Annotated in this window: 55 protein-coding genes, 1 pseudogene and 1 riboswitch (1 of these 57 only partly in view); of the genes and pseudogenes, 22 read left to right on the top strand and 34 right to left on the bottom strand. The window is 36.7% G+C overall.

Features of this window, described 5'->3' with window-relative positions; all coding sequences use genetic code 11:
• Positions 1-88: the 5' portion of a GNAT family N-acetyltransferase gene (locus MHH44_RS10145; protein WP_340798483.1), read on the bottom strand. It extends 452 nt beyond the left edge of the window; the window shows 88 of its 540 coding nt (coding positions 1-88); the start codon lies at positions 86-88; its stop codon lies beyond the left edge, outside the window.
• Positions 89-632: 544 nt separating this feature from the next.
• On the opposite strand from MHH44_RS10145, the gene MHH44_RS10140 reads away from it, so the two are divergent.
• The 4 genes from MHH44_RS10140 to MHH44_RS10125 all read left to right on the top strand — a co-directional run bounded on the left by MHH44_RS10140 (position 633) and on the right by MHH44_RS10125 (position 4,884).
• Positions 633-971 carry a DUF485 domain-containing protein gene (locus tag MHH44_RS10140; RefSeq protein ID WP_008408769.1) on the top strand — a complete coding sequence of 113 codons (339 nt, stop codon included), beginning with the start codon at positions 633-635 and terminating at the stop codon, positions 969-971.
• Positions 972-973: 2 nt separating this feature from the next.
• Entirely contained in the window at positions 974-2,524 is a 1,551-nt protein-coding gene (locus MHH44_RS10135) for a solute symporter family protein (protein ID WP_008408771.1), read from the top strand.
• Positions 2,525-3,016: 492 nt separating this feature from the next.
• A complete protein-coding gene (locus MHH44_RS10130) occupies positions 3,017-3,343 on the top strand; it encodes a DUF485 domain-containing protein (protein WP_008408773.1) in 327 nt (108 codons plus the stop codon).
• A complete protein-coding gene (locus tag MHH44_RS10125) occupies positions 3,340-4,884 on the top strand; it encodes a solute symporter family protein (protein ID WP_008408775.1) in 1,545 nt (514 codons plus the stop codon). The genes MHH44_RS10130 and MHH44_RS10125 overlap by 4 nt, the downstream gene beginning before the upstream one ends.
• 106 nt (positions 4,885-4,990) lie before the next feature.
• On the opposite strand, the gene MHH44_RS10120 is transcribed toward MHH44_RS10125, so the two are convergent.
• The 3 genes from MHH44_RS10120 to MHH44_RS10110 form a co-directional block, all read right to left on the bottom strand.
• Positions 4,991-5,494: a 4'-phosphopantetheinyl transferase family protein gene (locus MHH44_RS10120; RefSeq protein ID WP_008408777.1), complete on the bottom strand. Its 504-nt coding sequence runs from the start codon at positions 5,492-5,494 to the stop codon at positions 4,991-4,993.
• Positions 5,495-5,674: 180 nt separating this feature from the next.
• Positions 5,675-8,626 (bottom strand): amino acid adenylation domain-containing protein, encoded by a 2,952-nt coding sequence (locus MHH44_RS10115; RefSeq protein ID WP_340798482.1) that lies wholly within the window; start codon positions 8,624-8,626, stop codon positions 5,675-5,677.
• Between the two features lie 77 nt (positions 8,627-8,703).
• Positions 8,704-10,449 (bottom strand): methyl-accepting chemotaxis protein, encoded by a 1,746-nt coding sequence (locus tag MHH44_RS10110; RefSeq protein ID WP_008408780.1) that lies wholly within the window; start codon positions 10,447-10,449, stop codon positions 8,704-8,706.
• Between the two features lie 736 nt (positions 10,450-11,185).
• On the opposite strand from MHH44_RS10110, the gene MHH44_RS10105 reads away from it, so the two are divergent.
• On the top strand, positions 11,186-11,326 hold the full coding sequence (locus tag MHH44_RS10105; protein ID WP_014823877.1) for a hypothetical protein: 141 nt from the start codon (positions 11,186-11,188) through the stop codon (positions 11,324-11,326).
• A gap of 223 nt (positions 11,327-11,549) precedes the next feature.
• Here MHH44_RS10105 and parC read toward each other — a convergent pair whose 3' ends face one another.
• The gene (gene parC / locus MHH44_RS10100; RefSeq protein WP_340798481.1) at positions 11,550-13,979 is read right to left on the bottom strand and encodes a DNA topoisomerase IV subunit A; all 2,430 of its coding nucleotides are present in this window, start codon (positions 13,977-13,979) and stop codon (positions 11,550-11,552) included.
• A complete protein-coding gene (gene parE / locus MHH44_RS10095; protein WP_087617254.1) occupies positions 13,979-15,952 on the bottom strand; it encodes a DNA topoisomerase IV subunit B in 1,974 nt (657 codons plus the stop codon). The genes parC and parE overlap by 1 nt, the downstream gene beginning before the upstream one ends.
• Before the next feature lie 304 nt (positions 15,953-16,256).
• Here parE and plsY point away from each other — a divergent pair, with 304 nt between their 5' ends.
• The 4 genes from plsY (at position 16,257) to MHH44_RS10075 (ending at position 18,927) form a co-directional block, all read left to right on the top strand.
• Complete coding sequence (gene plsY / locus MHH44_RS10090) at positions 16,257-16,859, top strand: glycerol-3-phosphate 1-O-acyltransferase PlsY (protein ID WP_340798480.1); 603 nt, start codon at positions 16,257-16,259, stop codon at positions 16,857-16,859.
• A gap of 110 nt (positions 16,860-16,969) precedes the next feature.
• The gene (locus tag MHH44_RS10085; RefSeq protein ID WP_008408787.1) at positions 16,970-17,260 is read left to right on the top strand and encodes a HesB/YadR/YfhF family protein; all 291 of its coding nucleotides are present in this window, start codon (positions 16,970-16,972) and stop codon (positions 17,258-17,260) included.
• A gap of 146 nt (positions 17,261-17,406) precedes the next feature.
• Positions 17,407-18,033: a YitT family protein gene (locus MHH44_RS10080; RefSeq protein WP_193433782.1), complete on the top strand. Its 627-nt coding sequence runs from the start codon at positions 17,407-17,409 to the stop codon at positions 18,031-18,033.
• Between the two features lie 123 nt (positions 18,034-18,156).
• Positions 18,157-18,927 (top strand): ABC transporter ATP-binding protein, encoded by a 771-nt coding sequence (locus MHH44_RS10075; protein ID WP_340798479.1) that lies wholly within the window; start codon positions 18,157-18,159, stop codon positions 18,925-18,927.
• 51 nt (positions 18,928-18,978) lie between these two features.
• Here MHH44_RS10075 and metA read toward each other — a convergent pair whose 3' ends face one another.
• The 4 genes from metA to MHH44_RS10055 all read right to left on the bottom strand — a co-directional run bounded on the left by metA (position 18,979) and on the right by MHH44_RS10055 (position 25,310).
• The gene (gene metA, locus MHH44_RS10070) at positions 18,979-19,920 is read right to left on the bottom strand and encodes a homoserine O-acetyltransferase MetA (protein ID WP_087617258.1); all 942 of its coding nucleotides are present in this window, start codon (positions 19,918-19,920) and stop codon (positions 18,979-18,981) included.
• A 158-nt stretch (positions 19,921-20,078) separates the two neighbouring features.
• Positions 20,079-20,186: riboswitch (SAM riboswitch) on the bottom strand.
• A 72-nt stretch (positions 20,187-20,258) separates the two neighbouring features.
• Positions 20,259-21,002, bottom strand: a complete 744-nt coding sequence (locus MHH44_RS10065; protein ID WP_340798478.1) for a nucleoside-diphosphate sugar epimerase — start codon at positions 21,000-21,002, stop codon at positions 20,259-20,261.
• A 15-nt stretch (positions 21,003-21,017) separates the two neighbouring features.
• Entirely contained in the window at positions 21,018-24,764 is a 3,747-nt protein-coding gene (locus MHH44_RS10060; RefSeq protein WP_340798477.1) for an AAA domain-containing protein, read from the bottom strand.
• 120 nt (positions 24,765-24,884) lie between these two features.
• On the bottom strand, positions 24,885-25,310 hold the full coding sequence (locus MHH44_RS10055) for an acyl-CoA thioesterase (RefSeq protein ID WP_340798476.1): 426 nt from the start codon (positions 25,308-25,310) through the stop codon (positions 24,885-24,887).
• Positions 25,311-25,552: 242 nt separating this feature from the next.
• Here MHH44_RS10055 and MHH44_RS10050 point away from each other — a divergent pair, with 242 nt between their 5' ends.
• The 4 genes from MHH44_RS10050 to MHH44_RS10035 all read left to right on the top strand — a co-directional run bounded on the left by MHH44_RS10050 (position 25,553) and on the right by MHH44_RS10035 (position 27,602).
• The gene (locus MHH44_RS10050; protein WP_340798475.1) at positions 25,553-26,446 is read left to right on the top strand and encodes an AraC family transcriptional regulator; all 894 of its coding nucleotides are present in this window, start codon (positions 25,553-25,555) and stop codon (positions 26,444-26,446) included.
• Between the two features lie 229 nt (positions 26,447-26,675).
• Complete coding sequence (locus MHH44_RS10045) at positions 26,676-27,011, top strand: L,D-transpeptidase (RefSeq protein ID WP_340798474.1); 336 nt, start codon at positions 26,676-26,678, stop codon at positions 27,009-27,011.
• Positions 27,012-27,138: 127 nt separating this feature from the next.
• Positions 27,139-27,312, top strand: a complete 174-nt coding sequence (locus MHH44_RS10040; protein ID WP_008407084.1) for a hypothetical protein — start codon at positions 27,139-27,141, stop codon at positions 27,310-27,312.
• A 134-nt stretch (positions 27,313-27,446) separates the two neighbouring features.
• Complete coding sequence (locus MHH44_RS10035) at positions 27,447-27,602, top strand: hypothetical protein (protein WP_014823888.1); 156 nt, start codon at positions 27,447-27,449, stop codon at positions 27,600-27,602.
• A gap of 69 nt (positions 27,603-27,671) precedes the next feature.
• Here MHH44_RS10035 and ligD (MHH44_RS10030) read toward each other — a convergent pair whose 3' ends face one another.
• Entirely contained in the window at positions 27,672-28,949 is a 1,278-nt protein-coding gene (ligD, locus tag MHH44_RS10030; RefSeq protein ID WP_445683038.1) for a DNA ligase D, read from the bottom strand.
• A gap of 147 nt (positions 28,950-29,096) precedes the next feature.
• Positions 29,097-30,278 carry a non-homologous end-joining DNA ligase gene (gene ligD / locus MHH44_RS10025; RefSeq protein ID WP_340798473.1) on the bottom strand — a complete coding sequence of 394 codons (1,182 nt, stop codon included), beginning with the start codon at positions 30,276-30,278 and terminating at the stop codon, positions 29,097-29,099.
• A gap of 238 nt (positions 30,279-30,516) precedes the next feature.
• Between ligD (MHH44_RS10025) and MHH44_RS10020 the strand changes: the two genes are divergently transcribed.
• A complete protein-coding gene (locus MHH44_RS10020; protein WP_340798472.1) occupies positions 30,517-31,458 on the top strand; it encodes an ATP-dependent DNA ligase in 942 nt (313 codons plus the stop codon).
• Positions 31,459-31,926: 468 nt separating this feature from the next.
• On the opposite strand, the gene MHH44_RS10015 is transcribed toward MHH44_RS10020, so the two are convergent.
• On the bottom strand, positions 31,927-32,919 hold the full coding sequence (locus MHH44_RS10015; protein WP_340718282.1) for a DGQHR domain-containing protein: 993 nt from the start codon (positions 32,917-32,919) through the stop codon (positions 31,927-31,929).
• A gap of 127 nt (positions 32,920-33,046) precedes the next feature.
• Here MHH44_RS10015 and MHH44_RS10010 point away from each other — a divergent pair, with 127 nt between their 5' ends.
• On the top strand, positions 33,047-33,394 hold the full coding sequence (locus MHH44_RS10010) for a helix-turn-helix domain-containing protein (protein ID WP_340798471.1): 348 nt from the start codon (positions 33,047-33,049) through the stop codon (positions 33,392-33,394).
• A gap of 397 nt (positions 33,395-33,791) precedes the next feature.
• Here the strand turns inward: MHH44_RS10010 and MHH44_RS10005 are convergent, their stop codons facing one another.
• Both MHH44_RS10005 and MHH44_RS10000 read right to left on the bottom strand, forming a co-directional pair.
• Positions 33,792-36,020 (bottom strand): AAA family ATPase, encoded by a 2,229-nt coding sequence (locus MHH44_RS10005; protein WP_340798470.1) that lies wholly within the window; start codon positions 36,018-36,020, stop codon positions 33,792-33,794.
• A gap of 354 nt (positions 36,021-36,374) precedes the next feature.
• Positions 36,375-36,869 (bottom strand): GNAT family N-acetyltransferase, encoded by a 495-nt coding sequence (locus tag MHH44_RS10000; protein ID WP_340798469.1) that lies wholly within the window; start codon positions 36,867-36,869, stop codon positions 36,375-36,377.
• A gap of 93 nt (positions 36,870-36,962) precedes the next feature.
• Here MHH44_RS10000 and MHH44_RS09995 point away from each other — a divergent pair, with 93 nt between their 5' ends.
• Together MHH44_RS09995 and MHH44_RS09990 are read left to right on the top strand one after the other, a co-directional pair.
• The gene (locus MHH44_RS09995; RefSeq protein WP_340798468.1) at positions 36,963-37,409 is read left to right on the top strand and encodes a MarR family winged helix-turn-helix transcriptional regulator; all 447 of its coding nucleotides are present in this window, start codon (positions 36,963-36,965) and stop codon (positions 37,407-37,409) included.
• Between the two features lie 70 nt (positions 37,410-37,479).
• The gene (locus tag MHH44_RS09990) at positions 37,480-38,880 is read left to right on the top strand and encodes an NAD(P)-binding domain-containing protein (RefSeq protein WP_340798467.1); all 1,401 of its coding nucleotides are present in this window, start codon (positions 37,480-37,482) and stop codon (positions 38,878-38,880) included.
• Between the two features lie 38 nt (positions 38,881-38,918).
• On the opposite strand, the gene MHH44_RS09985 is transcribed toward MHH44_RS09990, so the two are convergent.
• From MHH44_RS09985 to MHH44_RS09940, 10 genes are all read right to left on the bottom strand, one after another.
• A complete protein-coding gene (locus tag MHH44_RS09985; RefSeq protein WP_340798466.1) occupies positions 38,919-39,881 on the bottom strand; it encodes an arsenic resistance protein in 963 nt (320 codons plus the stop codon).
• 85 nt (positions 39,882-39,966) lie between these two features.
• Complete coding sequence (locus MHH44_RS09980) at positions 39,967-40,167, bottom strand: hypothetical protein (protein WP_340798465.1); 201 nt, start codon at positions 40,165-40,167, stop codon at positions 39,967-39,969.
• A complete protein-coding gene (locus MHH44_RS09975) occupies positions 40,167-40,448 on the bottom strand; it encodes a Fe-S cluster assembly protein HesB (RefSeq protein WP_340799506.1) in 282 nt (93 codons plus the stop codon). Before MHH44_RS09975 ends, MHH44_RS09980 begins: the two co-directional genes overlap by 1 nt.
• A 2-nt stretch (positions 40,449-40,450) precedes the next feature.
• Positions 40,451-42,217, bottom strand: coding sequence for an arsenical pump-driving ATPase (gene arsA / locus MHH44_RS09970; protein ID WP_340798464.1), 1,767 nt, complete (start codon positions 42,215-42,217; stop codon positions 40,451-40,453).
• Positions 42,217-42,576 carry an arsenite efflux transporter metallochaperone ArsD gene (gene arsD, locus MHH44_RS09965; RefSeq protein ID WP_340732219.1) on the bottom strand — a complete coding sequence of 120 codons (360 nt, stop codon included), beginning with the start codon at positions 42,574-42,576 and terminating at the stop codon, positions 42,217-42,219. The genes arsA and arsD overlap by 1 nt, the downstream gene beginning before the upstream one ends.
• 18 nt (positions 42,577-42,594) lie before the next feature.
• Positions 42,595-43,020 (bottom strand): arsenate reductase (thioredoxin), encoded by a 426-nt coding sequence (gene arsC / locus MHH44_RS09960; RefSeq protein WP_340798463.1) that lies wholly within the window; start codon positions 43,018-43,020, stop codon positions 42,595-42,597.
• A gap of 18 nt (positions 43,021-43,038) precedes the next feature.
• The gene (locus MHH44_RS09955; protein WP_445683050.1) at positions 43,039-44,328 is read right to left on the bottom strand and encodes an arsenic transporter; all 1,290 of its coding nucleotides are present in this window, start codon (positions 44,326-44,328) and stop codon (positions 43,039-43,041) included.
• A 9-nt stretch (positions 44,329-44,337) separates the two neighbouring features.
• Positions 44,338-44,652 (bottom strand): ArsR/SmtB family transcription factor, encoded by a 315-nt coding sequence (locus tag MHH44_RS09950; protein WP_340798461.1) that lies wholly within the window; start codon positions 44,650-44,652, stop codon positions 44,338-44,340.
• A 509-nt stretch (positions 44,653-45,161) separates the two neighbouring features.
• On the bottom strand, positions 45,162-45,575 hold the full coding sequence (locus MHH44_RS09945) for a universal stress protein (RefSeq protein ID WP_340798460.1): 414 nt from the start codon (positions 45,573-45,575) through the stop codon (positions 45,162-45,164).
• A gap of 13 nt (positions 45,576-45,588) precedes the next feature.
• The gene (locus tag MHH44_RS09940) at positions 45,589-47,016 is read right to left on the bottom strand and encodes a SulP family inorganic anion transporter (protein WP_340798459.1); all 1,428 of its coding nucleotides are present in this window, start codon (positions 47,014-47,016) and stop codon (positions 45,589-45,591) included.
• 92 nt (positions 47,017-47,108) lie between these two features.
• Between MHH44_RS09940 and MHH44_RS09935 the strand changes: the two genes are divergently transcribed.
• Positions 47,109-47,651 carry a recombinase family protein gene (locus tag MHH44_RS09935; protein WP_340798458.1) on the top strand — a complete coding sequence of 181 codons (543 nt, stop codon included), beginning with the start codon at positions 47,109-47,111 and terminating at the stop codon, positions 47,649-47,651.
• Between the two features lie 160 nt (positions 47,652-47,811).
• Here MHH44_RS09935 and MHH44_RS09930 read toward each other — a convergent pair whose 3' ends face one another.
• Complete coding sequence (locus MHH44_RS09930; protein ID WP_340718277.1) at positions 47,812-48,435, bottom strand: DUF421 domain-containing protein; 624 nt, start codon at positions 48,433-48,435, stop codon at positions 47,812-47,814.
• A 153-nt stretch (positions 48,436-48,588) separates the two neighbouring features.
• On the opposite strand from MHH44_RS09930, the gene MHH44_RS09925 reads away from it, so the two are divergent.
• A complete protein-coding gene (locus MHH44_RS09925) occupies positions 48,589-49,452 on the top strand; it encodes a manganese catalase family protein (protein WP_340718276.1) in 864 nt (287 codons plus the stop codon).
• A gap of 154 nt (positions 49,453-49,606) precedes the next feature.
• Here the strand turns inward: MHH44_RS09925 and MHH44_RS09920 are convergent, their stop codons facing one another.
• Entirely contained in the window at positions 49,607-49,942 is a 336-nt protein-coding gene (locus tag MHH44_RS09920) for an STAS domain-containing protein (RefSeq protein ID WP_340718275.1), read from the bottom strand.
• Between the two features lie 224 nt (positions 49,943-50,166).
• On the opposite strand from MHH44_RS09920, the pseudogene MHH44_RS09915 reads away from it, so the two are divergent.
• Positions 50,167-50,932 (top strand): annotated as a pseudogene (locus tag MHH44_RS09915) (IS110 family transposase); the annotation flags it as partial.
• A gap of 263 nt (positions 50,933-51,195) precedes the next feature.
• On the top strand, positions 51,196-52,014 hold the full coding sequence (lgt, locus tag MHH44_RS09910; protein WP_340718274.1) for a prolipoprotein diacylglyceryl transferase: 819 nt from the start codon (positions 51,196-51,198) through the stop codon (positions 52,012-52,014).
• A gap of 192 nt (positions 52,015-52,206) precedes the next feature.
• Here lgt and MHH44_RS09905 read toward each other — a convergent pair whose 3' ends face one another.
• On the bottom strand, positions 52,207-52,539 hold the full coding sequence (locus tag MHH44_RS09905; RefSeq protein WP_340718273.1) for an STAS domain-containing protein: 333 nt from the start codon (positions 52,537-52,539) through the stop codon (positions 52,207-52,209).
• Between the two features lie 526 nt (positions 52,540-53,065).
• Between MHH44_RS09905 and MHH44_RS09900 the strand changes: the two genes are divergently transcribed.
• The gene (locus tag MHH44_RS09900) at positions 53,066-53,704 is read left to right on the top strand and encodes an exosporium glycoprotein BclB-related protein (protein WP_340798457.1); all 639 of its coding nucleotides are present in this window, start codon (positions 53,066-53,068) and stop codon (positions 53,702-53,704) included.
• Between the two features lie 207 nt (positions 53,705-53,911).
• On the opposite strand, the gene MHH44_RS09895 is transcribed toward MHH44_RS09900, so the two are convergent.
• From MHH44_RS09895 to MHH44_RS09875, 6 genes are all read right to left on the bottom strand, one after another.
• Positions 53,912-54,463 (bottom strand): cupin domain-containing protein, encoded by a 552-nt coding sequence (locus MHH44_RS09895; RefSeq protein ID WP_340718271.1) that lies wholly within the window; start codon positions 54,461-54,463, stop codon positions 53,912-53,914.
• A 121-nt stretch (positions 54,464-54,584) separates the two neighbouring features.
• Positions 54,585-54,845: a spore coat protein gene (locus tag MHH44_RS09890; RefSeq protein ID WP_340718270.1), complete on the bottom strand. Its 261-nt coding sequence runs from the start codon at positions 54,843-54,845 to the stop codon at positions 54,585-54,587.
• 12 nt (positions 54,846-54,857) lie between these two features.
• A complete protein-coding gene (locus MHH44_RS09885; RefSeq protein ID WP_340718269.1) occupies positions 54,858-55,046 on the bottom strand; it encodes a hypothetical protein in 189 nt (62 codons plus the stop codon).
• Positions 55,047-55,173: 127 nt separating this feature from the next.
• Positions 55,174-55,266, bottom strand: coding sequence for a cytochrome bd oxidase small subunit CydS (gene cydS / locus MHH44_RS21205; RefSeq protein WP_445326859.1), 93 nt, complete (start codon positions 55,264-55,266; stop codon positions 55,174-55,176).
• 12 nt (positions 55,267-55,278) lie between these two features.
• Positions 55,279-56,307, bottom strand: coding sequence for a cytochrome d ubiquinol oxidase subunit II (locus MHH44_RS09880; protein ID WP_340798456.1), 1,029 nt, complete (start codon positions 56,305-56,307; stop codon positions 55,279-55,281).
• Positions 56,298-57,638 (bottom strand): cytochrome ubiquinol oxidase subunit I, encoded by a 1,341-nt coding sequence (locus MHH44_RS09875; RefSeq protein ID WP_340718267.1) that lies wholly within the window; start codon positions 57,636-57,638, stop codon positions 56,298-56,300. Before MHH44_RS09875 ends, MHH44_RS09880 begins: the two co-directional genes overlap by 10 nt.
• Between the last annotated feature and the right edge of the window lie 33 nt (positions 57,639-57,671).

The raw sequence follows: 57,671 nt of genomic DNA, 5'->3' as shown, positions 1-57,671 counted from the left end.
ATGGGTCCGAAACAAGGTCAATAACATGCGCAAGATCCTTATCTGAATACCGTTCAAAAGTTAATCGTTTCGAATTCAAATTCAACATGCTGTCCCTCCATTTTAATATATTTTTGATTCTTTATTTATAATATCCCGGGTTTTTTCTAACACATAGTCAAAATATTAATATTAAACTTTCAATTTTTGTAAATTACAATCGATTTTTTCTACAAATTAAAATCAATAGGTTAAATAAAAATTTTTACATGTTAAATATATCAAATTTTTACTATCACTTTTGTGTTATATTACAATTTGCTGGATTGCTTAAAAAAAGCGAAAACTACAAATATTTTTAGTAGCGAAATATAATATTGTGCTTCATGTAATTTAAATTCTACCTAAAATATGTTTTTCTTTACTTTCATTTTCTTGAATAATAATCTACTGTAAATTTAAAACACCACTTCTTCTATTTTATCTCCTTAAAACTTGATAATTCTACTTCATTCCCTTTTTAAACATTCCAAGTTTTCAGAAAAAATGTTATTGCATTATATTCTCCACCCTCTTACAATGAGTACTATTAACGGGTCCAAAGCGTAATATGCCGTTTAAAACAGAATAATTTTTCATAAGGGGGAATTCCGTTGAGTCAATTAGATAACAAAATCTCAGCGAAATGCGATGGCATTAACTATGATAAAATCGATCGCATGGAAACATTTAATCAGTTTGTAAAGAAGAAAAACACATTTTTATTCGGAATAACTATAACATTTTTGACATTTTACCTCTTATTACCGATCCTGGCATTTACTTCTGTGTTACAACAGAAAGCTGTCGGTAATATTACGTGGGTATGGGTTTACTCGCTTGCCCTATTCATTATGACCATTATTTTATGTACACTCTATGTAAAAATGGCATCAAAATTTGATAAAGCTGCAGCTGCCGTTTTACAAGAATATGAAAAGGCAGGTGCATAACGATGAATCTTGTTTCAGCAGGTTTCTTTATTGGTATCGTCGGTTTAACCTTGATTGTTACATATATCGCGGCTAGGAGAACTTCTTCAGCAAGTGATTTCTATACAGCTGGCGGTGGTTTAAAAGGTTGGCAAAATGGGTTTGCCATTGCTGGTGACTACTTATCGGCAGCTGCATTTCTAGGAGTTTCCGGAGCGATTGCATTAACAGGCTTTGACGGCTTCTTCTTCTCTGTCGGATATGTCGTTGCAAATTTAGTTCTACTATATATAATAGCAGAACCGATGCGTAATTTAGGACGCTATACTTTGGCTGATATGCTGACAGCGCGTTTTAATGAAAAACGGATTCGCGGTGTAGCTGCTACAGGCACAATCATTATTGTAATTTTGTATATGATTGCCCAATTGGTTGGTGCCGGCGCGTTAATTAAGCTTTTATTCGGTATTGAGTATTGGATGGCTGTTTTAATTGTAGGGGTCATGATGACGACGTATGTACTGTTCGGAGGAATGACGGCCACGAGCTGGGTACAGATTATCAAAGCAGGTCTGTTATTGTTCGGTACAACACTATTGGCGTTTTTAGTATTCTCGAAGTTTGATTTTAATTTAGTGAAAATGTTTGATACGGTTAGCACAAATTACGGTGACGAGTATTTAGTACCTGGTATGAAGTATACATCTACAATCGATTCGGTTTCGATGATGCTTGCATTAGTGCTCGGTACATCAGGTTTACCACATATTTTAATGCGTTTCTTTACGGTTAAAGATGCGAAAACGGCGCGTGCATCGATTTCATGGACAACATGGATTACTGCGATTTTCTTCTCGCTGACAATCTTCTTAGGTTTTGGTGCAATGCACTTCGTCGGGTTTGATAAAATCATCGCAGAAAATGCTGCGGGTAACACGGCTGCCCCGTTGTTGGCAGAGTTTTTAGGCGGCAATATTTTATTATCATTTATTTGTGCGGTTGCGTTTGCTACTATATTAGCGGTTGTATCCGGGTTAGTATTAACAGGTGCATCAGCGATTTCGCATGACATTTATGGTGAGATTCTTAAAGACGGGAAATTAACAGAAAAGCAACAAGTATTAGCAGCTAGAATTGGTTCGATTTCCATTGCAATTGTTTCTATCATTTTGGCATTATTTGCGCAAAGTTTAAACGTTTCATTCCTTGTATCCTTTGCATTTTGCATCGGGGCTTCGGCGAACTTACCAGTTATCCTTTACACGATCTATTGGAAGAAATTCAATGCAAACGGCGCGGTTGCAGCAATGGTTACCGGTTTAGTATCTTGTCTTGTATTAGGTGCGCTAGGCCCTAACATTTGGAGTCCTACAGGAAATGCGATTTTCGTAGGCGAACCACTCGTGAACTTAGCAGTACCTGCCATCATTACAATTCCTTTAAGTTTCTTTGCAGGTTATTTAGGTTCTATATTAACAGCACATAAAGTGGAACGTGCAGAGTCGGAACGTGTTTATAAAGAGATCCGCGTCAAGGCACATACAGGTATTTCTGTACAAGATGTTTCTCATTAATTATTATAAGAAAGTAAATTAGATGAATAGATTAGAATGATAGAAAACTGTCTCGAAAATATTTACTATTTTCGGACAGTTTTTTGCTTTTTTATACCACTTTTTTCATGAATATAACTTTTTGAATATACTGAATTCATATTTTTGTAAAATAAATTATTTTTTAAATATTACTTTTACTTATAGAAATGAATAATATTTTCTTATAATTAAATTTCTGATTTTTTGTAATACTTTAATGTTTAGACCCCTTCAAACCCATATAACATATACCTTTTCACCAATTACCCAAAATATAACATTTTAATATTCTCCCCTTAATGTATTATTTTTTCTCTATTAAACTTATTTTTGCAATAAATTTTTCCCCATAATTTATTTAAAAAGTGTTGCAATTTTGTTACAGCTAAAATAGAATGAAAATGTAAAATCCTAAAAGCAGAATTTTACGTACATTAAGCAGTAATAATTATCACAAATGGGGGAATGTTTATGGGGAATAATCAAAAGCCGATTATTGATTATGAGAGAATTGCATCGCAGCAATCTTTCAGGCAACTTGCAAGAAAAAAGAATTCATTTTTATGGTCGATTACCGCAATTTTTTTAGTACTTTATATGTTATTACCAATCTTAACTTCGTTTACAGAAATCTTACATCAAAAAGCGATTGGTGATATTACATGGGTTTGGCTCTATTCTGCAGGTTTATTCATAATGACTTGGGGATTAGCTCACTTCTATGTAGCACGTGCTAATAAATATGACGCAGAAGCGAGAGCAATTATTGCGGAATATGAAGGAGGTAAAAGCAAATGAGTTTTACAGCGATATTCTTCTTCGTAGCAATCGTAGGTTTAACTTTAGTCATTACTTGGTGGGCGTCTAAACGTACATCTAGTGCATCAGACTTCTATACAGCTGGCGGTGGTTTAACGGGCTGGCAAAATGGTCTGGCGATTGCTGGTGACTATCTATCAGCAGCATCATTCTTAGGTATCGCCGGTTCGATTGCATTATTCGGTTTCGATGGATTCTTCTTCTCGATCGGTTACCTTGTAGCCTATTTAGTAGTTTTATATATCGTAGCAGAGCCATTACGTAACTTAGGCCGTTTCACATTGGCGGACATGATTACAGCTCGTTTCGATAAAGCAAAAGTTCGTGGTACAGCAGCATTATCTACGATTACAATTGTATTGTTCTACATGATTGCCCAGCTTGTAGGTGCAGGTGCCCTTATTCAATTACTGTTAGGTATTGAATACTGGATGGCGGTACTTTTAGTTGGTGTCATGATGACAATTTACGTATTATTCGGTGGTATGACAGCAACATCTTGGGTACAGATCATTAAAGCATGTCTATTAATGTTAGGTACTGTTATTATTTCATTCTTAGTATTAGCAAAATTCGACTTCTCTATCGCTACTATGTTTACTCAAATGACTACGGTAACTGAGCATGGTGAAGCTTACTTAAATCCAGGTTTACGTTATACAAATGGTATTGATACAATTTCAATGCTGATGGCGTTAGTACTTGGTACAGCAGGTCTTCCACACATCCTAATGCGTTTCTTCACAGTAAAAGACGCACAAACAGCTCGTTCTTCAGTAATTTGGGCTACTTGGATTGTTGGTTTATTCTATGTATTAACAATTTTCCTTGGTTTCGGTGCAGCAGCATTCGTTGGTAAAGACGAAATCGTAGCGGCGAACCCGGCAGGTAACATGGCTGCCCCACTTTTAGCGCAAGCGCTTGGTGGCGACATTCTATTCTCATTCGTGTGTGCGGTAGCATTCGCGACAATCTTAGCGGTAGTAGCAGGTTTAGTGCTTTCAGGTGCATCTGCCCTATCACATGATATTTACGGTCAAATTATTAAAAAAGGTAAAGTTACTGAAAAAGAAGCGGTTAAAGCAGCTCGTATCGGTTCAATTATTATCTCAATTGTTTCAATTCTATTAGCTTTAGGTGCTCAAACATTAAACGTAGCATTCTTAGTATCATTAGCATTCTGTATTGCGGCATCAGCAAACTTACCGGTAATTATCTACACAATCTACTGGAAACGTTTCAACACATCAGGTGCGGTTACAGCAATGTTAACAGGTTTAATCTCTGCATTAATTTTAGTTGCCGTATCTCCAAACGTATGGAATCCGGTGGAAGGTAAAGCAATCTTTGTTGGTGAACCGTTAATTATGTTAACGAACCCGGCATTAATTTCTGTACCTCTTGGCTTCTTAGGCGGATTTATCGGTACATTAATTTCTAAAGAAAGAAATGATCTGAAATACCGTGAAGTTGAAGTAAAAGCTCAAACAGGTATTTCTGTACAAGACATTTCTCACTAAAATAACCTTCCTTACTTTGACGAGTTGAGGATAAACGAATCAGCCTCTAACACTGTTAGAGGCTGATTTCTTTATATATCTACTATTTACTACAAATGATTAAGGATTATTGAGCACTCGTATATAATTTCAAAACGTCTGAACAATCTTCATAACACACGCTCATCGAAAGGTTGTTATATGTAAATGAAGAAATATTGTAATCAAGAGCATAGCTATTTAATTCACACATATTTTCATGAATGCCCTCGCCTGTATATTTTAAAATCGCTTCTTTCCTCGTCCAAATCTCTGAAAACAGAGTGCCCGCGTTCAATTTGGTTTTTTCCTGTTCATGTAAAATCCAACCGTATAATGATTCCTCATAAGGGATTATCAAATGTTCCGCATCGATCCCAATATTCCCGATTGTACTGATTGCAACTACTAAAAACCGTTCTGTATGGCTCCAATTGATAAATTTTTCTTCACCGATTATATAAGGCTTGCCCCTTTCATCTTTTCGAATTCGAATATTAAATGTACTCTCAATAAGGTTTGATGCCCAATTACCTTTAGGCTCATCAGTATTCACGTTATTTTTCCAATCTTCAATAATATAAATATTCAAGCACTCGCTTCACTCCAATAAAAAAAGTAGGCCATGGCCCCTACAATATAGTGTATATAAACACATAAAAGAAATGTTCTCCATTTTAGAAAAAAAGCACCGATTTCATGTTAGAAAAGACATAAAAATCGGTGCTCCAATCATTTAGTTATAAGCAGTTGATAGCCCCCACGCCTACATTTAAGCCATAACTGTTTCTTTAATAAATCCGACTGCAATAGCATGGTTGATTAATTTACCGATGTACTCTTTATTCAATACAGGAATGTTTGTAAGCTCGAGTACCTGCATCGTGTTATTGCTGTCATAGACAGCGTTTGAATCGTTTGCACCGTCACCGTCAAGTTGAGCAACCGCTAAGTTTTTAACTTCCTCGCTCATTTCGTCACTTAGAATATAGGCGTTGTAATCTTCTTGTTCAATCATTGTAATATCGAAGTCTAGTTCATTTAAAACGGCGATCAATTCTTCAAAGGTAATTGGGTTTGGATGGCTTACATGATACACTCGCTGAGAATTATCTGTTTTAAGTACGGAATTTACAACTACTTCGCTTGCAAAGTCAATTGGTGTGAAATCCACTTTCCATAATACTTTCGGAGCCTTCTTGCCTAGAATCATTAGTTTTAACATACGGTAAAAGGCATTTGCGTCAATATTGCTTTGGAATTTCCCATCACTATAACGACCTACTAAATTCCCCATACGGTAAACAAAAACTTGTTTGTTTTCTTTAGCCTTGTCTAATATCCACTTTTCCGCAATCATCTTAGTATCCGTGTACACACTTTCTACGGATAAACCTTCTGGCATTTCAGTAGTCCCTTCTAATAAACCCCATTTTCCTTCTGCCAGTAAATCTTCAACAACACCAACAGTCGAAATATGGTGGAATACGATTGCTGGGTTTACATTTACTAATTCAAAGATATTTTGCGTACCTTGTACATTTATTTTTTCGAAATGCTCTCGATCCCCAAAGTGACGTACATCAGCCGCACTATGAATAATAGCATCAATGCGTGTTGCTAAGTCCTTAAATTCTTCTTCTTTTAATCCTAAATACTTTTCAGTTAAATCACCTTTTAATACAAGGATATTAGAAGAAACCTCTTTGTTGAAGAAATATTTCACTGTATCGCTTACACGCTTAACTGCATCTTCTCCACGTACAAGCAAAATCACTCTTTTTCCTTCCTGTACAAGCTTGTCGGCAATGTGACTGCCAAGGAAGCCGGTAGCACCCGTTACAAGCACTGTTTCAACTTCAGGTAATCTTTCAGTAACAGCCATTTTCGGATATTCAGTAAGCTGGGTAAATTCCTTTTTAAACTCACGAGCACCTAACATCGCATCGGCTTGCACCTTAGCAGCTAAATTTTCAACTGTTTTTAAATCGAAGAAATCTTTAATAGAAATTGTGCTATATTTTGCTTTTAATTTTGATAAAATCGCAATAATTTTTAATGAGTGACCACCAATATCAAATAAATCATCCGTTACACCGATGTTTTCTAATTCCAAAACGGCTTTCCATGCAGCTAAAATATCTGCTTCAATCTCATTTCGCGGTTCTACAATCTCACCTGTTTTAAGCAATACGACTGGATCTGCTTCAAGCAGCTCTAACTTTTTACGGTCTGCTTTACCAGTAGGCGCAAAAGGAATATCCTTGATTTGTTTAAGTTTCGATGGAATCATATAGCTTGGTAATGTTACTTTTAAATTTTCAACAATAGAATTGAACGATAACTCTTCATCCGATGTGAAGAACCCTTTTAATGTTTTTTCGCCGTCTATAACTTCAACGACGACTACTGCATCATTAATTCCGTCAATTTCATTCATTCGTGTTTCAATTTCAGCGATTTCAATACGATGGCCGCGAATTTTGACTTGCGTATCTTTTCGAGAAACAAATTCAATATTACCGTCAGCCAGGCGTTTTACTAAATCGCCTGATTTATACAGCATTCCGCCATAAATATTCTCGTCAAAAGGATTTTTAATAAATGCCTCTTCTGTTTTTTCCTTATTATTTAAATAGCCTAAAGAAATCCCTTCCGATGCAATCCAAAGTTCTCCTACTTCATCTGTTTCACAGACTTTTCCTTCTTCACTGACTACATAAAGTTTTGTACCCGGTAAATCATCACCAATCGGCACACTAAATACAGCCTCAGACAAGTTGTTTGGCACTTCATAACACGTTACGATCGCTGTAGTTTCTGTTGGTCCATATAAATTAAAGAAACGAATTTGTTCCCCGATGCTTGACTTGAACTTTCGAGCTAAATCACCTGTTAATAATTCACCTGCAACACCTACGATTTTTACACCTTTGAAAATGTCTAAATTTCGCTCGTTCACATAGTTTACAATGCGATTAAAGAATACGGTTGGAATCGCCGGGATAATAGAAATGTTCTCACGTTGGATTACTGATAAAAAACCTTCTTCTGACATACGCTCCGCGTCGTCAATCAAGTATAATGTGGCACCGCTATATAAAGAGGCAAACGTATCTAAAATGGAAGCATCGAAGCTGTATGTAGCAAACTGCATAATAATATCTTCATTTGTTATCGACCATTCTTTTAACATGTAGTTCATTAAATTAATTACGCCGCGCTGACGGATTAAAGTTCCTTTCGGGTTGCCCGTCGTTCCGGAAGTATAAATAACATATGCTAAATCGTCAATATCATCATCTGTGAACTCGATATTTACGTGTTCTAAATTTTTAAGGTTCTCCATTAACAAGAAATTCGTATTTTCTGTTACCATCCCTTGGATGCTATTTAAAAGATTTCCGCTTGTGATAATGTTCGCTGATTTTGTATCGTTAATAATGTACTTGTTACGCTCTACCGGATGTGTAGGATCAAGTGGTACATACACACCGCCCGCTTTAATAATCCCTAAGATTGAGATGACTGTTTCCATACTGCGCTTCAAGTAAATGCTGACAAATTCCCCTTTCTGCAAACCATTTTCTTTTAAATGGTTGGCAATTTTATTTGATTCTTCGTTTAGTTCTTTATATGTAATTGTTTTTTGGCCTTCTTTAATAGCTGCTGAATCGCTGAAACGCGCAACTACACTCTTAAACTCTTTTAAAATGGTATTCATTATGTTTTTCTCTCCTTGACCGCTGTAAAGTTATTTATTTTGAACAGGGGATTCTTTGAAGAATCCCCTGTTTGTTTTTACTTATTGTATTGGCTAACTATATCTTCCAAGTGCTCAGAAGTATTAATTAACTTCTCTGACATACCGCCGATTGTACCTAGAGCCGTTTGTTGATCTTCAATATTTTCAACAATACCCTCGTAGCCTTCTAAAATTTCTTTGGCATTAGAAGAAAGAGTAACCATCATAGCGGTTGTTTCTTCTACACCTGCTGATATTTCTTCTGCCGACCCTGAGACCGATTGTAATTTAGCTGAAATATCATTGTTGAAATTAAGAATTTTATTAAACATTTCACTTGTTTCTACAGTTAATTCCTTACCTGCTGAAACTTCCTTTTGAATGCTAGACATTACCGTTTCAGTTTCTCGAACCGATGTGCGTACCCGATTCACTAATTCTCGAATGTCTTCTGTAGATTGCGCGGATTGTTCAGATAGCTGTTTAACTTCTTGAGCCACTACCGCAAACCCTTTACCATGTTCGCCAGCTCTTGCGGCTTCAATACTTGCGTTTAATGCAAGTAAATTTGTATTACTTGAAATTGAATTAATTACAGTTAAAATAGAGCCGATTTCGTCAGATAGTTGTACTAAAGTTTGAATCGTTCTATTCGATTCCTCAACATCCACATTAATGGATTCCATTTGATTTGAAACTTTATCTGTTAACTCTTTGCCGTTTTCAGTAAATGACATTACTTCCTCAGAATATCTATAAACATCAGACACGTTTGTTGCAATATCCTGTACTTGCTTAGACATATCCTCCATAGAAAAGGCTGCTTCTTCAATTGAGGTTTCTTGGCCTTTTAAAGTTACTTGCATGCTGTTTACTGAGTTCGTAATTTTTTCCGATGATTCGTACGTCGCTTTGAACGAACTTTCTAAGTCCATAGCACCTGCTTTCAGGCTGGATGCTGAATCACTTACCCCGCTTACCGTGTTATTCAGGGATCCGATCATGTTGTTGAAGCTCGCGTTGACTGTACCTAATTCATCTGTACCTTCTGGTAAATCTGATTTCAAGTCACCATTGCTTGCTTTATTAATACCAACCAATAGGAATTGCAGTGGCTTTAATTGCTTTTTGATAACAAAATACTGAGCTAAAATAAATAGAACAAGTAATACCGCTAAAACAAGAAGCGACATTTTTAATAAATCCATTTGGCCTTTATTGATACTAGATGCATCTACATCAATTGCATAATAAGCAAACAGCTCATTATTGCTATCAAAGATTGGATACATAAATGTTAACCATGTACCAAAATCATCACTGTATACTTCAGTAAATTGCGGTTCATTGGATTCCTTTAACTTTTTAAGTCCCTCTACTACTAAGCCCGGTTGTTCATACATATCACCAACGACCATCCCCTCAGAAGAGAAGGCTTCCCATAATTCTGAATCAAAAGAAATTAATGATGTTTCATTACCATTCGCACCGCTTAATTCAGTACCAAAAATATAACCATGTGATACAGAAGGATTGTATTCGCTCATTTTATCGAACATATCTGTATATTCCACATGTGTTTTACTTGTGATATCCGGGTTTTTCGTTAAGTCTGCAATATCCGAGCCTTCCATTTGCTCATACCATGATTCTGAAATGGCTTTTGTTTGGCTTCTTAACTGATCCTTTAAAAGGCTACCTTGGATAAAATAACTGACTCCAATTAAAAAAATGCTAATCAGTATAATCCCTGAAACCGTTGATAGCATGCTCCGTTTAAAGAACGTCATATTTTTGAACATAATAAACTCCTCATTTTTTATTTTGAGTTGCCTTTAATCTGATACATATGTAAGTTACTATATTAGTAACTTTCCGGCTGATTTCTCACCAAAAAATTAAATTCCCATTTGACCTATAATATCGACTTTAAAACACAACTCAAGATAGTATTTGCAACTTAAAAACTATATCATTAAACCTACTAAAATTCGAGTGTAATAAGTCATTTGAATCAATATAAATTTATATCGTTTTTATAACCAATGGGTATAAATACTTATTAAGTAGCCAACCGTTATTATATATATATAACTTACCGAATATGATTACAGCGGTTATTTTTAAAAACGAATAGCACCAATTGACCATGGCTATGTTTTCTGAACAGATCGGAAAGATGTAAAGGGAGCTAGCTGAATTGGTGATACATACGGGTTGACACTAGTGGGTGTTCTTAGCTTCCTAAAACGTCCAGCATGTCGTCCAGTTTACATGAAAGAATGATTTACATTTATAGGTGGGTTTTACGGTCGGCGCGTTAAACCAAAAAAGTATCCTCTTACCAACTACAAAAGTGGACTTATGTAAAAACTTCCGTAATAAAAAAAGCGTCAAAATCCGCAGAATTTCTTGCCGGATTTTGACGCTTTTTTTATGCAATTTTCTATTAAAAACAGTAATATTCTCTTCAATATTTCATGGTACAATAGAAAAGCAGCATCCAGCTGACTCCTTTTGTAAAGGAGGTGTACTACTGTGTCTTATCCATCACGCAAAGAAAAGGCTAAGGCTGTTTCGGAAAAAAAGCGTAACGAAAAACTCGCCATTTTTCGCTATGTGACTGATCTTTTTCGTCTAGTCGATACAATTTATCGTTTTTTCCGAATGATGCTGTAAAAAATTTATTTTCACCACTTAGACTCGCCATCTAGGTGGTGTTTTTAATTTCAACAATCAAAAAGGGTAAATAAAAAAGCGATTGGGGGCCACCCAACCGCTCTGTACTACTGTAGATCCATCACGCATGAATCTTACTAACTTCATTGTATGAAAGTATGCCTTTCATGTCAATGAATTACTTTTATCTTATGTTTAGATTCCGGCTAATATACATGAATCCTTACTCTGTCTTCTCCACATAGGCGCGGCTAATTGCCCCATCGCCTTCTGTATCAATCCGCAGTGAACCGTTTGAATAACGATCCGCTCTCGTTAAGGATGTCACAGAGATCGTTTCCTGTATGCCTTTTTCTGTCTCAATAGTAAACGTATTTCTAAAGTTGACAACTAAAATTGTAAAAATTCGGTGCGGGTTCGATTTTAACTCTTTTAAAATGACGACGCCGCGTTTTGCACGGTTGCCAAGTTCAAGTTCCGATAATAGCATTCGTTTGACGGCACCGCGCTGTGTTACGATAACGAGCTCTTGTTCCTGATCCGGTTTTAACAATGCAACAGCCGCAAGATACTCGCCCTCTTTAACAATAATTCCTTTAACTCCTGCCGTTTTTACCCCTGTTACCGGAAGATCTTCCATAGGGAAACGAATTGTATAGCTCGTGTTCGTAGAAAGCAATACTTCTTCCTGATCTGTAACAAGGCGGGCAAAAATCATCTCGTCCTCACCTTTTAAATTCATTGTCTTAATCGGTTTCGAATAACGAGTGACGATATAATCGGCGAGTGCCGAACGCTTAATTTGCCCCTCTTTTGTAGCGGTAAATACATACACATTCGGCTTATCGAACGTTTCAATACCGATGACTTCGATAATTTCTTCGTTAGAATCGATTGGCACAATACTTGAAATATGCTGTCCGAGATCTTTCCAGCGAATATCAGGCAGCTCATGGACCGGCTGGTAAATGTAGTGCCCTTTACTCGTAAACAGGAGTAAATGATGCTGCGTATTTAAGTTAGCTTCGTACAGCAAGTAATCGGAATCTTTCATCGCAAAATCTTTGCCGTTTGAAGCGCTGTGTGAACGAAGGCTTGTCCGTTTTACATAGCCGTCCTTTGTCACGGTTACGACAACTTCTTCACTCGGCACCAATACATCACGCGTTACTTTAATCTCTTCGATTTCTGCTTCGATTGTTGAAAGACGAGGTACTGTAAAGCGTTTTTTAATGTCGTTCAATTCAGATTTAATAACACGGATCAATTTCTTTTCATCCTCTAAAATGGCTTTCAGTTTCACAACAAGCTCATGTAACTCATCTTGTTCTTTTTGCAGTTGCGTAATATCGGTATTCGTTAACCGGTAAAGTTGAAGGCTAACAATCGCTTCTGCCTGTTCTTCCGAAAAGCCGAATTTCTCGATAATATTATTTTTCGCATCACGTTTATCTTTTGAAGCACGGATTGTTTCAATCACTTCATCTAAAATAGATAAGGCCTTCATAAGACCTTCAACGATATGTAAGCGATCTTCTGCACGCGTCAAGTCATACTGGGATCTGCGGCGCACAATTTCCTTTTGGTGATCAATGTACGCATCCAACATGAGTGGCAGTGTCATCATCATCGGACGACGGTTATGAATCGCAATCATATTGAAGTTATACGAAACTTGCAAATCTGTTGATTTTAATAGAAAGTTTAAAATCCCTTGTGCAGGTACATCTTTTTTCAGCTCCACAACAATTCGTAAACCATTACGGTCCGATTCATCGCGAATTTCGGAAATGCCGTCTAAACGGCGGTCATTTACACGCAACTCATCCATTTTACGAATCATGTTGGCCTTATTTACTTCAAATGGAATTTCTGTAATGATAATTTGCTCTTTATTGCCTTTTAGCTGTTCAATTTCTGTGCGTGAACGGACAATAATTTTCCCTTTTCCTGTTTCGTACGCTTTTTTAATGCCGTCAACACCTTGAATAATACCGCCTGTCGGAAAATCGGGACCTTTAATAACGGTCATCAGTTCATCGACTGTACAGTTTTTGTTATCCAGACGCATTAAAACCGCATCAAGTGCTTCCTGCAAATTATGTGGCGGAATATCCGTCGCATAACCAGCCGAAATCCCTGTTGCGCCGTTAACTAACAGATTTGGGAATCGAGATGGCAAGACAGTAGGTTCCATATCCTGATCATCAAAGTTCGGGACAAATTCTACTGTATTTTTGTTAATATCACGTAACAGTTCAGCGGCAATTGCCGATAGACGCGCTTCCGTATAACGCATTGCGGCTGGCGGGTCCCCATCGACAGAACCGTTGTTACCATGCATTTCTACCAGCATATGACGGCTTTTCCAGTCCTGACTCATACGGACCATTGCATCATACACCGAAGTATCTCCGTGCGGGTGATAGTTACCGATTACATTTCCGACTGTTTTTGCCGATTTACGGAACGGTTTGTCAAAAGTATTACCTTCATGGAACATCGCATACAATATACGACGCTGAACAGGTTTTAGCCCGTCACGTGTATCCGGTAATGCACGGTCTTGAATAATATATTTGGAATAGCGACCAAAACGGTCACCCATTACTTCTTCTAATGGCAAATCTTGAAATTTTTCTACAAAACTCATTATTCGTTAACCTCCTCATGCTGGATGAATTCATTTTCTAAAATGCTTGCATCCTCTTCCATGCCGAAGTTGACGTTTGATTCAATCCATTTACGGCGGGGCTCTACTTTATCGCCCATCAATGTTGTAATACGACGTTCTGCACGAGCACCATCTTCAATTTTAACGCGGATTAATGTACGTGTTTCGGGATTCATCGTTGTATCCCAAAGCTGGTCGGCATTCATCTCACCTAACCCTTTATAGCGCTGAATAATATAGCCTTTGCCGATTTTTTTCGTAGCTGCACTCAGCTCCTGTTCTGTCCAAGCATACATAAGCTCCTGCTTTTTGCCGGATCCTTTTGATACTTTATAAAGAGGCGGCAACGCAATATATACTTTTCCTGCTTCGATGAGCGGACGCATATAACGGTAGAAGAATGTCAGCAATAATACTTGGATGTGAGCACCATCTGTATCGGCATCGGTCATGATGACAACTTTATCGTAAGCGGCATCTTCCACCGAAAAATCAGCTCCGACACCGGCACCGATCGTATGGATAATCGTTGCGATTTCTTCATTTTTCATAATGTCCTGCAGTTTTGCCTTTTCGGTATTGATGACTTTACCGCGCAATGGCAAAATCGCCTGGAACGTCCGGTCACGACCTTGCTTAGCCGAACCACCCGCAGAATCACCCTCTACTAGGTATAATTCATTTCTTGAAGCATTTTTCGACTGTGCAGGTGTCAACTTACCAGACAGAAGAGTACTTGATTTTTTCTTTTTTCCATTACGGGCATCATCACGTGCTTTACGTGCTGCTTCACGCACTTGTTGGGCACGAATTGCTTTACGCACTAAAGAAGCCGACAGCTCGGCATTTTCTTCAAGCACATACATTAATTGTTCTGAAACAACGGTATCAACGGCTGAACGAGCTTCAGATGTACCAAGCTTTCCTTTTGTCTGACCTTCAAATTGCAGCAGATTTTCAGGAATACGTACAGAAACAATTGCTGTCAGGCCTTCACGAATATCGGTACCTTCCAGATTTTTATCTTTTTCTTTCAGTAACCCGATTTTGCGGGCATATTCATTAAATACACGTGTCAGAGCTGTTTTGGCACCTGTTTCATGTGTACCCCCATCACGAGTACGAACATTGTTGACGAACGATAAAATCGTTTCGGAATAGCCGTCGTTAAATTGCAGTGCGAACTCCACTTCAATTTCTTGAATTGTTCCTTCTACATATTTAACCGGATGTAATACGTCTTTTTCTTCGTTTAAGTATGTGACGAACGCTTCAATCCCGTTTTCATAATAGAAAATTTCATGCTGTCCTTCTCCACGGGCATCGATTAGTTCAATTTTTAATCCTTTTAATAAAAATGCAGATTCACGTAAGCGCTCTGCCAATGTATCATAATTATATTTAACGACAGAAAAAATCGATGGATCCGGCAGGAAATGTACGAGTGTTCCTGTTTCCTTCGTTTTCCCGATCATATCAAGCGATGTCGCCGGTTTCCCGCCTTGCTCAAAGCGCTGGCGATAAATTTGGTTATCACGGTAAATCGTTACTTCCAAAAATGATGATAAGGCGTTTACAACAGATGAACCAACACCATGTAAACCACCACTTGTTTTATAGCCGCCTTGTCCAAACTTTCCGCCTGCATGAAGGACGGTGAAAATAATTTCCGGGGTTGGTTTACCCATTTTATGCATACCTGTTGGCATACCACGACCATGGTCACGCACGCTAATACTGTTATCTTCATGAATCTTCACGATGATATGATTTCCATATCCAGCAAGCGCTTCATCCACTGCATTGTCTACAATTTCATACACTAAGTGGTGAAGACCTCGACTATCTGTAGAACCAATATACATCCCTGGTCTTTTGCGTACGGCTTCTAAACCTTCTAATACTTGAATGGCATCTTCATTATACGAAATACCGGTTTGGTTTTTTACCAAATGTAATCCCCTCCAAAAATACAAACAAACGTTCTATTTACTACCTAATCGTACGCTCAAATATGCATGATGTCAATGTTTAAAGGTACTGATTTAGGCTTTGCAAAGATTAATTGTATCATCAAAAACGAACGTTTAAAAGCATATCCTTTAGCAGCAAACAATAAAATGTAACTTTTTCCCTGTTTTTTTACGATGGACGAAAAAATAATACCTCTTTCCTTCTATTAAAAAACATTGTAAAATATTCGATACATACTATTAGTACCAAGTAGTAATTCTGAATTCGAAAGGAGCACAACACTTGATCAACGCGTTAATTATTATTTGTGCTTATTTAATCGGTTCCATTCCATCAGCTTTGTGGATTGGCAAGATTTTTTACAAAACGGACATTCGACAACAAGGCAGCGGCAATCTAGGAACGACCAATACATTTAGGGTATTAGGTAAAAAACCGGGTATTGCCGTATTGCTTATTGATATATTAAAAGGAACGGCTGCGGTATTGCTACCGTTATTGCCGTTTTTTGCAGACAGCACTGTCCACCCGCTATTCTTGGGTGTGATTGCAGCAGCAGGCCATATGTTCCCGATTTTCGCTAGCTTCCGTGGAGGGAAAGCGGTTGCTACAAGCGGCGGTGTTATTTTAGGCTATAATTTACCGTTATTTTTAATTTTAATCATCGTATTTGTCATCGCCTTAAAGTTAACTAAGATGGTGAGCTTGTCATCTATGATTGTATCCGCTGCGGCCGTTATTTATGTAATTGTTCATTGGATGATAACAGGAGAATATGCATTATTCATTTTGGTTGTCGTTTTGGCAGGCTTCATTTTTTACCGTCACCGTGAAAATATTAAGCGGATTAAAGCCGGTACTGAACCGAAAATTAAAGGATTTTAAACTGTAGACTGAAAGGGTTTCCTTTCAGTCTTTTTTTGTACTTGAAATTCAGAACGCGAGCTTTGTAAGTTTTTTTTATTTACTGCATAATGACAGTAGAGGTGAAATATATGGAAATCAAACTATCAGAAAAAGCACTCAATTGGTTTAAACAAGAGATGGAAGTAGAAAAAGGCGATTTTATTCGCTTTTATGCACGTTATGGAGGTTCTTCACCTTTTCATGAAGGTTTTTCGTTAGGGATGACCCGGGAGCAGCCGCATGAAATAGGTGTTGAAACAGTTGTTGAAGGCATTCATTATTATATCGAAAAATCCGATGAATGGTTTTTTAATGAACATCATCTAGTTGTAGATGTCGACAATTCGTCCGATGAATTGCGCTATTCATATGAAAATTAAATGCTCATATTCCCTATTCTAATCGGGTCTATTTGCAGCTCAAAAAGTTCAAATGTTTCGAATTTATTGTAAATCCATTTTTGCCGATTCAATCGTTATAATGAGTAAGGATTATATCGAGGATTGATGAGGGATTACATGTGAAAGTGAAACAGGAATTTTATTGGCGCTGCGTATTTTTTATTGCAGGCATCATTGTTTTATCATTAGGCGTCGCATTGACGATCAAAGGACAAATACTTGGAGTTGGGTCATGGGATGTCCTTCATATCGGATTACAAAAAAACTTGGGCTTGACGGTCGGTATGTGGTCCATTATTTTAGGCTTGCTTATTCTGGCTGTTGATACGTTTTTCACAAAAAGATTGCCAAAAGCCGGGACTTATTTGGACATGTTCCTGACAGGAATTTTTATTGATATATTTTTAATCGTTTTACCAGATGCAAATACGCTATTAGAACAAACATTGGCGTTTGTTGTTGGCGTTGTTCTGCTGGGCTTTGGCTGCGGGATGTATATGGTTGCAAATCTCGGTGTAGGGCCTCGTGATACGTTAATGCTGCTGTTGGTGCATCGCCTCGGCTGGAGTGTCAACCGCGCACGTACTACAATGGAAGTAACGGTTGCTGTATTAGGTTTTGTATTGGGCGGACCTGTTGGAATCGGTACTGTATTTATGGCGTTCGGCTTAGGGCCTGTCGTACAATGGGCGCTCAAATGGAACGGAAAGCTGTTCCACCGCGCAGCAGGTGTCGAAAGTGTTGTTATATAAATAATGAGGAGAGCAAGCATTATGCGTTTGCTTTCTTTTTTTCGCTCGAATTGTTACAATTTTCAAAAAATACTTCCGTTCAATTGGAAAAGAGTGCATAGTAGAAAGTGGAGGTGTTTTTAAATGATACATATTGAAAATATCCATTTATATCGCAATGATAAAAAGATTTTAAATGATTTAAGCTGGCATGTACAAAAAGGACAGCATTGGGCGATTTTAGGGTTAAACGGATCCGGTAAAACAACCTTACTAAAAGTAATTAACGGCTATATTTGGCCAAATGAAGGAAAAGTCCAGGTGCTCGGTGAAATCTACGGCAAGACGTATATACCGAAGCTTCGAACGCGGATCGGCTGGGTGAGCAATGCGATGATCGATAACTTCAATTGGCAGGATAATGCGATTGAAATCGTGCTCAGCGGGAAGTTCGGTGCCCTTCGTCTATTTAACGATGTGACGGAAGAAGAAATTGATCATGCCGTTTCTATTATGAAACATTTTCACTGTGATCATTTAGCGAATAAATCATTTGAGCATTTGTCACAAGGTGAACGGCAGCGTGTTCAAATCGCCAGGGCCATTATGGCAGATCCAGAAATTTTAATACTGGATGAGCCGTGCGGGGGCCTGGACCTGATTGAACGGGAAAACTTGCTGCAAACGATTGAACAGATTGCAGAAGCGGAAAACGCCCCTACCCTCATTTATGTTACACACCATGTAGAAGAAATTCTCCCTTGTTTTAGCCATGTGCTTCTGATGAAAGACGGAAAAAATGTGGAAGCAAGTGCACGGGAAGTTGTTTTAACGGACGAATTATTAAGCGATTTCTTCGGGCGGGAAATCAGTTTGCAGATAGAACGCGAACGTGCCTGGGTTGCAATAAAATAAAATCGAACCAGCCGGAGTCCACCTCCTGCTGGTTCATTTCATTTACACAAATTAAATATGATATTCAATATTTTCATCGACGTAATGCCATTCATACGGTGTTTCTTGGTATACGTAATAGTTCAGCCAGTTGTAGAACAACAGATGCGAATGGGCACGCCAAACATTTTTCGGTCTTTGTAGCGGGTCGTTATTCGGGAAATAGTTGACCGGCATTTCCGTATTGTCCGGGTCCTTTTCTCTATCGCGGAAGTACTCATCGGATAGTGTCGTTGCATCATATTCCAGATGCCCGGTAATCATAATATGTTTATTGTTTTTCGATTGAACAATAAACACCCCTGCGTCATCCGAATAGCTTAGAAGACGCAAGTCAGGATGTGCCCGCACTTCATCAATCGAAACCGACGTATGACGTGAATGCGGTGCCACATACTCATCGCTGAAGCCCCGCACTAAATCTACTGTTAAATCCGTAATCACATGGGAATAGACACCGGAGCATTTTTTCGGCAATTCGAACTTTCCAATACCAAAATGATGGTACAGGGCAGCTTGGGCGCCCCAACATATATACATGATCGAAGTGACATGTTCATTTGCCCAATCCATAACATGCGTGATTTCATTCCAGTAGCCTACCTCTTCAAAATCCATTTTCTCTACTGGCGCACCGGTAATGATCAGTCCATCAAAACGACGGTGCTTTACTTGGTCGAATGTTCGGTAAAATGTATCTAAATGTGATTTGGAAACATTTTTTGATTCGTATGTAGCCGTGTTTAAAAATGTCACATCTACCTGTAACGGTGTATTCCCGAGTAAACGCAGCAATTGCAGCTCGGTTTTTTCTTTTTCAGGCATTAAATTAAACACTAAAATATTTAACGGTCGAATTTGTTGCGTTTTCGCACGGTCTTCCTCCATAACGAAAATCTTCTCTTTTCTAAGCAGCTCTCCCGCCGGTAAATGTTTCGGGATATTAATCGGCATTCCACTTTCCCCCTCATAAACTTTTTCAACAATCTTTTAATAATCTTGTGGTTTTCAGGCAATGCATTGTTTTACGTTTGAAACAAACTGTTTCAGAACAATATAAAAAGCCCCTCTCATTCCAGCAAAAACAGAAATGAGAGGGGCCTTTTTACCCGTTCTTATCTGCCAAGGTTGACACCTTGCTGGAAGTAGCACCTTTCTAGTTGAACTAGAGGTTGCTGAAGCATCATAAGGCCAAGTCCCTCCGCTTCTCTTGATAAGACTATTAAATTGTCATTAGTGTATCATGTACTTTATAATTTTGCAATAATTCTAAAAATATTATTTCACACTTACTAAAGCTGCTCTTTTTCTATATTGAATAACATTGTCTCCAGCTGTTCATCCCATACACATGTCAATGTATTGTATACCCGCACAAAATGTCTGTTTTCCTTTTGATCGAAAAGCAAAAAACATAGGACCGGTATATCATTAATCTGGATCGATTCCGTCGAAACAACACTTGTAATATAATGCGGTACTTCATCTTCCGCAACCGGTTGTTCGGATAGTTGCTGCTGAATGAATTCAATCAGCACCGCTTCTTCAATTGCTTCGATTTCTTCCGTTTCGATTGTCGGGAAAGGCTCCGGAAACTCCTCCAAATCCGCAAATTCCTCCAGATCACCATCCAGTGGCTGCTCATGGATCGGGCTGTATTGAATAAAATAACTTGTTTCTTCAAGCTCCTCTTCAAAAATGCCCGATTCCAGCTGTGCCTTACCCTTAGCGGTAAGTGCAAATTCCTGTTCCTTCACAATCATACCCAGTCGTAACATTTTATTCGTCAAATCATGAATAAATAACGGTTCCACTAACAAAATTTCGGCTAATAACTCAACATTTTTCAGCTTTGCCTTCTCAAAAGAAATGAGCATCATCTTCATTAAAATATCCATCGCATTGCGCATCACCGGATGATATTTTACTTCCAATGTGTGAATCGGAATGGCATATTGCATTTGCTTTTTTATTTCAATGGACGGGTTTTGGATGAGTTCTTTCTGCAGCTGTAAAACTGTAATTTGTAAATCCATTCAATCCCCCTGTTTCTACACAGCATAATAGCCGTCTTGCTCTTTTACTGTCGTTAATACATGGGCATACATATCCCGTGTTTTCGCGCTTTTAGGCCGCTTTGTGAACATTTCAGTACTGCCGATCATGATCAGCAGTTCCCTTGCGCGGGATAATGCAACATTAAGGCGGCGGTAATCTTTCGCAAACCCGATTTCTCCGCGCTCATTGTCATGGTTCCGCACCATGCTGACGATAATCACATCCATCTCCATCCCTTGGAATTTATCGACTGATCCTGTACGGATGTGTAAATGCGGTACACTGATTTCCTGTTCAATCAAACGGTTGATGCGTTTTACTTGCTCAGCGTAGAAAGAAATAACGCCAACCGATTTTAATGCGTCCTGCGGAATCAATCCTTGTGCTTTCGCTTGTTCTGTCGCTGCATTCAATTCAAGCAGCTGCTGTTTAATTTGATCCAGCTCAGCCAAATTGAATAGACTCGAACCTTCCTTCATACGCTCTTCAAAATACGGCTTTTTGTTCGGAATATCGAGCCATAGTAAATGGTGTTTCCGCGTAATTTTGGATGTTTCAAGGAAATGGTCACGTACAGCATCTGAATCCTCTAACCCGCATTGCAGCTGTTCGGATTCATTTTCGTAAAACGGTGTGATAGTTGACATAATATTTTTATGCATACGATATTGAAGTGCGAGCATTGTTTTGTTTTGTGACGGCAGATTGTTATAAAGACGCTCGAACAATGATTCTTCCAGTAACTTTTCAAGCTCCCGTTTTTCTTCAAATGTTGTACTTTCCTTCACAACTTGCTCCAATGTCTCTTCAAACGTCGCATCCCCGACAAGTGGCGGCAGCTGGTGATGATCCCCAACTAAAATGATTTTGGCACCTTTTAACATCGGCAGTAACAGTTCAGGTGGTGTTGCTTTCGAAACTTCGTCAATAATGACAACATCAAATGTCGGATAGTTGTCCATAAACTCTTTATTTGCTGAAGCAACACATGTTGTTCCGATGACATTGGCGTGTTTCACATACAGTTTGCGGATTTCCTCCAAGTCATGGGCATTGGCATTTTTCAATAAGCCGTGCCATTCGTTTTGAAGTTCCGCTGTTACCGGAAGCAAACTAATTTTCACTTCTAGAGTCGCAATCTGTTCAGTAAGCTGTTCGATCTTTTCGTTTACTTCGATGATCGCTAGTTCAGGGTTCTGCTTTGTCAGCTGCTCCAGTTCTGTCCGGCGTTTTTCAAGCTGGATCCCTTCACTGTTGATGCCTTTAAAGCGCACTGTTAACTGCTCGACAGTCTCCGTACCGAGGGCAATCTGTTCATTTAAAACTGCCAGCTCCTCCGCTTTTTTGTTCAGTTGAAGCTCCACTTTTTCTCGGTTTTGGCGCTGTGTTTCGGTTTTCATCTGATCGAGTTCATTTGTTGCGAGCAGTTCTTCCAGCTCATCCGTTGTATGGGTTAACGTTATCGATGGATTGATTTTTTCGTTGACCGCATCCATTTGGGATTTTACCGCTGTTGCCTCTTCTTCCAATTGCTGAAGATGCTGTGCCTTCACATCATTTTGCTCTTTAAACTGAAGAATGATTTCTTCTTTCAGCTTTTCGAAAATGAGCACCGTTTCACGGATTGCATCCATATATTTATTGTTCAGCTGCTCTATATGTTGTTTGCGTAAATGAATGCCCTGAATGGAGCGGGTTCCGTTTTGGGCATTTACTCGACGGTCCCGGAAAGCGATGCTAAGCTTCGTCAAAAACTCCTGAATCTCTTCAAGCGTATAATGATGGCCCATATCCAGCCTGTCCGGTGTCACATGGATACCTAACGCCGTTTCACTGTAGTGCAATGCCTTTTCCAGCCGTTCCTTCACGTCTTTGATCGGTTTATACTGCTCCATTTGCGGCTGAATTCGATCAAGTGCTGTAAGTAACCGGTCCATTGCATAGTTCCGGCGAATATTGTATTCACTCATGAACTCCTCAATTTCGTACACTTTTTTCAAAGAGGCAATTTTATCAACGAGCAAATCATACTGTGACGTTTCGTTGGTCTTTTCAATTTTCGTTTTAACAGCATCAAAACGCTGCTGGAATTGTTCAAGTTGCGCTTTATAGTGACTTTGCGTAAGTTGCTGCTGGAAGTTTTCTCTCACTTCTTTTAACTGTTGTGCTTGTTCAGTCAGTTGCTCGACAGTCGAGCCGTCTTTTAATTGCTGTTCAAAATTCGCAACGGTTTCTGCTACTGTGCTCTGTGTTGCCTGCAGTTTTTCCAGTTTGCGTTCATTGTCTTCCAGTTCTTTTTTGCATTCAGTCAGTTCTTTTTTCAATGCCAGGATCTTTTCGGCCAAAACATGCAATTCGGCTTTTGCCGCTTCTTTTTGTTCAATTTGCAGTTCGAGCTCTTTTTGTTTTTGTTCAAGCGCTGCAATTTCATTTTGTGCTTGATTGATCTCATTATTTAAAAGCTGTTCTTTTCTTTCATGCAGCGAAATTTCATGGCCGATTGCTTCGAATGTCTGCTCCTGCCAATAGGTCGCAACATTTTCCTCAATAAACTTTTTCCCTTCTTCTTCAATGCTTTCTGTACGACCGTAGCGTAAAATCCGGATATCCTTGTTTGATAAAAGCCGGCTTAATGCATTGTCGACTGCTAAGTTTGATTGGGAAGCAACAAGTGTTTTCAGTCCTGCCTTTGCATTTTGATAGCAAATTTCCGAAATAACTGTCGTTTTACCAGTACCCGGCGGACCCTGAATGACATACAGATCTTCGGAACTAATCGCCCCTTCGACTGCCTGTTGCTGGTAAGGATTCAGCCGATTATGAAAATCTAGAGGAATCGTTTGTCTGCGTTCGGCAATGACTGGTTTATCTTCAAATAGAATCGTTTCGAGGTTCGCATTTGCGGCCAATCCTTCTTTTAAACGTTCAAACCCTTTCAAAAGGCGTTTTAGCTGTGATTTCGTTGCAGCATTGGAGAATTCGATGTCTTCTGATTGGAACTGAAGCTCATTTCTCCGCGCTAAATTACTGTAATACGGTTTTAACGCAATTTCAACGGTATTCTCGTTACGACGGATTTTGGCAACATCCCCGATTTCCTGGACATAGCCGCGTAAACGCGCACTTAGCCCCTCCAGCTGTTTCCACTGTTTTTTATCAAGGTTATTAATTCGGACGGTCATATGAGAAAAGTCGGCATCAAACGTCACACTTGAAAAACGGGCATGAATATCTTCAATGTCCGCATTTTTGTTCAATACTTTTAAATAGCCTTCCCAGCTGCTGATTCGCTTATTGACATAATCAAAGCGTTCCTGTGCAATCGGCAATTCGTCAATTGCCTTTAGAAACGGCTCCTGGTATGTATGGCCGCTAATACGGGAGGCAACGAAGCGGATTTTCATCGTGGCGCGGCGATTTGTGACAACTGGTGTCCCTTTGCCGCGTGTTCGAAAACTTTTCGCCACAAGCCCGTTTTTCGGGTCGAAAACACAGTCCATGATGACAACGCGCTCTTCAAACTTGTTTTTAAGCTTTACATTTTTTTCATTGTCGAAAAAGATGGTCAAATGCGTCTGCTCTGCATCGACTGATACTTTCTCAATCGCGACAATGAAATATTGCTGTAAATTAAAAAAGGCGTGTTCATCTGGAACATGCTCCTTCATCGCTTCACGTGCCGTATTCGTCAATAAAATATGACAGCGGGTTTGAATATTCGCGATTGTTTTTGGTGCCATGAACACACCTCCCTCATAGTTTTTTATATACAGTTCCGTTAGGTCGTATATGATTATAACAATATTCGTCTGTTCGTTAAAGAAAAAATGCCCTGTTATCAATTTAACAGGACATGTCGATTAACTTTGAATTTTCGCAACTTCAGCATATTTGACATCCCAAGCAGCATCAATCTTTTTCAATGCGACCGGACGGAAGTTTTCCTTTTTCACTAAAATATGTTGAGACTTCGCCGTTACGGCAACGGTGCCGTCTTCATGCAGAATTTCATAGCCATATGTAGTACGAAGCTTCGTATGTTCTTCTATCCATGTGCGAACGGTCGCCGTTTGTCCGTAGCGCATCGCCGCTTTATATTGAATCGAGAAATCCATAACAGGCGATAAATACCCGTCTTCTTCAAGCTTCGCATAATTAAATCCTAAATCCTTCACAATCTGTGAACGCCCGATTTCGCACCAAATGATGTAATTCGCATGATAAACTACACCCATCTGATCTGTCTCGGCATAGCGCACTTCTACTGTTGTTTCTGAAATATACATTCTCTTCACCTCTAGAGGTATTATAGCGCTAAAAGACTTGCGTTGTAAGGATAAAAAATCGATATGCTTTTTTAAATAAGGTAATTGATGAAGTGTTTAAAATAAACCAGTAATCCAATATCATCACGCTTCTTTACTTTTTCTTTTAATTTCCAAATACAGCAATTTTGGAACAGTTTTCCTCCAGTGCTCTGGTATACTGATTTTACTGTACGAATAACTATACAGCTAGGGGGATATAAATGGACACAGTAGAAACTTTACAGGGGATTTTAGAGTTTATCGATGAAAATATTACTGAAAATATCAGTCCGGATATTTTGGCTGCACAAGCGGGTTATTCAACTTGGCATTTCAGCCGGGTATTCCAATGGGGTACCGGATATTCGGTGATGACCTATGTCCGGAACCGACGACTTACATTTGCTGCACATGAACTTTCTTCAGGCAAACGGATTCTCGATATTTCAGTGGAATATGGGTTTGAGACACACTCTGGATTCAGTAAAGCTTTTCGGCGTTATTACGGCTGTTCACCAGGAACTTACCGTTTGCATGCGCATTGTGGCCGACCATTCCCGCCAAGCTTAACCTGTACGTACAAATACTTTATCGGAGGAATTGTTATGGAACCTAAATTTGTTACACTGTCTGCTATTAAACTTGCCGGATATGCCATTAAAACAACGTCAACTGGCGGAGAAAACTCTACAGCAATCCCAGCTTTTTGGGATGACTATATGAGCGGCGGAAAAATGGAAAAACTTCACTCGGAAAACTTTATTAAAAAGCACGATGAATATGGGGTATGCTTCCCGGAAGACCCGACAACCGGAGAGTTTAAATATGTAATCGGTGTCGAACCAAAAGCTGGGGCAAAAATTGCTGACGAATACCATATTTGTGAAGTCCCTCCCGCAACTTATGCCGTATTTTCTACACCCCCTTCTGATGCTAAAAACTTTGTAGCTGCCATTCAAGGAACATGGAATTATATTTTTAATGAATGGTTTCCTAAGTCGGGGTTCGAGTATGCACCAGGTTGTAATGACTTTGAACTATACGATGACCGTTGCATGCTTGATGAAGGGAAAATTTGCGATATCTATATTCCGGTAGTGAAGTCACAAAAATAAAATCCGAATAAACTTTTCCAACGATTTCACCTCTAATTATTACGTAAAACTGGTCTGCATGTAATTATTTTGGGTTAAGCAGCATATATTAGAATAAGGGTTTATAGACTTGAGTCGTTGCTCAGGTCTTTTTTAAATTCGACAAGGAATAAGATCGACAAAATTGGTTTCCTCGAATTAACTGATATCTATATTGCTTCATACTATTTTAAAATTGGAGTTGATCTTCATGGCAATATGGATCGACATATCCACTTTAAAACATCGATTAAAGCTAATGGATGACAATAAACTTATAAAAGCTTACCCGATTGCAGTTGGCAAAATATTAACCCCAACACCTTCTGGTACATACACGATCATCAATAAACAACTTAATCCTCCTGCACCATTCGGAGTGCTTTGGATGGGATTGTCTAAGCCTCATTATGGTATACACGGAACGAATAACCCGGCTTCAATTGGTAAGAATCATTCACATGGATGTATTAGAATGTTTAATCACGATGTTCTAGAATTGTCATCTAGAGCAACCATTGGTACGAAGGTTTTTATTCATAATTAAATTTGTAAAATCATTGACTTACCTTGAATTTCGAACCTTATTTCTAGCATAAATTTATCTAATATAGTTTAAAACTATTATTATTTTGGGAATAACAAATATAGAAACTTGAAAAGGGGTAATTATCATGAACATTTCAAAATTATTAGGTGTGCCATATGCTAATTTAAAGACAGCTAAAGTATTTGTTAAACCAGGGCAAGTGGTCGTTACATATAATAAGAAAACATATTTTATTGTAAAAAAGGACGTATTTACTAATATTCTTCATCCATTAAACTATAATGCAATTAATTCTTGAGGCTTGAGAGATATTTTTATCTCTCTTTTTTTCTGCCAAATTTACTGAATCGCTATTTTGTCCTACATACAGCACGGATAAATATAAATTTACTTTTCATACTACATCTATACTGTAATAAGGATGTGATTATTGTGGAAGAAACAAAATTTGCAGAACTGGATTTGAATAAACTGGAGGCAATTAAGCAACTGGAACAAAAATTAAATGTTACGCTGATTGCTTATGACTTATCCCCAAGTCATTCAAACCACCATGAGGATGCTCCTATAGTGATTAATCCTTCTTAATGTATAAAAGAAAAGCCTTCGCATAATTTGCGGAAGGCTTTTTTCTAAGTTGACTGCTGGTGCTACCAACTACACTTGTTTCCCAGTTATTTGATCTAGAGCAGCTCGGAATGGCTGCCGCTCACCCACTTCCCTGAAATTTTTGAAAGGATCCGACATGCGTTCCAGACGTTTTATTATATTTGGAATTGTGAAAAGATCAGGCGTTAATCCTTCGTATACTTCTTCCCATAATAACGGAGTGGCGATTAATCCTTTATTATTGCCGCGTGGTGAATATGGTGCCACAATCGTTTTGCCTTCCCGATGCTGGACATAATCCAAATACAGCCTTTTACCCCTGTTTTTCTTCATCCGCTCGATTGTAAACGAATCAGGAAATTGCTGTACGAGAAATCGGCATATAAACTCGGTAAATACACCCGTATCTTCATAAGAAAATGTGTGCAGTGGCAATGGGATATAGATTTGCATGCCCTTTCCTCCAGACGTTTTGATAAAGCTTGTCAGTTTAAAGTAATCCATTATCGTTTTAAACTTTACAGCAGCATCTACCGCCAATCCAAACTCATGAACGGAAGGTGGATCCAAATCAAATACAATTTCAGTCGGCTGTTCTGAACTGACCGGCTGGAACGGAATATGAAATTCCAAAGCGAGCTGATTTCCCAACCACAGTAGGGATTCGAGATTATTGCACAAGATAAAATGGGTGTCGTCTACTAACTGAGTTGTGATAAATTCCGGCAAGTTTTCGATATAGTTTTTCTGGTAGAAGCTTTCACCGGGTACTCCGTGCGGATAACGGATGACCGTCAATAACCGGTCCTGCAGAAAAGGCATCATCATGGGCGCTACCTTCTGTAAATAATACAAATAGTCATCCTTTGTAATATGGCTAGCAGGAAAAACCGGTTTGTCCGGATGGGTGACGATGACACTTTCCGGAATCGGGTTTAATTGTCTCTGCATTTGCTGCCAGTTGCACTCGGAAACGTCCAGATAATGTTGGAACGAATGAAAGCGCGGCTCTCTCAATTTACTGCCATCGAAATCAATACAGGCAACGGTTACGCAAATTGAAGGGGGAATCTCGAATATACTTTTCTCCTTCACTGTCCCTTTCGATTTAAAAAAGGCGATCAATGTTTTGCTTTCTTCCTCGGACAAACCATGTTTAAACGAAACCACTTCCATAAGCATGTCTTCTTGATAGATTGCACCATTAAAAAAACCGTTTAATTGATCAAATTTCGTGAGGATGACATTTACATGTTTCCAGTTTTTTATTTTCTGCCAGCTTTTCGTTCTCGTATTTTCCAGCCATTTGCTGCTACGCTTTTTCACTTGTATCTACATAAAATTGATGTACATATACCAATGAAACTTATCCTAAACCTTTTAAGACAACATTATCTAAAGTATAATAGTGATGTACATAAATAAAAAACGTACATAACTTTGCCAATTATGTACGTTTAATAAGAATTATCTCTAAAGATTTACCTTTAAATTAGAAACAATTTCTAATAGATTTGCATTCTCTTGAATAAAAAAATCATCCATTGGACATTTAACTTTTGAAAGTCGATCAAGTACAAATGGAATATTGAATTTCTCTATTCTTAAATTTTCATTCACTTCTTCCCAATAAAGGGGAGCAGCAACTGTGGCAATTTCTTGTCCACGGGTTGAGTATGGGGATATAATTGTTTTCCTTTCTGCATGTTGCAGATAATCGATGTAAAGTTTACCACTTCGTTTTTTCTTAAACCTTTCAATTGTAAAATCATTAGGAAATTTATCGATTAAATATTTTGCTATAAAGTACATGAAAATACGAGTATCTTCATAGGTAAGAGAATTCACCTTAATTGGTATATGAATTTGCAGACCTTTATTACCAGAGAGTTTTGGGTAACTTTTTATTTCCAAGCTATCGAAAATTATCTTCATTTCTAATGCTGCTTTTATTGCCAAGTGAAAATCCCCCTTACTTGGCGGATCTAAGTCAAAAACAATTTCTAATGGATTTAATGAATCAATTGTTTGAAATGGAATGTGATACTCAATTGCAAGTTGGTTACCTAGCCAGAGTAATGTTGATAATTCATTACAAACTATATAATTGATACCCCCTACTGTTTTCGTCAATATTGAGCTAGGAGCATAATCTGGACAATTCTTTTGATAAAAGAAATCACCAGGTATACCATGTGGATAACGAATAGTAGTTAAAGTTCGTCTTTCTAAAAATGGTAACATATACGAAGAAACCTGAATTAAATAAGATAAAAACCCTTCTTTATTAATATATGGTGTCTTCCATAAAGGTTTTTTAGAATGAGTTAACTTAACACCACCTTCAACAAATGTATTATCTATAATTAATCTGTCCCAAGTACAATTCTCCCAGCTAACCTCTAGTTGAAATGAATTAAATATAGGATTTATTAACTCATTTTCCTTTATCGTTTCAAAAAATAATTTTACACATATTCCTGGTTCGATTAAGATATTTCCATTTTCTCTTCTCTTTTCATTCTTAATAATGGATTGGATTAAAGAATCTTTTTCGTTTGTTTTCAGACCCTTTGAAAAGGTACCAATTTGAACAATCTCATCATCTTTCTTTAAACCAACCAGGAAATTTTCATTCTGACTATTAAAACCCAAGACAAAAAAAAACCACTAAATTTCGACTCTTTTCCATGAACTTTCCAGATATTATGCAATAAAATCACCTCATCCTCAGTTTGTCCAAATTAATATAGAATAATCGATTTTAAATTCACTTTTAAATCAGACTATCTGTGTTATACGGACAAATTTTAACTCCCTAAAGAAAAAATTCTTTAATGACACATTAATCACAGAGTAATTGTAAATGATAAATATAAAAGGAAAAAATACTATGACAAAAATAAAGCCGATAAAACCTTTTGAACCTATTGTTACAGAGATAATTCCTAATGATGATAATTGGATTGGACAAGTGAAGTGGGATGGAACTAGAATTTTGGTTTATTCATCTGATAAAAACATACAAATTTTCAACCGAAACTTAAATGAACGTTCAAAACAGTATCCTGAGTTAATGACTCCACAAGTGTACTCCAATACTAAGAATTTTATTATTGATGGCGAAGTAATAGCTTTTAAAGATGGTGTTCCATCATTTTATGAGGTTATGAAAAGAGATAAGATTAAAAACATTGAGAAAAACAAAGAACTTATTGAAATTACACCGATTGTTTATATGGTTTTTGACCTGCTATCAATTAATAATAAATGGATTACAACCCTACCACTAATTGAACGACAAAAAATCTTAAAAGAAATGATTATTCCAAATAGCCATATACAAGTTGTAGAGAACTTTTCTGATACGGAAGCACTCTTCGATGCCTGTATTGAAAATGACTTGGAGGGCGCAGTTTTCAAAGATTTAAATAGCACTTATATTATAAATGGTAAAGATAACAGATGGCTAAAGAAAAAGAAAAATCAAGATATAGTTGCTATAGTTGGAGGAGTAACCATAAAGGGCTCATTAGTTAAATCTCTTCACTTAGGGTTATACAATGAAAAGAAACAATTAGTTTATATAGGTAGTGTTGGCACAGGAAAGTTAACAAAGGAAGACTGGCAACAGTTTACTGTAGCAATAAATTCATTTATTCAAGAGAATTCCCCCTTCGAAAATTTTGCCAGTAAAGATAGTGTTTGGTTAGAACCAATAATTACTGTGAAAGTTCACTTTCTTGAATGGATTAATGGTAAAAAGTTAAGACATCCAGTTATCGAAGCTTTCGTATCAATAAATCCAGAAGAATGTAAATTTATTTTTGATTAGTCCTACTTCCTATCCCCTTATAAACCTAATTCAAGGTAGAAAATCCGAGCTGAAATTTGCTCAAAGATGTTTGATACACATACCGTAGTTAACGGAAAAACTAGTAAATGGAAATTTAATCGAATAACAGAAAAATAAACACGCCTTATGGTCCTACCATAAGGCGTGTTTGGTTTAATTTGGTAAGTATGATTGGTAACAAAATTCTTTTTTACATGTACACAAACTACTAATTAGAGGTGAACTCTTTATGCTAACCAGCTATCACAAAATAAACGAACGAGTTTACAATGATTAAGAACTAGTTTTCTAACTGTGTTGGGATGCCATAAAGAGCTAAGCATGCGTGAATTGCGTACCTTTCTTTTATACAATAAACAAATGCCAAGACAGTAGCTTTTCATTATTTCCATTTCACTTTACATAATAAAAAAGCTGACAGCATATTGCTTAGCCAGCTTAGTCGTCTTATTTAACACAATTCAAAATGTCTTTAGCCAACATTTTAGATCCGGCTACCCCTTTTAAATATTTTAAATCTCCAATAGATAGCCAATCTATATTACTCAAATTCGCCATTTTGTTAGCGATTTTAACTGAATCCGGTTGTTGCGATTTTGAAAGATAATTTTCATTTAGAATCGTATTACCTGCAATCGCTAATGCATTTAAACAAGTTATGTGAGTCATTCTATATAATTTATTATCCTCCCACTCATCGGGAAACAATTCTTTAATTAAATTGAAGTAAAATAGCGCTAAATTTAACTTTTTTTCTTTCGGCAGTGAAGCTAACTCTGAACCTTTTGTTAGAAGATGAACGATATTATAAAGATTTTGTAATGTGATATTACGCTCTTTACTTCGCATACCTATTAAAGTTCCTTTAGAGAAAAAAGGGCTTTCGGGTTTAAGAATGAGGTTTGTAGCTACCCAGCTTAAATCATCCGTATTTCGGTTAAGATAACGGCTTAATGAAGTTCCAATCCCCTTTGCTTTCGTGTTTATGACATCGAAAAGTAAAATTTCTTCATCTTCATCTAAATAATGAAATGCTAGGAATGGGACATTTAATGTAGATCCTGTCTCTTCCATATATTCTTTGATTCCTCCGAGACGATGTTGGCCATCCATCAAAGCGGCCTTGTTTTTACATAATAATCGCCCAAAAGAAGGGCGATTTTTATCATAGGCATGAAACTCCCAGTTCCCCGCTGCATTTAAAAGAATTGGCGTATAAAGTGCGCCCTCCCCTTGTGATAAATAATTTGCAAAATCCGTACAACGCTTTTTCGTTATTGGGCGCTGGTAACCTTTGCCTGATGGATCGTTATAAAGCTTAGAATAAGAAAACTGTATAGCAATTTGCGACGAGACAGCACCTTGATATGCTACTCTGCCTCTCATTTTAGTCTGGACAACATTTTCTATTGCAATATTAGAATTTAATAAATTACTCAATTTCTTAACTCCTTTTTGTTACTACTAAGTATAATAATACTTTTATGTATAGTATTCAAGTTTTTTTGCGCTTATGATTATCTTTTGGATTTTTAAATCTCACATAATCTTAAAGTGAGGTGATAAAATGTCAGAACTAATTAAAGTTATATGTGCAAACATTAGAGAAGTTAGGAAAATTAATGGTTTAACGCAAGAAGAATTGGCCGAAAAATGCGGTTTACATACCACTTACTTAGCAGGTGTTGAGCGTGGAGAACGCAATATTACTATGCAAACACTTGAAAAAATAGCGCATGGATTAGAAATATCACCGATCGAATTATTAAAGTTTGAAGGATTAGACATTGATGAACAATTTTTTAATAAGCAAGAGAAGCTAAAGGTATTATTAAACATAATGAATGAATTTAATGAGCGTGAAATAAGTAGAATTATTAATATTGTTCAAGAAATAAAGCAAATGTATAAATAAATATATATCTAGATATTTAAAGATTAAAAGCAGCAATTCCATAATGGAATTGCTGCTTTTAATTAGAAACCCGATAATAAGTATCTATTGAATCATTAGTGTTGGGTGTTAATTATTTTGGCTTGTTCCTATTTTATCTAAAGGAATTGTTTTAAACCATTTACAAATTATCGGACTTTAATAATTTATCAAGACCAAATTTATGAATTATAGTAAAATTAAGGGACATAACATATTTTATATGACTAATATGTTGCGTCCCTAATTGACAGTAAATTATAAAGGAAAGAAACACCTATTCCACAATCGCGCCTGATTTGTTAAACAATGAATGCGCTTAATTTTATGCTTTCACAAGGTTAAGAATAACATGTCAATGAATGTAACAGTAAAATGGTTAATGTAATACTGTAATTGATTCAGCGGCTACTGGCTGCTCGAATATATACTTATTTTCATTTGAAAACGTTGTATTAACCATCATATCAAAATGAGCTTCATGGCCAGATTCAATAAATACAGTTTTAAATACATTAAAGTAAATATGTTTTCCCTCAGAATCTACGGCAACAAATAAATCTTCTAGCGTTGAATGTGATCCATCATGTAACCAAGCAATTAGAGATTTATAGATAAGTAGATCATCTCCATTAAAATTAGTTGCTAGAGAAGACAAACTTATATTACCAGTAAACGAAAAATAATTTTCAAGAATTCGTCTCATTATGTTTTGGCAGACAGAAACTGAATTTTCTAATGACATATTTAATTCTTCCCAAAGTAATTGGTAGGAATTTTTTATTGGATTTTTTTCATATGAATTTATAAAAGTTTTGTTATCCCTTTTAGTTAAAATATGAAATGTACAGTCATTTTCAATTCGGTTAGTAACCTCTTTAAAAAAATAAGTATTATGTGTTAATAAGAATATTTGTTTGATGTGGCTATTATTCTTATTTGATTCAAAGATAAGGTTTTGTATCAGTGTACTAACTATAAATAAGACTTTACTATCTAGACTAGAAATTGGATCGTCGATTACTAATATTTTATATATATTTCCTTCCTCCGCACTTGAACTACCAAAGACTAAATTATAATAATATAAGAAAGTGATAAATGTTTTTTCACCTTCACTTAGTGTTTCATCGGCAATTTCGCCGTTTGGTCTAAAAATTTTATATACACCTTTTTCTGGAGTAGTAGCTAAATGAAAATTAGTAAATCCAAAAACAATTAACTGTTTGTTAATATTATTCACAGACTCATCAACCCCCACGATGGAAGCTTTCAACTCCATGATTTCTTTTTGGACCTGCCTAATACTTTCTATAGCTTTATCTACAGATTTAGTTCTGCTTTCAACAATACGTTCTAACTTTCTTCTTTGTTCTAAATAAGTATCGTATTCAGCTTTAATCTCTAATGCTAAGAAATTCCATACCTTATTAGTTAGAAGTTCTTTTTCTACCCTGATATTTTCAATCATTTTATTATAATCATTGATTCTAATTACTTGAGTATCTAAGAAAGATTTTAATTCAAGTAGATAATCATCGTAGTTTAGTGGTAATAAAACTAAACTCGGTTCACCAATTTTCTTTTCTATTGACTGCTCAAAATCCTGAAATTGTTTTTGTGTAAGTTCGATTATAAATGACAATCTTCCTTGGTCGATAATTCCTTCATAGTTTAAATCTAATTCCCTTAAATATTTCATCAACATTTGCCATGCATTTGCAGAATTAGACTTAATCTTCTTTAATAATTCCAATTTTGAATAATAAGTTTTATCGAAATACTCTTCCAATTGAGAAGTTATGAAGGTTGGCAAATCCTGCTGGCAAAAAGGACATTTATTATTTGTTGAGTGAAGATGATTAGTCCCTTCTAACACCCAATCATCAAGATTTAAATCTCTAATCAAATTACTAATATCTAAATCTTGCTTACCTATGATCCTTTCCTGCAATAAATCACTTTGCAACTCTCCGATAAACGCTAAATTTGGAAAAGTAAAAGGTGGTTTAAGTTCATGTTTTTGTTTAAATAGTGTTTGAGACCTTCCTATAAGTGTTTGCAAGTCTTCAATATTAGAGTTATCAATATTTTCGATTTTAGAAATTAGTACTTGATTAAAACCTGATTTTGATCCCCTGGCACCTGTTAAAACATCACTAAAAACATCGTCATACTTTTTCTTTAATTCCCATGTACGTTCTATGAACCTAAGATTTAGATTCCTTAACCCTTCACCTTCCCTTTCTAATTGCTCCTTTTGTATAGGGAGCTTTTCATTTAAATGATTAACTCGATCTTCTCGTTTTTTTATTTCATCCTGTGTAGTAACTGCTTCCTTACCTAATGTAAAAATACCAGGTATTTCGTGGCTCGCATTAAAATGTTGTTTAATAAAATTTTTATTATAGACAAGAGTTTTATGTACTGAATCACCTGACATGACTTCAGAATCCTGAAAATTAGTTGGATATTCCAATACTTTACTAAAAGTAGATTTTCCACAACCATTGTTTCCATATATAAAATTAAATTTATCCAACGAATTAAGCTCTATTCCTGTCTCGTCATATGAAGCGATATTAGATATTTTTATTTTTGAAATCATTGTTATAAACTCCTATCAATTCTTTTAAGAGTATCTTACCAAATAATTACATAAATAGATTGAATTATTTGGATTAATACAGGAAAATTTATACTTTCCACTTAAATGTATGAGATTTCAATATCTTCAATGCCTTAAAACGCCAAAAAGAAACATAAAGGAATAATATAAATCTTTGCTTTCGAGCTTTCTTATTAACTTTAGGTTATTAAACTATTTGGCCTGATTGTAGAATTAAGAAACATGTATTCCATAAAAGTTTTTAGATAATCTATATTAAAAGACCAAAGCAGCAATTCCAATATGGAAATGCTGCTTTTTACTACTTCGTTATAATTATTTCTTTTACTTAAGTTAAGGGCTAATAGGCTTTCTTCTCTCCATTAAAACATTGTCTTTCCAATCCCCATCTAGTAGTGCGATTTTTTCTCGAATACCCACGATACGAAAGCCATTCTTTTCATGAAGGTTTAAACTAGCCACATTTTCTTTAAAGATTTTGGATTCCAGTGTCCAAAATCCTTCGTTTTCAGATGCTAAAATCATATGATTTAACAACAAATTTCCTATTCCCTTCCCTTTCGCGTCAGGCGCTATATAAATGCTTACTTCCCCTACCCCTTTATACACCCTCCGTTTTGAAACTGGTATTAATTTACACCAACCTAAAATTTGATTTTCTTCTAAAGCAACAAATGAACAAGTTGGAATTGCTTCTCCAAACCATTCATTATAAGATTCGGGTGCCCTCGATTCGAATGTAGCCATTTTTGTATCGATTCCTGCTTCATAAATTCGCTTTACATCTAGCCAATCTTCACTTGTAACAAATCGAATTTTAATCGCCATAAATCAACCTCCTAGTAACTGAATATTAAAATAATAAAATAAATAGTTGCATTTTACAAGTATTTTTGTTTTACTTTAATTAGAGGTGATTGAATGGAAAACAAACGCGAAATTTTTCACATACTAACACGAAGATTTGGATTATTAAACAAAAATTGTTGCTCTGTTGGATCATTTGAAATATCCACTATCCAAAGTCAAATTCTTTACGAAATAGATAAGCAGCAAACACCTTCTATGCAACAAATTGCTGAAACACTTGCAATGGATATTACGACATTCAGTCGACAAATTCAAACACTAGTGAAAATGGAATTGGTTAAAAAAACACCTTCTCTTCAAGATAAACGTGTATCAATTTTATCATTAACAACACAAGGGAAATTTGTCTCAACCACGATAGATGAGTCAATGAATGTCTATTTAGATGAAGTATTCTCTCATATGAACGACTTTGAAAAAGAAACTGTACTCCGTTCAATTCAGCTTCTAAACGAAGCAATGTCTAAATCGACGGTTTGCTGTACCCCAATTTACTAAGCAAGAACTTCTTGCTTTTTTATTTATTGTATAGTTGCAAAATACAAGTATTTTAGGAGGATGTTAAAAAATGAACATACCATTAACAATTAAATCTCAAGCGTCAACAAGCTGTTGTGCACCAACACCTAAGTCAGCTACGTCTTGCTGTGAGCCTATGGAAGCAACACAAAAAGAATCACCCCTTAAAGAAACACCTTTTGAATTAAATAAAGCGTACCCTGTTGCAATTCTTGGAGCAGGTCCAGTGGGGTTAGCTGCTGCTGCCCATCTATCTTTAGCTGGTGAAGCTTTTATTCTTCTTGAAAAGGGTACTGAGGTTGCTGAAAATATTAAATCTTGGCAGCACGTTCGTCTATTTTCACCGTGGCAATACAACGTTGATAAAGCTGCTAAACAATTACTGCTGAAATCTGGTTGGACTATTCCAGAGGAAGACGTCCTACCAACAGGTCAAGAAATTCGTGAAGTGTATTTAAAACCCTTAGCAAATTTACCTGGAATCCAACCATTTATTTCGTTTAATACAACCGTTGTAGGTATTAGTAAAAAAAATCACGATAAAATGAAGTCTGCCAGTCGCGACTCTGCGCCGTTTGTAATTTATACAGAACAAAACGGTGAAACAAAACGCATTTTTGCCAGTGCCGTCATTGATGCAACGGGGACATGGGCAACACCGAATCCTGTTCATGCAGATAATGTTTGGACATCAGCTGAACAAAAGCTTGCTGATAAGATCTTTTACGGTATCCCAAATATTGAAACACTAAAAGAACGCTATACAAGCAAACGTATCGCTGTTATAGGAGGTGGGCACTCAGCTATTAATACAATTTTAGAGTTAGATAAACTTGAAGATGTTGAAATTACATGGATTTTACGTAAAAAACATGTAGCAGATGCCTATGGCGGAGAAGAAAAGGATGCACTTGCTGCTCGAGGTGAATTAGGAAGTCGCATTCATGCTTTAGTAGATGAAGGGAAAATAAAAGTCTTTACCCCTTTTTATATCGAGGAACTTACACAAACCTCAGCTGGAATTCTCATAAAAGGTGAAGGCGTTAGTGGTAAACAACAGCTTTTGGCAGTTGATGAAATCATTGCAAATACAGGAACCCGTCCGGACTTTAAATTCTTAAAAGAAATCCGATTATCGATTGATGCTACTGTCGAAAGTGTAGAAGCATTAGCACCACTTATTGATCCAAACGAACATAGCTGTGGTACGGTTCGTCCGCATGGTGAGTTAGAATTACGTCATCCTGAACTTGGCTTTTATATTGTTGGAATGAAAAGCTACGGACGTGCGCCAACCTTCTTAATGGCGACCGGCTATGAGCAAGTTCGTTCAGTTGTCGCTTACTTAACAGGTAATCTCGAAGGAGCTCGAAAAGTAGAGCTAGACCTTCCTGAGACGGGTGTATGTAGTTTAGATTTAAATAGTAATAGCACCTCTAATTGCTGTTAGAAAGAATCCCCTTGAAGCCATTTTCAAGGGGTTCTTTATTAGTCACGTAATACAACATTGGGAATCAAACGTATGTAGAGGAGCTCACCTATTATCTCGACAATCGTTTGGGTCACAATAATTGCTACAACAATTGTGCTTACGTCGCTTGGTAGTGCTAACGCAAATGGCAATACAACAAGTGAATTTCGTGTAGAACCACTAAAAATTAATGCACGACCTGTTTTCACATCAAGTTTCATCCACTTCCCAATTAATTTAGAGATGAAAGGCATAATAACCATAAAGGCTATATAAACAGGAATGACTTTTAAAATCCATTCGGCTGAGCCAGTTAGCTTATTGATTTGTGAAGCAACAACAACGAAAAGTGTAAGAGCCATAAACGGAACAGGTAGCCATGCTGAGAATTCCAGCATCTGATTCCCCAATTTCCCCTGCTTTGCGTATAACTGCACACCAATCGCAATTCCTAAAGGTAACACAATGAGTCCTAAAAATGCCTCAACAAATGGTGTCACTTCTATCAGCTTTGCGGCTTCTTCCCCAATAAATAGCCATAAGTAAACAGGCAACAGCAACATTTGGGTAATAAATAAAACCGGTGTTGCAATGAGCATTGCTTTCTCATTGCCTCGCCCTAATGCTGTAAAGACTATCACATAATCAATACATGGTGTTAACAGCACAAGGTATACACCTAATAAAAGCGGTGGATAGCCTGGTAAAAATAATGATAATACCCACACAACGATCGGTACGGCTACATAATTCACGATACAGAGTGCTACAATAAATCGACGGTTAGATAGTGCTTCTTTTAAAGACATAAACGGAATTTGTGAAAACATACTGTACATTAATAATCCAATGACAACCGTAATTGCCACATCAAGCTTATTTGACATATCAGATACGAACAGTCCAAAACCCGCAGCGATAGCTAAAGTGCCTATATAAATAAGTACTTGATTATTTTCTAGTTTTTCTTTTGAAAGCACTGTAAAGACTCCTTCTTAAATAACTAATCTTAATTTAACAAACAGAAAAAGAAAAATCCACCTCTTGGTAGAGATGGATTTTCTATTAATATTTTTGAAGCTCAGCCATTGCTTGTAAAAACTGTCGACGAGTAGACTCACCATATACAAGTGGATCACCTTTAAAGAAAAAGTCTTCCATAAATTGTTGTGTTTCTTCAACCGATAATTTCCGGCTTTTCATCACAAGTTGTGCATATTTTAAAAAGTATTCAACTGTTAATGTACTTGAATGATGTAATCGCATTAGCAGCTTGATTGTTCGTAGCCTAGTAATACTAAGCCAAGTTGGCCATTCTCTTCTTCTGCGTGAATCGTTACGTCTGTTAACTGCTGAGCAATTTGTGGATCTATGGCGATTTCAATTCCTTCAACCGTCTCTACTGTATCTGGTTCTTTAGCCTGTGCAATTTCAGCACTTAAATTCATACCACAACAACCAGCTACACCGTAAAAGCGCAATGTTGCACCTTCAGCTTCAGCTTGTGCTAATACTTGCTCTACAAATTGTTTACCTTCTGGACTCATCTTCACTTTAGCGTCTCCCCTTTTAATGCATGTAATCCGTCTTTTCCAACTGGCGCTTCCTTCACCCAAGGAATCGTCACAAAACGGTTTTTGCTTAATTGTTTTACTTCTTCTATCCATTTAACCTCAGACTGCTGTTTTTGCATCAGTGTTGGACTTGTTAGTGTAAGACCGGTAAATGATTGATTAACTACCCACCAATCGACATGTAAGCCTGCACGTGCTAAATCCTCTTGCAGTCGTGATGCTTCATACACAGGTGTAGCTTCTGGTAACGTAACGATAGCTACACTCGTATAATGTTGATCACGTAACCGTGGTAATAAATTTGAAACAGCAACAGGTACTTCCCCAGCTGAACGAGAAATTTCCCTATGATAACTTTCCGTTGCATCGAGCAGTAACAACGTGTGCCCTGTTGGCGCTGTATCGATAATAATAACTTCATCTTGATGCGTTTCAACCAGATTCGCAAATGCTCTAAAGACCGCAATTTCTTCCGTACAAGGTGAAGCTAAATCTTCTTTTACAAAAGCGAGTCCGTCTTCATTCATTGTCTCACTTGCTTTTGCTAGCACTTCTGCTTCGTAATTCGCAATTTCTACTTTTGGGCTAATACGACTAACAGTTAGACCATCTTGTTCCTCTTGACCAAATGTCCAATTTATATGGGCTGCGGGGTCTGTTGTTGTTAAATGAACACGCATACCTTCTTCAGCCAGTCTAAGAGCAATATAAGAGGCAACAGTCGTTTTACCTACACCACCTTTCCCCATCGCAAAAATAATCTTTGGTTTACGTGCCACGTAGTCCGCAATCATTTCTACAAGTTCTGGAGTATTTAGTGACGTTGGCTCATTCGCATTTGTCTGGAGCTTCGTATCCATCAACCATGCTTCCATTCGCTCAATGCTTGATAAAGAATATGGTACAAACGGTAAGTAATAATGGTCAAATGCCTTTAATGGTTCTGGCATTTTTTTTAGCGCGACTGTTTGACGTTCATAAAATGCCTTTTCAATCGGGTCATCACTTGCCAATTGTAGAAAGCCGTTAATAATCAATTGCTGATTACGCAGACCAATCTCAGATAATTCCTCTGATGCACGTGCTGCTTCCTTTAATGGATTTGTTTCAGGTCGTGTGACAAGCATCAGTGTTGTTTGCGCCTCATTCGTTAACTGTGCAACAGCTTGCTTATATACTTCTCGCTGTGGCTCAAGCCCTTTTAATGGACCTAGACAAGACGTACCTGTCGTATTTTCATCTAAAAATGTTGACCATGCTGACGGTAACTGCAATAAACGAAGAGTATGGCCAGTTGGTGCCGTATCAAACACAATCGTATCGTACTGCTCTGTATACGCATCGTTTGTTAAAAGCATTGCAAATTCATTAAAAGCGGCAATTTCAACAGTGCAAGCACCGGATAATTGTTCCTCCATATTTTGAATTACGACTTCCGGCAATTTTCCACGATATGGACCAACCATTTGCTCCTTATAGCTTGCTGCAGCTTGCTCAGGATCAAGATTTAGTGCATAGAGATTTTCTGTACCGTCTATTTTTGTGGGTTCATTTTTTAAGTCCTGACCAAATATATCTTGTAAATTCGAAGCTGGGTCTGTGCTAATCAACAGCACTCTTCGTCCTTCTTTCGCTAACGCAATGGAAAGACTGCTAGCAGTCGATGTTTTCCCAACACCACCTTTTCCTGTAAAGAAAAGAAATGGTGTTGTGGGGAAATGCTCACTTGTAAAACGTTCCATTATTTATTCACTCCGATGGATAGACGCACTTTCGGCTTTTTCAAAAGCTCATCTTCACTTAATCCAGACCACTCCGCAAACTGAACTGTTGTCGGGTAATTCCCCTTTAATACCAGTTCACCATCCACGAATGTCGCCGGCAAGCTATCCATTCCGTTATTCATTAATAAATCATTAACTGCTTTATTGTCGATAAACATATCCGGATTATTCGTTAAATTGAAACGTTCAGCTGACACGTTCGTATTTTTTAAGTTATTCATAATAAAAGACATGCGTAGTAACTCTGGATCGATTGCTGGTCCACATACACCTGTTGGACAGCACATCGCCTGTTCAAAAATTTCGATTTTCTTCAAGTCGATCCCTCCGAACCCTTATTTTTTTAACTCTTCGTTTACGAACTGCTCGATACGTGCACCGATTGCATCACGTACTTGCTGGAACACGGCCCATTTTTCTTCTTCTGTACCCGTAGCTTTTGCTGGGTCTTCAAATCCCCAATGCTCACGACGTACGCCTGGAGGTGTCATAGGACATTTATCTGCTGCATCCCCACAAAGAGTTATGACTAATGTAGCTTTGTTTAAAATATCTGGGTTAATTAAATCTGACGTGTGGTGAGAAATATCGATTCCTACTTCATTCATTGCTTTAATTGCATTTGGATTGACACCGTGTGTTTCAATACCAGCTGAATACACTTCCCAATCTTCCGGTAATAGCTTTTGTGCCCACCCATCTGCCATTTGTGAACGGCAAGAGTTTCCTGTACATAAGAAATATAGTGTTTTTTTTGTCATTTGAATAAACTCCTTTAATTAAAAAATTAGTAATGTAATGTAAAGTCCGATTAACGTAAAGATTAAGATGGGTACTGTTAATACAATCCCTGTTTTAAAGTACGTACCCCAAGAGATTTTCACACCTTTTTGAGATAGTACATATAACCACACCAAGGTTGCCAATGATCCAATTGGTGTAATTTTTGGTCCTAAGTCTGACCCGATGATGTTTGCATAAATTAATGCTTCACGTAAAGTACCATTTGTCGTCGTTTCAGCAATTGCTAACGCATTGACCATCACCGTTGGCATATTGTTCATAATTGATGATAGGAAAGCGGCAATAAAACCCATACCTACGGTTGCAGCAAATAATCCTTGCTCTGCTGTCCATTCAATTGCACTAGCTAAAACAGGAGTTAATCCTGCATTGCCTAGTCCGTAAACAACTACGTACATCCCTATTGAGAAGAATACGATATTCCAAGGTGCACCTTTCACAACAGCTTTTGTATCAACGACAGAACTTTGTCGTGCCATAACTAAGAAGAAAATTGCAATAATGCCTGCTACAAGAGAAACTGGAACACCAATAAATTCACTTGAGAAATAGCCAACTACTAAAATAGCAAGTACAAACCAAGATAACTTGAACATTTTCATATCTTTTATTGCAAGTCGTGGTTCCTTTAACATCGATTGATTGTATTCACGTGGAATCGATTTGTTAAAGTAAATCAGTAGCACCACAATTGTTGCCACAAGCGAGAATAAGTTCGGGATAACCATACGCGAAGCATATTCCACAAACCCTATATCAAAGAAGTCTGCTGATACGATGTTTACTAAGTTACTCACTACAAACGGTAAGCTCGTTGTATCTGCAATAAAACCACTCGCCATAATAAACGGGAAAATCATTTTTTCGCTAAACTGTAAATTACGTACCATCGCTAACACAATCGGCGTTAAAATCAGTGCGGCTCCATCATTTGCAAATAATGCAGCAACAACTGCTCCGAGCAAACTAACATACACAAACATTTTGATACCGTTACCTTTTGCGGCACGTGCCATATGTAGTGCAGCCCACTCGAACAAACCAATTTCATCTAATACAAGTGAAATTAAAATAATGGCAATAAAAGATAATGTGGCATTCCACGTTATATCAATTACAGTTCCGACATCGTTAAAATCAACAACACCAACAAGTAATGCGACGATTGCTCCAGCCATTGCAGACCAGCCAATATTCAGTCCCTTTGGCTGCCAGATTACAAAAACCAGCGTTACAATAAAAATGAGTAACGCAATGACAAACATATTCAATTTTTAGCCCTCCACACATTCACTGTTAATTTTACATCCACATGTTGAATCTTCATTAATTGAAGCAAGTATATTTCGCATTAACGAAGTTTGATTTTCTTGAATTCGATAATGTTTCCATGTACCTACCTTGCGTTCTGTAATAATACCGGCTTCCTTGAGCTTACGTAAATGCTGACTCACAGCGGGTTGTGAAATATTAAGGACGTCTGTAAAATCACATACGCAAATTTCTCCTTTTTTCAGACACGCTAAAATACGTAAACGATTGGCATCAGCAACAGCCTTTAATTGTTTTTCCATTAAATCGAGCTCCATTTGTACCCCTCCATAGCTATATAATAATATAATTATATTTAAGTTAAAAAATATATCACTATATAATGATATACTTATATTATGCTGCGATCCTTATTTATGCAACCCAAAAATTTTATTTACCACTGGAACTTGAAATAAAGTAAGAAGTAACGTGTTAAATAATCCGTTGTAGCTTTGAAATAAAGTTTGAGCAATACACCTTATAAATCATCATTTTACGATTAATAAGAAGAATTCATTTTGAAAAAAAGATTGTTCAAAATGGATTTTCCTTTTGAGTTTTTTAGTTTGGGTTTTATAAAAAAATTTGATCATTTTCTACCTATATTACTCCATAAACGCGCCCTATAACGGAAAAACGCAATCTTCTTATTGAAGAATCGCGCCCGATTTATTGAATGCCTACATATGAAATTTAAAATTTAATTAGACATAAATAAAATAACAGCATGACCGTAGCCATGCTGCTTTCACAAAGGTGAAAAGTACTTTTTTATTCCATTACGTTATTTCACAATTAAAGCTGGGCATTGAACACGCTTCATTACTTTATGGCTCACACTACCTAAGACCATCTCCTGTAATGAATTCAAGCCACGGCTACCAATGATAACAAGATCAACTTTCTTCTCATTTGAATATTTCACAATTTCAGGGCCAGGTGTACCATGTAAAATAGTTAATTTAAATTGCTTACCAGCTGATCTTAAAACCTCTTCTATTGGTAATACTTTACGTTTGCGCTCTAACATTAAACTTTCACTGGACTTTGCATGTAAAACTTCTGTTTTTGCCTTTTCAAAATCTGCAACATATACCATTTCAATTAATGAAGCCTCTGAAGCAATTTTCACTGCTTCTTTAGCTGCACGCACAGCATTTTCAGAACCGTCAACCGCTAATAAAATATGTTGATACATAAAGAATCCCCCTTTAATGTGACACACTAACATTTAATAGTTTTTTATAGAGTTTTTCACTCGCAGGATTCATACCGATGACTTTTACTGTTTTCCCCTGCTCTTCTAGCTTGTTGACGACTTTTACAACAGCACCAACTGCGGATTCGTCCCATAAATGACTACTTGATAAATCAATCGTGACATGATTTTCTTTCGCTTCTTCAATTGTTTGAATAAAGTTTTGTGTCGATGCGAAGAACAGTGGACCTTCTACAATAAATACACCTTTATCCTGGAGTATGCGTACCTTTGAAATCGATGCTACGAAAAATATTGCACTTAAGATGACGCCAAGTACAACGCCAATTGCTAAATTGTGTGTGTAGACAACGACTGCTACTGTTGCAACCATCACAAACGCATCTGTACGAGGTGCTTTTGCAATGTATTTAAACGAACCCCAATCAAACGTACCGATACTCACCATAATCATAATCCCGACCAGTACAGGCATCGGAATATCAATCACTACATTCCCAAGCACTAAAATTAAGAACATTAGAAAGATCCCGGCAACAAGTGTAGAAAGACGACCACGTCCGCCTGATTTAACGTTAATAATTGATTGGCCGATCATCGCACATCCAGCCATTCCACCGAAGAAACCATTAATCAAGTTCGCAATTCCTTGCCCACGTGCTTCTTGGTTTTTGTCTGACTTCGTATCTGTCATATCATCGACAATTTGAGCCGTCATCAGAGATTCCATTAAGCCAACTAATGCTAGTGCAAGTGCATATGGGAAAATAATAGACAATGTTTCTAAATTAAAAGGCACATCTGGAATGAAAAAGCTTGGTAAGCTTTGTGTAATCGATCCCAAATCCCCAATTGTTTTTAATTCAACATTAAACATAAAAGTAACCGCTGTTAATAATACAATGGCTATTAATGGGGCCGGAATGGCTTTAAAGAATCGTGGCAACAAATAGACGATTAGTAACGTGATGGCTATAAAGACATACGTCATTGTCCCTTCCCCTAAAAAATGCGGTACTTGTGCCATAAAAATAAGAATCGCTAAAGCATTCACGAAACCTAACATGACTGAATTCGGAATAAAGCGCATTAATTTTGCAATTCCAAACATGCCAAATAATACTTGTATAACCCCTGTTAAAATTGTAGCTGCTAACAAATACTGTAATCCATGATCTGCTACTAAATTAACAATAACTAATGCCATTGCGCCAGTTGCAGCAGATATCATTCCCGGTCTGCCACCAACAAATGCTATAATAACAGCAATAGAAAATGACGCATAAAGTCCGACCATTGGATCGACACCAGCAATGATGGAAAAGGCAATTGCTTCCGGGATGAGTGCTAAGGCTACGACAATCCCTGATAAGATGTCTCCACGCACATTACCGAACCATTGTTGTTTTAAACTTTGCATGGTATTCTCCTTCTAAAAAATAAATTCTTAAAATATCATAGCACACTTTTCCCAAAAAGGAACCATTACGGAACGAAAATGGAGTGAAATGAATGATTTACGGTTATCAACGACCACTATTTGACGATAAAGATATGCACATACAAACAGCTATTTTAATGGATTGCGACCAAGTTTTCACTGAAAATCATGGCCGTGCAAAAAAGCGGATAGCTCTTGAAGAATTACTCATGACAATTGAAAAGGGCGACACTATTCGAATACATCGATTCTTTAGTATTGCCGATTCTACTAGACATTTAGAGGAATTACTTAAAATTTGTAAACGTGATCAAGTCACGCTTCATTTCATGGAGGAAAATATTACATCTACACAATTACTCGAAAAATCGCTAGAGCAGGTTTTACAATTCTTTTTAAGATTCCAGAGCGATATCGTTAAGCAATCGACTACTTTAGGTATGGCGGATGCAAAAGCGAAAGGTAAATCTATCGGGCGCCCTAAAAAATCCGATGATAATGTGAAGAAAGCGATTGATATGTATCAGTCCGGGAAATTTACACTTTTAGATATTAAAAATGAGACAGGCATTAGTAAATCGACACTATACCGCTATCTTGAAACTATTGAATAAAGGACCTATTAAAAAAGCATCTGTGCATAGAGTAAACCAACAGATGCTTTTCAGTATTATATACTCGTTCACTTCCCTAAATTAAATCTTATAAGTAGTGGTGGAGTTATAGTTAGCGTCACAATAATATTATCATTGTATCCAATGAACACAGTCCCTATTATTGTAGGTCCTTTGGTGGTGGCGACTGGTGACCCTTGTTCTGAATTTCTAAGAATATATTTTCTTGATTATTTCCTTCATTGGTTACTTCATTTGTATGATTATCTTGAGAATTATTAGTTATTAAACTAATCATATTTCTTTTAAATTCTTCGAAATCCTTTTTCGTTACAGGTTGAGCATCTTGTTTTAACTCAATACCTAATTGACCATTCGGTTCTAATGTTGCCCATTTCACGTCACTTATTTTAGATACACTATTTTGCCTCAATTTCATTTCCAGTTGGTCTACGGATAACCTAAGTTTCTTTAAATTTTGTTTATTCAATTTTCCATTATCTATTACAATTTTTGCTTTACCTGTAATTAATTTTTCAATAATATCAGATTTTATTTGAATATATTCCATCACTAACAGTGTCCCAACAAGCACACCTCCAACTAATATGGTTGTCCAAATATCCTTACCGGCTACAGGTTGAATAAGTAATGACCCAATTCCAATCATAATAACTGTTTCAGCCAATGTCATTTGTGAAATTGTCTTCCTGCCTGCAATTCTCAAGAGAACTGTTCCCGCAACAACAACTAATATAGCTTTCCATATATAATCCCATTCCATCTAACAGATAACCACCGTTCATTAAAAGAATTAATAATAGCTTCTCCAAATTTATTATCACTATTCAATGATTAAACAATCCTAAAAAGGTTTAGGATTAAAAATGAATTTTAATGTCTAAAATAAAAAGGAAAATTAAAGGAGGGGCTTTTAATGTTCTACCATATTAAAGAATTACAATATAATGCTAAACCAGAACGACCAGATCCGGTTTATGCAAAAAAACTTCAAGAAATTTTAGGTGGACAATTCGGTGAGATAACGGTTATGATGCAGTATCTATTTCAAGGTTGGAACTGTCGAGGAGAAGAAAAATATCGAGATATGCTTTTAGATATCGGTACTGAAGAAATCGCACATGTCGAAATGATTACCACAATGATTGCCCAGTTACTTGATGGAGCTCCCGTGAATGAACAAGAACAAGCTGCTAAAGATCCTCTAATAGGAGCCGTCTTAGGTGGAATGAATCCACAACATGTTATTGTTTCCGGACTAGGTGCAACCCCAACAGATAGTGTGGGTTACCCGTGGAATTCACGCTATACGATTGCTAGCGGCAATCTTTTGGCGGATTTTCGTGCAAATCTTAACGCTGAATCTCAAGGAAGATTACAAGTAGTAAGATTATATGAGTCTACAACAGACCCCGGTATAAGAGATATGCTATCATTTTTAATTGCTCGGGATACAATGCACCAAAATCAATGGATGGCTGCTATAGAAGAGTTAGAACAAAAACAAAAGCCAATTGTTCCTAGTACCTTCCCACAAGGACTTGAAAAACAGCAAGTCTCTTACTCTTTTATGAACTTCTCAAAAGGGGAAGAAAGTTCACAAGGGCGATGGGCTTCCGGACCAAGTATGGATAAGCAGGCTAATTTTGAATATATTGCAAATCCTGAAGCAATGGGACAAGTACCTAAACTGGGGCAAGCACCCGCTTATATTCATAATACACCAATTCCCGGAGAGGCTGCTCCCTCAACGGAATCAGCAAACTATACACAAGAATAAAAGCTAAAGTTTCAATTGAAAAGACTTCAAACTATAGAGGGTGTTTATCGCCCTCTTTTTTATTTATCACTCTATTGGACTTCGAATTATTTCGAGACATTGTTTTTTTATTCAAAAAACAATAGGTAATCATCGTTATTACTTTTAATATTAATTACACTTCTAGAATTTTCTCGTTTTTTACTTCAATATCTATAAACTGACTAAGGCCCGTTATATTAAATATTCTTGTTAATTTTGCAGATGGGTTAATAAATATTAGTGAAGTGTTTTCTTTAATTACTTTCTTATAGAAGGCTACAAGTACACCAAGGCCACTACTATCCATATAAGTTACTTTGGATAAATCTAATTTTATAATCAAACCGTCCGACAAAACAATTAACCCTAATTCATCTTTTAATATTGGTGCTGTATGAGTATCGATTTCACCTTCAATAAATCCATAGAGTAAATCACCAATTTCCCGCCTTTGTAATTTTAAATTCATTTAGTTTCCCCTCCGTTAATCTACAGTAATATTCGTCTCCCTTAAGACTATTTAACCATTTTTATTTAGATTAGAAAAGAAGAATAATCCTTCGTCATTGATTTGTGTATATATCGCAACCCAATAGTGAGCCACTTAACCCACTGTGTATTTTTCAGACGCACAGCTCGGCTTCATTTGGAGTGGCGGGCATGATACCCTTATTCGAGCGTTAAACCCCTACAGTTTTAGATCAAGTTTTCCCTGAATATAGTAATGTTTTTGGAGACTTATATTCGGATGTTTCTTTAAAAATACTACAGGCATTTCCTACATCAAAAGATATATTGAAAGCCAATAATGAAGTATTAACAACTAAAATAAAAGAATTCTGTAATTCTCGTTCTCTATAATGGGCAAATCAACAGGCCGAAAAGCTAATGACTGCAGCAGCTCAAAACCCTTTTCAGAAGGCTTTATATTAGTCTTTCCCTAAGTTTAGATATGTATGTTAATATGCTCTTTGAATACAAAAAACATCTATCCCTACTTGAAAATGAGATAGATGTTTTAGCAAAAAGTATTGAAGAATCTAAGATTATCCAATCAATTCCTGGAATCGGAAAAAAAATCGCTGCCACGATTGTTTCTGAAATTGGGGAAATTGAAAGGTTTAATCACCCTAAGAAACTAGTCGCATTTGCCGGTCTTGATCCAAGTGTCTTTGAATCTGGTACATTCAAAGGTACTTACAACCGAATAACCAAAAGAGGCTCTAGCAGACTACGGCAAGCTTTGTATATGGCTGTTAAATGTGCTATTCGTGACTGTCGAAAACAGAAAACAACGGATGAAATCCTTCCTCGTAATAAGAAATTACGAGCGTTTTATGATAAAAAACAGGAAGAAGGAAAACTATTTAGAGTAGCTGTAATAGCTTGTGCAAACAAACTCTTACTTTGGATTTATGCACTATTAAAAAGCAAGAATTCTTTCCAAGACATAGATTGATTTAACAATTTAACCAAGTAAACCTGAACTTTCCAAATTAAGAATTTGGACGGTTATTTGGCATGCACAAATTTAGTATAACATGATATTTTTATTATTTTTAATAAAAATTATTGACAACTATTAGCTGGTTTTGTGGAATAAACACGCAGAAATGCCCCCTAACTTTATCTAGAGGTAATACTTATATTTCATTTTAATGTTAAAATAAACATAATTGTGTCATTCTTATTTAGTTAAATGAAATGGAGGTTTTTGTTTTCGTGAATTTGTTATTGCTTACCATTAATCCTATTGCTTTTAGCATTGGATCTATAGATATTCGTTGGTACGGTATTTTAATTGCATCAGGTATTCTTTTAGGATACATAGTTGCAAATAAAGAAGCTGATAAACGGGGCTTACCAAAAGATTTTTATACAGATTTTTTAATGTGGGCTATTCCTATTTCGATTATTTCTGCACGAATCTACTACGTTACAATGGAATGGGATCAATATGCGGCTAATCCTCTGCGAGCAATTGAAATTTGGAACGGTGGTATTGCGATCCATGGTGGATTAATCGGAGCCATTTTAACGACTATTATTTATTGTAAAGTAAAAAAAATATCCTTTTTCAAAGTTGCAGATATTACAGTACCAAGTTTACTAATTGGACAAATTATAGGACGCTGGGGTAACTTCATGAATCAAGAAGCTCATGGTGGACCAGTGAGTCGAGCATTTTTAGAATCATTACACTTACCTAATTGGTTAATTAACCAGATGTATATAGAAAGCTTGAGTAGTTATGTTCACCCTACATTTTTATATGAGTCTTTATGGAATTTAGTCGGGTTAATTATTGTCTTACTTATTCGCAAACACTTAAATCGGGGTGAAGTATTTGCAACATATTTAATTTGGTATGCGATTGGTCGTTTTTATATCGAAGGCATGCGCACGGACAGCCTTTATTTAATCGGGGAATTACGTTCAGCACAAATTGTATCGATTCTTAGCCTTATTGTAGCAATTGGATTAATTGTTTATCGTCGATTTTTTATAAAAATACCTACTAAATATCAAGAAAAATTTTAGCAAGAAACAATTCTAAGCCCCTACATTAAGGAAACATAAATGTAGGAGCTTTTTTGTTGTATTAATTAAGGAAAGCGCCCGATTATGTATTAGGGGTGGGACGGTGGGTTAGGGAGAATGTCAGCATCGTCAGTGATGGAATTAATAATTGAATTGGCTTTCTTACTAAAATTCATTAGCGTTATTGCTTTTTTAGCCTACACTAGTGACTTTTCTTATTTCAATATTCATAAACTGACTAAGGCCCGTTATATTAAACATTCTCGCCATTCTTGCAGATGGATTCAACAATTTTAGGGAAGTATTTTCTTTAATTACTTTCTTATAGAAAGCAACAAGTACACCAAGACCACTACTATCCATATAAGTTACTTTGGAAAGATCTAATTCTATAATAAAGCCGTCTGACAAAGCAATTAATTCTAGTTCACCTTTTAATATTGGTGCTGTATGACTATCGATTTCACCTTCAATAAATCCCTGTATCAAATCTTCAACTTCCCGCTTTTGTAATCTTAAATTCATTTATTCCCCTCCTTAAGTCCCATTATATTTTCCCATCTTAAGAACTATTAAAACACTTTTATTCAGAATAAAAAAGCGAAATCCTTCGTCAAGATTCCCTATTTTTGCGTAAAATATGCATAAATTTATGCATATTATCTTTAGCAACAGATACCCATTGTTCTACAGCGCTTTTTCTATTTGCTCATTTGTAATAGCTGCTAATAGCTTACTGCCTATTCCTTCTCACTTTCGATTTGGATTTAAATACAATACATAAAGCTCTACAACATCGTCCTGTATCGTTTTTCTGAATTTTGAACTAGTTCTTTAAATCCTTTTGAATTACTCGATTGAATGCGTCGAATAACTTTTTCGAAATTTGACTTACAATTCGATTCGCGGTACCGCCCATGCCGCTTGAGTCTGCAAAAAGAGCGCAGTCTCATTCGTCATGATCCGGCGGTTGGTAAGGCGCGAATCATAAATAACTGCACTTCAATTTTATATTGTTATGAATAGGATATTAAAGAAGGGGGGTGAGAGAATGTGTAATTGTATGAATAGAGGGTGCAGTGTTAGTTCTAATCAACTATCGGTTAAATGTGGAAATCTATGTTTTTCATCAGGTCCACTTAGAGCAACTAGTACAGTATGTCCTCCTGAAAATATAGGTTCCATAATTCCGTTTTCTTCAGGAACTGGACTAGTAACAGTAACGTTTACACCTCCAGAACTTGGAGAAGTTAGAGGAGTGTCTGCAATCGGTTTTGGAAGTGCTGTTGATACTATTGCAATAGGAAATACGGTTATCTTACCAACTGAAGTAGCAGGTACAACAGAAGCTTTTTCTGTTCCACGTGTAGGAACTAATACCGCTATTTCTGCAACATTTACAGAAACAGCTATTGCTGATGTTACAGGAACGGCTATTATTACTGCACAAGTTTATCGCGCCCCTGCTGGAATTATCACATTCACAGCAACAAATGCATTTGTTAACTTAACGCCGGTACTTACAGGAACGATTAATGTCGGTACTACCTTCCAAGGATTAGCGAATTTATCAAATATTCCGGTATCCGCTGGTGACCGTTTAGCAATGGTGTTTTCTGTTAGTGGAACAGGTGTTACAGATATTATCGTACTTACAGGTGCTGCAACAGCAGGTATTACGATTTCTTAAACTTCTACCAATTCATATGCTTTTTCTGGAACATATCCTTTTCCTACAAGAATTCCCATGAGTATAAATTATTAAAGAATGTGTTTTATATTATTTTCTTTTTTAACATCTTCCAACCCTTCGTTGACTAAAAATTCCGACCTTTGAATCCATAGGTCTGGGTGTTATACCATCAATTCCGGGGCTACCATTAAGTTAAGAAATCCCTTACTCAGCATGCATTGCATCTGCCTTGGTGCGGTGAATCGTGCCAAATGGATGATTAGGTGGTGCATAGATAGAATATAGCCTTAATGGAATATTCCCTGTATTCGTTAAGTTATGCCATGTTCCAGCGGGGATAAAAATTGCGGAATCATCCTGAACATTTCTACTAAAGTCTAACTGATTTTTACTTTTACCCATTTGAGTAACACCTTGACCTTGTTCGATTCGTAAAAATTGGTCAACGTCAGGATGCATTTCTAAACCGATATCTTCACCTGGATTTAGGCTCATTAATGTAGCCTGTAGGTGATTTCCTGTCCACAAAGCAGTACGATAAGTATTGTTTTGTTTAGCTGCCTCATTAATATTTATAACAAAAGGACGTTTTCCGTAATCACTGATTGGCAAACCATTATTTTGAGATGAATTAGTTTGATTTACAAGAACAGGACCTTGAGGATTCCATTGATTTGTATTCACAGCATAATGATACATCGGAGCAATACTGTAATATGGGTGTTGATATGGATACCCGTATGGGGAATAATACATTTTTTCAACCCTTTCGAAAATAATATACTATTGTATGCTAACTTTTAATAATGTGTTTTCTAAGTATAGATTTCGATTTAGGCAAAAAAAAAGCCGAATACATAGTTCGGCTTACTAAATATTAGTTCTGCATGTCAGACATTAATTGGTTTCGCAATTGCTGAACGACCTCTTTTGAAGCTGGTGCAGCAGGTTGATAGTATCCTTTTTGAAGGGCATAACTGTATAAAGTTCGTTGACGGGATTCATCCTGATTTCGCAATTGGATTAATGTTTGTCTGAGTTCCGCATTATTCGTTTGTGCGATGATATTGGCATATCCAGTTAAGCTTGCATTTAACCCGGCCAGATAATCATTGACCATTTCTTTATCTTGAAACATTTACACTCCTCCTTAGTTTAAATATGTTATTAAATCCTGTTGTGCTTGCTTAGCAGCTTGTGCATCTCTTTCAAAGAGTGCTTTTAAATCTGTGTCTGTGCAACTTGATGCATACATTTCCAATTTTTTTGCAACGTTTCCATGCCCACCAATTAAACTACGTAAATGCTCAACTTCTAGTTCAGTTAAGTTATGATTCACTGTTAATTCCTCCTTTACATTAATAATTCACCTTTATTAAAAATTTATACAATACTTGACTAACAACTTAACACATGAAAACGACATATTTTCCTAAACAAAGGATTCAATCCTCCAGTTAGGTACTTTATAACTCCGTTTTTGCTGCAACGAAAAATGCAGCAAAAACGGATATGATCACAACAATAATCGGTGCATAAGTTATTAAAAATGCTTCCATTTCCACATCTCCTCATACATGCGTTTCATCATCACCTGAAAGATAGCCTTTATTAAAAATAAAAAGCTTGAAAACTAAATATAGTGAAGGGATTAACAAACATAACCCTGCAATGAAGAAAACAACAAGTGAAATTGCCATGGCTTGATTTGTAAAACTATCATGAATGGTTAAATGCGGATACAACAAATATGGATAATGCGAAAATCCATATGCAAAAAATGCAGCCGCAAATTGTAGTATTAACAAAATGACGGCTAAGCCGTATTTCGCTTTTCTCCATAAAAGCCAATACGTTGCTAAGAAGAGAGTACCTGAAATAATAAATAACCAAGATATATCTAACATATTTTCATAATGCCAGTGTTTTTCAGCTCTAAATTCAAGAATAATACCAATGGCACTAACAATTAATGGAATCCCCCAAATAAGTGCATATTTACGCATTAAATCGCTTGCATCTGAGTCCCCTGCTTTTTTGGCATACCACGTTAAAAATACTGCTGATATATAGAGTACTGCTGTAACACTTAACGCGACAATCGACCAAGATAATGTACTAGTGAATAATGCAGGATAATCTAATTTAGGACCTGCATCTTGGATCGTCACAAAGCCTCCCTCAGAAATCGTTAAAATAACCGAAAAGGCTGCAGGGATGAAAAGACCGGCGATTCCATAAGCAAATGCATAGCCTTTATGTCCACGTAAAGTGCTGTAGGATTCAAACGCATAATAACTTCCTCGTATCGCCAGTAAAATAAGCGCAACGGATGCAGGTACTAATAGAATAGTCCCATAATAGTAAGCTGTTTGTGGGAAGAACCCAACGATTCCGACAAAGAAAAATACTAAAAATACATTGGTAATTTCCCATACGGGGGATAAATAACGTTTAATAACTTTAGAGAGAATATGGTTTTTCTTCGTGATTAAACTGTAAGCATTGAAAAATCCCGCACCAAAATCTATGGAAGCGATAATTACATATCCAAATAGAAAAATCCATAGTACAGAAATCCCTAAAATTTCTATGTCCATGACTTTGCACCACCTTTACGTGCAGCCAATTCTTTCTCTGCAGGATTATTTTTAAACATACGATTTAATACCACAATACTGCCTATTCCTAAAATTAAATAAACAATCGCAAAAACAATAAATAACCATTCGACGCCTGTTGCTGTTGTCGCGCCTTCTTCAGTACGCATAATACCGTATAAAATCCATGGTTGACGTCCTTGTTCGGCAAGCCACCACCCTGCTTCAATAGCAATTATTGATAAAGGTCCACTTAGTACAATCAACCATCTAAACAAACGGGAATGGATCCATTTCCATTTCCCCCATCTACCAATAACAAAAGCAAGGGATAAAAGAATCAGTAAAACTCCAATGGTAACCATTGTATCGAAGAAATAGTGAATATACAGTGGAGGCCGATCTTCCTCCGGATATTCTTCCAAACCGATCACTTCCGATTTAAAATTACTAAATGCTAAAAAGCTTAGTAATTTGGGAATGCGAATTTGATATTTTACATCTTCTTCATCTAATATACCGAAAAATATTAAATCCGCTCCTTCTGTCGTTTCAAAATGCCATTCCGCTGCCGCTAATTTCTCAGGCTGATATTCTGCTAAATACTTGGCCGAAAAATCACCTACCAATGCTGTAGCAAGCGAAAAAATAATACCAAGCTTCATGAGTAATGATAAGGCTTTTTTATGATAAATTTCGTTTTCACCTTTTAATAATTTGTAAGCAGCAATTGCAGCTAATACGAAGGCTACCGTCATAAAACCAGAAACTAATACATGTGCAATTTTAGTAGGCATTGCGGGGGTAAACATTGCTAATAGTGGTTGAATATTAATCAATTCGCCATTGACTATGTCAAAGCCCCGAGGTGAGTTCATAAATGCATTTACAATTGTAATAAATATGGCAGACATTGCTGAACCCAGCGCTACTGGAATGAGTAATAGCATATGATGCTTTGGATTTTTAAAGCGATCCCATGTATATAAATATATGCCTAAGAAAATAGCTTCAAAGAAAAAGGCAAAGGTCTCCATAAATAATGGGAGTGCAATAACCTTTCCAGCAAGTTCCATAAATTGTGGCCATAATAATGATAATTGCAAGCCGATGATGGTTCCTGTTACAACACCTACAGCAACAGTAATAGTATATCCCCTTGCCCACCTCCGTGCCATTAACGTGTAATGTATATCATTCTTTTTATAACCGACATATTGTGCAATCAAAATCATTAGCGGTACTCCAACACCAAGCGTTGCATAGATAATATGGAATGATAAAGTTAATTCTGTTAATGCCCTACTCCAAAATACCGAGGAGCCTTCCATCTCAATTCCTCCTAACATCCAAAAAAATTGCGG

It is taken from the genome of Solibacillus sp. FSL K6-1126, assembly GCF_038003445.1.
Taxonomy (GTDB): domain Bacteria; phylum Bacillota; class Bacilli; order Bacillales_A; family Planococcaceae; genus Solibacillus; species Solibacillus silvestris.
The sequence above is the reverse complement of the archived record's forward strand: the minus strand, read 5'-3'. Positions and strand labels throughout refer to the sequence as shown.

What these genes read in the sequence shown, in the direction of transcription:
- MHH44_RS10135 (WP_008408771.1), top strand. Translation starts at nt 974, where the DNA reads ATGAATCTTGTTTCAGCAGGTTTCTTTATTGGTATCGTCGGTTTAACC.
- MHH44_RS10130 (WP_008408773.1), top strand. Translation starts at nt 3,017, where the DNA reads ATGGGGAATAATCAAAAGCCGATTATTGATTATGAGAGAATTGCATCG.
- MHH44_RS10125 (WP_008408775.1), top strand. Translation starts at nt 3,340, where the DNA reads ATGAGTTTTACAGCGATATTCTTCTTCGTAGCAATCGTAGGTTTAACT.
- MHH44_RS10115 (WP_340798482.1), bottom strand. Translation starts at nt 8,626, where the DNA reads ATGAATACCATTTTAAAAGAGTTTAAGAGTGTAGTTGCGCGTTTCAGC.
- MHH44_RS10110 (WP_008408780.1), bottom strand. Translation starts at nt 10,449, where the DNA reads ATGTTCAAAAATATGACGTTCTTTAAACGGAGCATGCTATCAACGGTT.
- parC (WP_340798481.1), bottom strand. Translation starts at nt 13,979, where the DNA reads ATGAGTTTTGTAGAAAAATTTCAAGATTTGCCATTAGAAGAAGTAATG.
- MHH44_RS10085 (WP_008408787.1), top strand. Translation starts at nt 16,970, where the DNA reads ATGGAAATCAAACTATCAGAAAAAGCACTCAATTGGTTTAAACAAGAG.
- MHH44_RS10075 (WP_340798479.1), top strand. Translation starts at nt 18,157, where the DNA reads ATGATACATATTGAAAATATCCATTTATATCGCAATGATAAAAAGATT.
- metA (WP_087617258.1), bottom strand. Translation starts at nt 19,920, where the DNA reads ATGCCGATTAATATCCCGAAACATTTACCGGCGGGAGAGCTGCTTAGA.
- MHH44_RS10065 (WP_340798478.1), bottom strand. Translation starts at nt 21,002, where the DNA reads ATGGATTTACAAATTACAGTTTTACAGCTGCAGAAAGAACTCATCCAA.
- MHH44_RS10060 (WP_340798477.1), bottom strand. Translation starts at nt 24,764, where the DNA reads ATGGCACCAAAAACAATCGCGAATATTCAAACCCGCTGTCATATTTTA.
- MHH44_RS10055 (WP_340798476.1), bottom strand. Translation starts at nt 25,310, where the DNA reads ATGTATATTTCAGAAACAACAGTAGAAGTGCGCTATGCCGAGACAGAT.
- MHH44_RS10050 (WP_340798475.1), top strand. Translation starts at nt 25,553, where the DNA reads ATGGACACAGTAGAAACTTTACAGGGGATTTTAGAGTTTATCGATGAA.
- MHH44_RS10045 (WP_340798474.1), top strand. Translation starts at nt 26,676, where the DNA reads ATGGCAATATGGATCGACATATCCACTTTAAAACATCGATTAAAGCTA.
- MHH44_RS10040 (WP_008407084.1), top strand. Translation starts at nt 27,139, where the DNA reads ATGAACATTTCAAAATTATTAGGTGTGCCATATGCTAATTTAAAGACA.
- MHH44_RS10020 (WP_340798472.1), top strand. Translation starts at nt 30,517, where the DNA reads ATGACAAAAATAAAGCCGATAAAACCTTTTGAACCTATTGTTACAGAG.
- MHH44_RS10010 (WP_340798471.1), top strand. Translation starts at nt 33,047, where the DNA reads ATGTCAGAACTAATTAAAGTTATATGTGCAAACATTAGAGAAGTTAGG.
- MHH44_RS10005 (WP_340798470.1), bottom strand. Translation starts at nt 36,020, where the DNA reads ATGATTTCAAAAATAAAAATATCTAATATCGCTTCATATGACGAGACA.
- MHH44_RS10000 (WP_340798469.1), bottom strand. Translation starts at nt 36,869, where the DNA reads ATGGCGATTAAAATTCGATTTGTTACAAGTGAAGATTGGCTAGATGTA.
- MHH44_RS09995 (WP_340798468.1), top strand. Translation starts at nt 36,963, where the DNA reads ATGGAAAACAAACGCGAAATTTTTCACATACTAACACGAAGATTTGGA.
- MHH44_RS09990 (WP_340798467.1), top strand. Translation starts at nt 37,480, where the DNA reads ATGAACATACCATTAACAATTAAATCTCAAGCGTCAACAAGCTGTTGT.
- MHH44_RS09980 (WP_340798465.1), bottom strand. Translation starts at nt 40,167, where the DNA reads ATGCGATTACATCATTCAAGTACATTAACAGTTGAATACTTTTTAAAA.
- MHH44_RS09975 (WP_340799506.1), bottom strand. Translation starts at nt 40,448, where the DNA reads ATGAGTCCAGAAGGTAAACAATTTGTAGAGCAAGTATTAGCACAAGCT.
- arsA (WP_340798464.1), bottom strand. Translation starts at nt 42,217, where the DNA reads ATGGAACGTTTTACAAGTGAGCATTTCCCCACAACACCATTTCTTTTC.
- arsC (WP_340798463.1), bottom strand. Translation starts at nt 43,020, where the DNA reads ATGACAAAAAAAACACTATATTTCTTATGTACAGGAAACTCTTGCCGT.
- MHH44_RS09955 (WP_445683050.1), bottom strand. Translation starts at nt 44,328, where the DNA reads ATGTTTGTCATTGCGTTACTCATTTTTATTGTAACGCTGGTTTTTGTA.
- MHH44_RS09950 (WP_340798461.1), bottom strand. Translation starts at nt 44,652, where the DNA reads ATGGAGCTCGATTTAATGGAAAAACAATTAAAGGCTGTTGCTGATGCC.
- MHH44_RS09945 (WP_340798460.1), bottom strand. Translation starts at nt 45,575, where the DNA reads ATGTATCAACATATTTTATTAGCGGTTGACGGTTCTGAAAATGCTGTG.
- MHH44_RS09940 (WP_340798459.1), bottom strand. Translation starts at nt 47,016, where the DNA reads ATGCAAAGTTTAAAACAACAATGGTTCGGTAATGTGCGTGGAGACATC.
- MHH44_RS09935 (WP_340798458.1), top strand. Translation starts at nt 47,109, where the DNA reads ATGATTTACGGTTATCAACGACCACTATTTGACGATAAAGATATGCAC.
- MHH44_RS09930 (WP_340718277.1), bottom strand. Translation starts at nt 48,435, where the DNA reads ATGGAATGGGATTATATATGGAAAGCTATATTAGTTGTTGTTGCGGGA.
- MHH44_RS09925 (WP_340718276.1), top strand. Translation starts at nt 48,589, where the DNA reads ATGTTCTACCATATTAAAGAATTACAATATAATGCTAAACCAGAACGA.
- MHH44_RS09920 (WP_340718275.1), bottom strand. Translation starts at nt 49,942, where the DNA reads ATGAATTTAAAATTACAAAGGCGGGAAATTGGTGATTTACTCTATGGA.
- MHH44_RS09905 (WP_340718273.1), bottom strand. Translation starts at nt 52,539, where the DNA reads ATGAATTTAAGATTACAAAAGCGGGAAGTTGAAGATTTGATACAGGGA.
- MHH44_RS09900 (WP_340798457.1), top strand. Translation starts at nt 53,066, where the DNA reads ATGTGTAATTGTATGAATAGAGGGTGCAGTGTTAGTTCTAATCAACTA.
- MHH44_RS09895 (WP_340718271.1), bottom strand. Translation starts at nt 54,463, where the DNA reads ATGTATTATTCCCCATACGGGTATCCATATCAACACCCATATTACAGT.
- MHH44_RS09890 (WP_340718270.1), bottom strand. Translation starts at nt 54,845, where the DNA reads ATGTTTCAAGATAAAGAAATGGTCAATGATTATCTGGCCGGGTTAAAT.
- cydS (WP_445326859.1), bottom strand. Translation starts at nt 55,266, where the DNA reads ATGGAAGCATTTTTAATAACTTATGCACCGATTATTGTTGTGATCATA.
- MHH44_RS09880 (WP_340798456.1), bottom strand. Translation starts at nt 56,307, where the DNA reads ATGGACATAGAAATTTTAGGGATTTCTGTACTATGGATTTTTCTATTT.
- MHH44_RS09875 (WP_340718267.1), bottom strand. Translation starts at nt 57,638, where the DNA reads ATGGAAGGCTCCTCGGTATTTTGGAGTAGGGCATTAACAGAATTAACT.